Origin of the sequence: Corynebacterium glaucum, assembly GCF_030408855.1 — a bacterium.
Lineage (GTDB): Bacteria > Actinomycetota > Actinomycetes > Mycobacteriales > Mycobacteriaceae > Corynebacterium > Corynebacterium glaucum.
Genome location: NZ_CP047358.1, coordinates 226,422 through 284,092, shown reverse-complemented (window position 1 = coordinate 284,092; position 57,671 = coordinate 226,422). Strand labels below are relative to the sequence as shown.

The window sequence follows — 57,671 nt, the reverse complement described above, 5'->3', positions numbered from 1 at the left end:
CCGCAGCGGGCAACGTGAGCGCCAGCGCGCACGTGAGCGCGGCAACGGTCTTGGACTGCATGGAAATTGAGCTACCTCGAGATGCGTTGAACTGCGTTTTAGATGATTTAGATGTGAGCCGCTGGAGTTGCGTACTCCCAGTCAATAACACGGTCCCCGTCAAACACAAGTGACGTCACACTCGCCAGGTCACACTCGCGCTTCACATGCTGCAGCCGCTTGCCCTGCACATAGCGCTGCACCATCACAATCGGCAGCTGGTGGCTCACCAGTACCGCCTCGTGGCTTTCCGCACGCTCTCGCACATTATCGACGGCCGCGAGCATCCTTTCGAGAATCTCCTCGTAAGGCTCACCCCAGCTCGGTTCCAACGGGTTCGTCATGTGTCGCCAGCGGATGGGGTTGAGCAGCTGGGAGCGCCACCCCTTGGTACGCAGCCCCTCAAACGTGTTGGCAGCTTCGATGATGTCTTCGCGGGTGTCAACTTCGCAGCCGGTGACCTCGGCGATCGGCGCTGCGGTCTCCTGCGCGCGCTCGAGCGGGCTCGCCGCCAGGTAAACCACATCGCGTCCTTCGAAAAACTTCGCGGTTACCGCCGCCATCGAACGCCCGCGCGAGCTTAAGTGGTAGCCCGGCATCCGCCCGTAGAGCAGCTTGTTCGGGTTGTAGACCTCGCCGTGGCGCACGAGGTGCACGGTGGTTCTGGTGTCCTCGCGAGCTGCGCTTGGCTGCGTCATGCTGCGGGCTCCGCCGCCGCGGCCGCCTTTGCAGCGGCGCCAAGTGCCCGCTCGATCGTGCCGAAATCTTCTGCCGTGAGTGCGGTGGAAACAAACCACGTCTCGAATGCGCTCGGCGGCGCGTACACGCCGGCGTCGAGCAGCGCGTGGAAGAACGGCGCGTAGCGAAACGTGTCCGCTGCCTTCATGTCCGTGAAGTTCGTGCCCTCGCCTTCCGCGAAGCGCACCGAAAGCATGGTCGCGGCGCGTTGAATGTGGTGTGCAACGCCTTCGCGGGCCAGTGCGTCGGAGATCAGCGTGGCTAAGGTGTCCGCGTTCTTGTTGAGCGTCGGGTAGATGTCCTCGCTGGCCAGGCGCAAGCTCGCCATACCGGCGGCCATTGCAACCGGGTTTCCGGAAAGCGTGCCCGCTTGGTAGACGGGGCCGTTCGGCGCGAGGTGCTCCATGATGTCGCGGCGCCCACCGAATGCCGCTGCAGGCAGGCCACCGGAGATCACCTTGCCAAAGGTGGTCAGATCCCCGGCAACGTGATCCACTCCGAACCAGCCCTGGTAGGAAGTACGGAAGCCGGTCATCACTTCGTCGATAATGAGCAAAGCTCCGTGGGAGTGCGCGAGCTCTTTGAGCTGGGCGTTGAAGTCATTTTGCGGGGCGACGGTGCCCATGTTTCCGGCGGCGGCCTCGGTGATGATGCAGGCGATCTCTTCCGGGTTCTGCTCAAAGGCGAGCTGCACTGCGGCGAGGTCGTTGTAGGGCACGACGATGGTGTCGGCTGCCTGCGCGCCGGTCACGCCCGGGGATTCCGGGAGCGAGAACGTGGCAACCCCCGATCCGGCGGACGCGAGCAGCGCGTCGACGTGGCCGTGGTAGCAGCCCTCAAACTTGATGATCTTCGAACGGCCCGTGAACCCGCGCGCCAGGCGCACCGCGCTCATCGTGGCCTCGGTGCCGGAGTTGACCATGCGCACCTCTTCCACCGACGTGCGCTGGGTGATCAGCTCCGCGATCTCTACCTCCGCCTCGGTCGGTGCCCCGAAGCTCAGGCCCTTTTCCAGGGCACGGTGCACTGTGTCGAGGATCTCCGGGTGAGCCTGGCCGTGCAGCATCGGGCCCCAGGAGTTCACGAGGTCGACATACGCGTTGCCGTCGGCGTCGATAAGCGTGCTGCCGTGCGCACTTTCAATGAAGCGGGTTTGGCCACCGACAGAACCGAACGCGCGCACCGGCGAGTTCACGCCGCCTGGGGTGAGCTGCTGTGCGCGGTCAAAGAGCGCTTTGGAGCGAGCGGTGTTGGCTGAGGTTGGGTGCTGCTGGTCGATCATAATTGCCCAGTCTAGGACATCCGGATTAGCCCGCCGCCTGGTGTGCGTGGGCGCTCTAGTGCGACGCGTCGACTGCCCCACCCATCGCGGCGGTCGCGGCGCGCTCCTTCTTCGACTGGTTGCGGTAGACACCGATGAACACGACCACTATCAGGCCGATCGCGATCCAGTTCGCCACCTTCGCGTACTGCTCCAGAACGTACACAACCGGCTCGCCGATGATCCAACCCAAGCCGAAGTACAGCAGCGACCACAGCGTCTTCGAGATGAAGTCCAGCAGCATGAACTTCCACGCCGGCATGCCCGTCATGCCCATCAGTACGAACACCACGAGCGCGATCGGCAGCGGAATCGGCACGTAGGCGAGGAAGATGCCCAGCCAGCCCAGCTTCACTGCCCAGCCCTCAACGCGCGCGATGTTCTTCGCGGCGCGCTCAGAGTTTGCCCCCTGCACATCCAAGATGCCGCGCCCCCACAGCTTGCCGGCCCACCAGTAAACCCAGTCGAACTTAATTGCCACGAGCGAGCCAAGGAGCAGGTAGATCCACCAATTGGCAGCCTCCCCCACCGCCGCAAGCGCACCGGTAGAGGCGGCACCCACGCGCGAGCCAGTCAGCGCGAGCATGATCGGCGGGTCGAGGCCGAGCAGCCACGCGCGCAGCGGGATCATGCACAGTCCAAAGAGTCCGGCGAAGCCGAACCACGCCAGGCACCAGTAGTCAGATTTGGTGGGTTTGGAGTTCCAAGGCAGGCCCTCTTCCTCCCACCACTCCTTCTCGGCAGGGGCCTCAACAGCAGCTTCGATCGGAGCCTCGGCAGCAGCCTCGCCCTCGGGAACCCCTTTCGGATCCTGCGCGTCCGCGTTGTTCGTCATAGGTGATCAACCTAGCCCACGCGCGCTAGAAACCCCGCCTTGGAACCAGGCTCCCAGCTCGCCAGTACAGGGCAGTTAGAGCAAATGCTTGGCGACGGCCCTCGCGTCCGCAATCACAGCAGGCACGCCTACCCCGCTCGCCCAGGCTCCGGTAACGCGGATCGAGGGGGCGTCGTGAAGCAAAAGCTCTTTGACCCGCGCGACGGTGCTGAGGTGCTGCTCGTCGAAGCGGGGCAGCCCGCCGAACCAGCGCTGCACGTAGATTTCTTCCAGGCCGGCGGCGCGACCGTCGAAACCGGTGACGGTTCGCAGATCATCAAGGGCCCAATCCACGAGGTCGTCCTCGTCGGCGCGGATGGCCACGTCGTCGCCGAAGCGGCCAAAGCTGGCGCGCACGAGCGCTCCCCCGCGCTCGGCGAGGTGCGGCCATTTACGCGAGGAAAGGGTGAACGCCTTCGCGCGCACGTCCTGCTCGCCGGCGGCGACGAGCACACCGGAGTTCTGCGGCAGGCCCTCGTCGGTGGCAAAGCGCATGCCCACGACCGCGGAGTTGGCCAACTGCACCGACTTCAGCTCCGCGGCCGCGTCGGGCGCTACCTGCTTGAGCAGAAGCGCTGCCGTCGGCGCGGGCACCGCAAGCACGATCTTGTCGTAGACGCGGTCGCGCCCCTCGTCGCGCTCGCCGCCCTTGAGCGTGAAGCCGTCGCCCTGGCGCGCGATGCCGGAGATGAACGCGTCGATGTAGATGGAGGCACCGGACGCCTCGGCAAGCGTTTCGTAGAGCTCCTGGTAGCCGTCGCGGAACGCGTTGAAAACCGCACCCTGGCCGGTGGGCAGTTGCTTACGAGCGTTCTCCAGGTTGCGCACGGCGGTGGACAAGTGGACAGTCCCGTCAAGCGAGCCTTGCTCCGCGCCTTGCTCGCGCACGAGCCGGTCAAACTCGTCCGCCAGCTGCGGAATCGTCGCGCGCACGCCGAGGTCATCCGCCGCGCACGAGTACACGCCGCCAAGCAGCGAGGTGACAATGTTGTCCACCACCTCGTCGCCGTAGCGCTCGCGCACCAGCGCACCAACATTCATGTCCCCGCCGACGGTCCATGCAAATCCCTCGCGCTCGGACTCAGCGTCGATGCGCGCCGCGGTTTCTGCAGAGACCAGGTGCGCCACACCCTCGCTTGTCGACGGAATGCCCATGATCCCACCGCGCGGCAGCGACTCCGTGCGCCCGTCGAGATAGACCAGCGAGCCCAGCCCAGAAGGTTCAACCAGCGACTCCCCCAGACCCAGCTCGCGGAAGAACTCCACCGCGTCCGCCCGGCGCGCCATGAACGCCTCGGCGCCCATGTCCGTCGGGCCGCCCTCAAACGGCACGGTGTAGAGCTTGCCGCCGATGCGGTCAGTGGCCTCGTAGACATCCACATTCAGCGCGTCTACAGCGCCCCCTGCGCCCCGCCGCCCCAACTCGTATGCACAAGTCAGCCCAGCAAGACCGGCGCCGATAATTGCAACTCGCATTTACGCCTCCTCGCCTACCGTTTCGCCTGCCGGCTCGTGGATGATCCGCACAGCCTCCGTAATCGCGTCCGCGTCGGTGGTCGGCAGCACGCCGTGGCCCAGGTTGAAGATGTGGCCCGTTGCGGTGCCTTCTGTCATCGCCTGCGCCGCCTCCGCCTTGATCCGCGCCACCTCGCCGCGCACCACGTCCGTACCGGCAAACAGCATTGCCGGATCCAGGTTGCCCTGCAAGACTCGCGGCGAGGAGAACCTGCGCGCCGCCACATCCAGCGGCACGCGCCAGTCCACGCCCATCACCTCAGGGCCGGCATCGGACATCGCTCCAAGCAGCTCACCGGTTGCGACGCCGAAGTGAATGCGCGGGATCTCACCCGCCACAGACTCCAGAATCTGCGTCGAGTACGGCAGCACGTGCTCGCGGTAGTCGCGCTCGGTGAGAAAACCCGCCCAAGAGTCAAACAGCTGCATCGCGTCAATTCCCGCGTTGACCTGCGTGCGCAGGAACGCGGTAATGGTCGGCACCAGCTTCTCCATCAGCGCGTGCCACGTTGCCGGATCCGCATGCATCATCGCCTTTGTGCGCTCGTGGTTCTTGCTCGGCCCGCCCTCAATCAGGTAGCTGGCCAGCGTAAACGGCGCGCCCACAAACCCGATCAAGGCCTGGGCATCAGAAAGCTCATCGAGGATGATGGCAATGCCGTCAGCAACCTCAGCCACATCAGCCTCAAGCACAGGAAGCTTATCGACGTCCTCTCGACCGCGAACCGGCTCCGCCACCATGGGGCCTTTGCCTGGCACAATCTCCACGTCCACCCCGGCCGCCTTCAGCGGCACCACGATGTCGGAGAACAAGATCGCCGCGTCCACGTCGTGGCGGCGCACCGGCTGCAGCGTGATCTCCGCGAGTAATTCAGGCATGAAGCAGGAGTCGAGCATCGCAATGCCCTCGCGCACCTCGCGGTACTCCGGAAGTGAGCGCCCGGCCTGGCGCATGAACCACACCGGCGTGCGTGCAGGTGTGCGTCCGTTGGCCGCTTCGATCAGCGGGGCATTCGAGAGGTTGCGTCTGGTCATGATGTTCAAGCCTACCGGCCGCACCTACGGCCTAAAGCCTCCAGACTGCGGGAAGCGGCCCGCGCGGCGGGAGCGGTATTCAATCACCAGCGAGCTGCCAAGCATGAGCAGCGTCGCGCCCATCGGAGGGAGGATAGCGAGCGCCGCAAGGACTACCGCCACGCCGTTGTACACCCCGGCCAGCACCATGTTGGAGTCGATGATGCGGCTCACTCGTCTGCCGTGCTCGAGGAGCTGGGGTACTGCACTCACATCGTCGCGCATGATCACCGCATCCACCTCTGCCCCGGGACGCGCGTGCCCAGCCTCGAAGAACTCGTCGTCGGAGTAGATGATGCCCACGTCGGCGACCTTGACCACGTCCATCACAGACGCGCTGCCCACCATCGCCACGTTCGCCCCGCGGGTGTGTACCTGCCGGACCGCGGCAGGCTTGTTTTGGGCCGTGATCCCCGCCAGCACAGAGGTGATGCCGAGGACGTCGGCAAACCTGCGCGCCACCGCGTAGGTGTCGCGCGAGAGCATGACGGTGGTTATACCCATCTTCTCCAGCTGGTACACCGCGTCGGCAGCGTCCGCCTTGAACGGGTCGTGCAGCGTGATCACGCCGCGGTCGCGTCCTTTGTAGCGCACCACGATCGGTGTACCGCCGCTCGTCGCCGCCAGCGCAAGCCGGCCGCTGAGCTGAGAGAGGTTGGTCGGTCGCCACAGCCGCGCGTCGAGGCGGGTGGCCTCCGTTTCACCCGAGTCGGCCGCCTCGTTCTCTACCGCGCCCGCAACGCCTACCTTGCCGGCAACATCCAAGGTGTCCAACGCATCGCCAGTATCCACCCGGCGGGCAACCACGCGACCAGCGCAGCTACCGTCCTGGTTCACCTCGGAGCCCTCCGGCTCCACGCGCCACGGAGTGCCGTGATCCTTGGCCTCGCGCGCGGCGGCGACAATCGCTCGCGCCGACGGGTGGTTCGAGTCCACCAGCAGCGCCGCGGCGATGAGCAGCACCAGGTCGACGTCCTCGCCTTGGGCGGCGGTGATGGTTTCCACCGTCATTTCTGGCTCAACCAGCGTGCCCACCCGGTTGAACACCACGGTGTCTATCTCTTCAGCTCGTCGCAGCACGGCACCGTCTCGCACCAGGATGCCGTTACGCGCGGCGGCCTCGATTCCGTTGCGGGTCGCAAGCGCCGGCGAGATCGCCAACGCGACCGGTGCGACAACCGCAAGGATCGCCAGCGCGGTGGAGAATGCGGCGTTGTAGTCGCCGGTGAGAAGCACCCACATGCCGAAGTCGAGCAGGGCAAGCACATACGCAGCCGGAATCAGCATGCCCGCTGAATGCGTTGATACCGCCGTCGCCTCGTTCTCACGTTTCGAGGCGTCAGCCACCCACCGGCTCACGGACGCCCATCGCGTCGCGTGGCCGATGCGTTTCGCGCGTACCTTCACCCGGCCGCTCTCAATAACTGTGCCGGCAGCGATGCTGTCGCCGACTTTCAATGTCGGGTGCGAGGAGCCGTCGACAAGCAAATAGTGCACTGTGGCGCTGCCGCCGATGACTTCTCCATCGACCGGAACCACCTTGCCCGGGGTGAGGACGAGGTCATCGCCGCGGTTGATTTCGCTGGCGGGCAAGAGTGCGTCCTCGCCACGCCCGCGGCGGGTGACCTCGTATTCCTCCTCCGGGCCGGGTGTTAAGCGGCGCATGGCATCGACGAGGTTCTCGCCGACGCGTTTGGTGAAGTAACGTCCGATCAGCAGCATCGCAGTAATACCGCACGACACGTCAAGGAAGATCTCGAGCTCGTCGCCGCGGCGTGTGGGCAACCATCCGCCGGAGGAAGTCCAGCCGATGTCTCCTGCTGGGGTGAACAGCAGCGCGATAAGCGACCACAGATAGGCTGCGATGATGGCGACGGAGCTTGCGCCGTCGAGTGCGGAGATACCGCGGCGCACGCCGCCCGCCATCGCCCGGTGGAAGGGAAACGCGCACCACAGCACAACCGGGGTGGCCAGGGCGAAGGCGACCCACTGCCAGCCGTCAAACTGCAGCGCGGGCAAGTACGACAAGACGATGACCGGGAGAGACAGCACGATTGCCGCGATCAACCTCGTGGGCGTGACCAGGTCGCGGGCCGTGAACAGCACGTCAAAGTCGGATTCCTGGTCGGCTTTCGGCTCGGTGCGGCGCAAAAATCCTGCTTCGCGCGCGGCTGAAAGGTCTGCGGCGGCGAGCCGGCGGCGCTTCCGCACGCGCTCCGAGACACCGTGGTTGGTTTGGCGCAGCGTATGGCGCTCTGGTGAATTGGCGAGCAGCTGGCGGCGGCGCAGCGTGGAATCCGTCATCGTGGCCTTCACACCGAAGGACGCGATGAGCTCTTCCAGGCTTTGCGGGTCCAGGTCCACTGGCGCGGTGATCCACGCCATTGAAGTGGAGTACACCAGTTGCGCGGTGACGCCTGGTACGGATTCCAACGCGGCCTCGATGGTGCCCAGCTGCGGGCCGTCCTCCACGCCTTCAAGTTCAAAGGCGTAGGAGGCGTTCGTGCGGTTGCGGTCGCCTTCTGCTTCGCTCACCGCCTCGGGGTCGGTTTCTACGCCGGCGAGCTTCGCAGCGTCGCGTGCCAGCGCAATCGAGCGCGAGAGGTCTTTGGAATGGTCTTCGGCCACGTCTGCGACCCCCTGCCTACTTCAGCCCCAGCCAGGGGTCGCCGCTGCGCTCAGCGATGAACGCGTTCGACGCCGGCCGGAACATGAAGAACACCGCGAACGCGAGAACAAACACGATGACAAACCCGGCCCAGCTGGAGACCTTGACAAAGAACCCGGCGAAATTGAGGAACATGGCAAGGCCCACGCACACGCTCAGCACCCTGCGCGCCCGCTTCGAGCCCTGCTGCAGGAACGACGCCGCGGCGGTGATGCAAACGGCCAGCACCATGTTTCCAACGGCCACGAGGTACATGTTCGTGCGGAAGAAATGCAGCGCCTCCGCGCTGAGTCCCCCGGGTACGCCAGCGGCAATCATGAGCATGCCGGTGACCAGCATAAACACCGCCGCAACAAGGTAGAGCCAGTAGGACATCCGCAGCGGCTGCGGCCAGGTGTCGTCAACAGTGCCAATGAAGCGCCGGTTCCGGTCGTTCGGGTCCGACACCAGCGTCGGAAACATGCCCGCCATGAGACTCCTTTACTTGCCGCCGAGCGGACCCGGGCCGCGCTTGTCGCGCTGCTCAGGCGGTACGCCAGCCTCGGCCCACTGGATCGACTCTCTTTGCGAAGAGTAGAACACGCCCAGACCACCTGCCACGGCAACCAAAATCTGCACCACGCCGTCAAAGCCGTAGAACGCCATTGGGATTGCCGTCGACGTTGGGTGCGTCATGAACAGCGCCAGCGCGCGGATGCCGAAGAAGATGCCAAAGATCTGCAGCAGCCGGCGCGCGTTCGGTGCCCACCGCTTCTGCTTGTTCAGCGCCAGCAGCGCGGCGGTGAACATCGCCAGAATAGCCAGCTGAATCAGCGCCATGATCGCCACGGATGACCACATCGCCGCATTCATCACCGAATCAGACAGGGCACCCTCTTGCCCGCGCGCAGCCTCACGAGAGGCCTCACGCAGGGGCGCCGGGTCGATCACGATGCCCACAATTTGCAGGATCTGGTGCAAAAGCTCCCCGAGAATCATCGCAGCCCAGCAGCCCAACATGAATCTCACGGCCTCAGGCTTGGAACCCTTTTTGCTTGTCGACGCCTCGTCGACCGCCTTTGGCTCCACATGCGACGCGGAGTTGGGGTTGATCGGGGGAAGACTCACCATGGTGTGGCTCCTTAATGCCTATCGCCCACCGGCCGCCCGCAGCGCGCGGGAAGCTTCGATGGCGTAGTAGGTGAGGATCTGGTCTGCACCGGCGCGCTTGATGCCAATCAGCGCTTCCATCATCGTGTCGTGGAAGTCGATCCAGCCGTTTTGACCTGCGGCAACCAGCATCGAGTATTCGCCGGAGACTTGGTATGCCGCCACCGGCACCGGGGACATCGCGGCAACCTGAGACAGCACATCGAGGTACGGCATGGCCGGTTTCACCATGACAAAGTCGGCGCCTTCGTCGAGATCTAGCTCAACCTCGAGCAGCGACTCGCGGATGTTCGCCGGATCCTGCTGGTAGGTGCGGCGGTCCCCGGTCAGCGACGAGCCGACCGCGTCGCGGAACGGGCCGAAGAACTTTGAGGCGTACTTCGCCGAGTACGCCATGATGGCCACGTCTGTAAAGCCGGCTTCGTCGAGCGCCTCGCGGATCACGCCGATCTGGCCGTCCATCATCCCGGACGGGCTCACGATGTGCGCCCCGGCCTCGGCCTGAGCGAGCGCCATCTTCGCGTAGAGCTCGAGCGTGGCGTCGTTGTCCACCACCTGGCGCCCGAAGCGGTCTGTGGCGACCACGCCGCAGTGGCCGTGGTCGGTGAACTCATCGAGGCAGGTGTCCGCCATGATGAGCAGGTCATCGCCGAACTCCTCACGCAGCGCGGCGAGACCGCGGTTAAGCACCCCGTCTGGGTCCCACGCGATCGAACCTTCGGCGTCTTTCGCGGCGTCCTCCGGCACTCCGAAAACGTCGACGCAGGTCACTCCGGCCTCGAGTGCCTCGTGGCAAAGCGCTTTGAGCGAATCCGTGGTGTGTTGGAACACCCCGGGCATGGACGAAATCTCGCGCTTTTCCGTGATGCCGTCGGTCACGAACACCGGCAGGATGAAATCCGCCGGGTCCAGGCGCGTTTCCGCCGTCAGCGCACGCATCTGCGGGGACTGCCGCAGGCGGCGTGGACGGCGGGGATTGAAATAGGTCTGCGGGTCAAACACCATGCGCCCCATCTTAGGACGGGCCTAGTCCTGCGCCGATTCGGCGGGCTGCGCAGCATCTTCCGACGCTTTACGACGAGCGCGGCGCTTCTTGCGTGGCGGCGGCAGCTGGCCGGCGGCGCGCAGGTCGGCAACGTGGGCCGCCAAGGCGTCGACAAGCGAGGGCACGTCTGCGACCTCCGGCACAACGTCCACACGCAAGCCCTGCTCGCGCGCCTCCGCCGCAGCCATGGGCCCGATGCAGGCAATGATGGTGCGCTGGTGCGGTTTACCCGCGATCCCCACCAGATTCTTCACGGTGGACGCGGAGGTGAAGCACACTGCGTCGAACCCGCCGGTCTTGATCATGTCGCGCACTTCCGGCGCAGGCGGGGCGGCGCGCACGGTGCGGTACGCAACCACGTCGTCGACCTCCCAGCCCTTTTCCACAAGGCCGTCGACAAGCACGTCGGTGCCCAGGTCAGCGCGCGGCAACAGCACGCGCGAGACCGGATCAATGTCCTCGACGTACTCCGGGAACACGTCCACCAGACCGGCGGCGTTTTGCTTCGTACGGTGCGGCACGACCTCGGGGAACATGCCGCGCGCACGGATCGCGTCCGCGGTCTTTTGCCCCACCGCCGCCAAGTGCACGCCGGCAAACGAGCGCGCGTCCAGGCCCAGTTCCTCGAACTTGTCCCACACCGCGTCAACCGCGTTAGTGGAGGTGAACACCACCCACTGGTAGCGGCCTTCAACAATGCCCTTGATCGCGCGGTCCATCTGCGCGGGGTTGCGCGGCGGCTCCATGGAAATCGTCGGCACCGATTGCGGGATCGCGCCGTACGAGCTCAGACGAGCGTTCATCGGGCCGGCCTGCTCCTTCGCGCGCGGCACCAGCACCCGCCACCCGTACAGCGGACGGTTTTCCCACCAGGAGTATTTCGCGCGCTCGTCGGGCGCGGTGCCCAACGTGACCACCAGGGAACCGGTGAGCTCCGCGTCGAGCTTGCCCACGGTTTGCAGCGTCGCGTCGAAAGTGCGCTGCAGACGCGTCGTGCCGTTGGTGGTCACCGTCAGCGCAGTCGAACCGGCGAAACCGCGGTCCATCAGCTGCGTCGCCATCTCCTCCAGGTGCTCTTGCGTGGCCTGGAACACCAGCGGCTGCGGCGCGTTCGCAAGCTGATCCCAGTCCACCGACTCGTTGGCCAGGTCAGTCTCGGTGAAGGTGGACCCGAGTGCGATACCAGCGAACGACGGCACCGTCGACGGCAAGCTCATGCCCGGCACCACCTGGAATTCCAGGCCGGCAGCCGCGACAGCCGAAACCTCGGCCATGACAGAGTCGCGCGTGAGTGGATTGCCGCACACCAGGCGGATCACATCACCGTCGCCACCCTCACCTCGCTCAATCGCAGCAGCAGAAGAGTCAAGAGCAGCTTGAAGCTTGTCGACGATCCCTTCAACGCCCAACTCCACCTCAGCGATCTCCGCAGCAGTGGGATCATCCGGGCGAGCTGGTTTGCGCCGAGCGCCGGCCTCTTTGGCCTCCGCCACCAGCTTCTCGTAAGCGGCGTTTGCCTCGTCCAGCTTCGCCTTCGGCACCTCGAGTGCCGCGGCGACGACATTTCGGACACCCTGAGACACATCCGGGTCAACCAGCGCGATAGCATTGGATTCCAACACCTCGCGGGCGCGAATGGTCAACAGATCAGGGTTACCCGGACCTGCACCAACGAAGATGATTTTCCCCGTCGGCTGCATGTTTGTCTCCGAAGTCATCAAATGATCTTTTCTATGGCACAAATAGCAGTCCCGGCGATCTTGGGCGCTTAAAGCGACCCGGTGACGCCGAGACAAATAAACGTATGGTAGCTCCACCTTAAGGTGGAAGTGCCTGGAAACAAAAACGCCGGTGCTAGCGCATGATCTCGGCTGCGCCGCGCTCCAAGAGCGCCGCGGCAACCTCGTGCCCGAGTGTCACCGGGTCCTCCCCTTCCGCGGTTTCCACAAGCTGCGCTGAGCCGTCGAGCGCGAACACCCCGGCATGGAGCGCGAGCTGGCCGCTTTGCGTATCAACGGTGGCGTACGAGGCTACGGGCGCGGTGCAGCCCGCCTCCAAGGTGGCCAGCACCTGACGCTCCGCAGCCGCCGCCGCCGTGGCAGTCGGATCGACAAGGCGGTCGATGGCGGCGCGGGTGGCATCGTCGTCCGCGCGACATTCCACCGCGAGCGCGCCCTGGGCGGGCGCCGGCATGAACACTTCGGGGTCGAATAGCTCGGTGGCGCGGTTGCCGTAGCCGCCGCGCACGAGGCCCGCATACGCGAGCACAATGGCATCGAGTTCGCCGGTGGTCACGTAGTTCATCCGGCGCTCGATGTTGCCGCGCAGCGGGCGGATGTCCAGGTCCGGGCGCATTGCGCGCAGCTGCGAGATGCGGCGCGGGGCGGAGGTTCCCACCTTCGCGCCTTCCGGCAGCTCCGCCAGGGTGAGCTGGTCGTGTGCGATCAGCGCTTCGCGGTTGTCCTCGCGCTTCGGCACGATCAGGTGCGCGCGCGGCTCATCTGCGGTCGGCAGATCCTTGAAGGAGTGCACGGCCACGTCGACCCCGCCCTCGAACAGCGCGTCTCGCAGCGCCGAGGTGAATACGCCAACACCGATGCGCTCGACCGGAGCCTGCGACATGTCCCCCGGCGTCACCACAATGTGAAGTTCCGCGTCAAACCCTTCGTCGATAAGCATTGCTTGAATGTGTCCTGACTGGGTTGTAGCGAGGTGGGAACCGCGAGTACCGATGCGCAGCTGCGTCACATGTGCTCCTTCAATTGCAATTCTTCTGGGCGCGGGAGGCGCTGTGCGTCGACGGCGACGGACGAGCGGCCGAGCCCGAACAACTCCTCGATCACCGTTTCCACGCTGACCTGCTCGCTGGTGGCGGCGAGTTCCTTGATTTTCACCGTCGGCGTGTGCAGCAGCTTGTCTACGACGCGCTTCACGGTGCGCGAAACCTGGTCGAAGTCTTCCTCGCTCAAGTCTGGGAGCTTCGAACGCAGGCGCTGCAGCTCAAAGTCCTGAACCTCGCCCGCAGTGCGGCGCAGGCGCGCCACCGCGGGTGCAATGTCGCGCACGCGCTGCTGCGAGCTGAACGTCTCTACTTCTTCGGCGACAATGGCCTGGGCCTGGCGCAACGCGAGCGAATCTTCGGAGTCCACGCCGCCGCGCGTGGTGTGCAGGTACTCGATGTTGATCAGGTGAACGCCGTCGCGTTGCGTCACATCGTCCGCGATGTCGCGCGGCAGCGAGAGATCCACCAGGACCGCGGGGCCGGAGAGGTCGTCGGCGGTGATGGTGAACCCGTCCGAGGCGGTCGCGGAAACCGTGATGTCGGCGCGCGAGAGCGCACCTGCACGGGCGTTGAAGTCCACCACCTCGGCCGCCACCCCGGCCTCGCGGGCGTGCTCGGCAAGGCGTTCCGCGCGCGAGCGGGTGCGGTTGGCAATGATCAGCTTGCGCACCCCGCGCTTGCCTAGCTGCGTGGCAGCCAGCGAGCTCATCGCCCCGGCACCCAGCACGAGTGCGGTCTTGCCGGCAAAATCGCTGCCCATGACTTTTTCCGCCTCGTCGAGCGCGAAGGTGACCATGGAGCCGCCCGCGTCGTCGATGCCGGTTTCAGCGTGGACGCGCTTGCCGGTGTGCAGCGCGGTTTGCGCGAGCGAATGCAGCGCAGGCCCGACGGTGCCGCGCTCGGCGGCGTCCAGGTACGAGGCGCGCACCTGTCCGATGATCTGCTGCTCGCCCACCACCATCGAGTCCAAGCCCGAGGCCACAGAGAACATGTGCTCCGCCGCCGCATCGGCGTAGCGGACATACAGATAAGTGCGAAGCTCCGCCTCGGAGACCCCGGAGATGTCCGCGAGCACCTCAAGCACATCCTCCACACCCGCGTGGAACGCGTTGGTCACCGCGTAAATCTCCAAGCGGTTGCAGGTGGAGATGATCAACGCCTCGCTAATCGCCGCTTGCGCGACCAACGCCGCACCAGCATCCCCCTGCACGGTCTCATCCATGCTTAAGCGCTCAAGGAGCGCAACGGGCGCGGAGCGATGGGACATCCCCACAACAAGTACGCTCACGCAATTCCTCCGTCCACGCCACACATCAAACGAAAGTATAGCCCGCTAGCGGGCGAGCTCCTCAGCCAGCTCTTGGTTATCCACTTCCCAGCACGCGAATTCCTCGCCGTCGATAACCACTACCGGCACCCGGTCACCGTATTCTGCAGCCAGCTCCAGGTCAGCATCTACATCAACCAGGGAAAAGGAGGCAGCATGCTTATCGACGACCGGTTGGATCTGCGCTGCCACCCGAGCGCAAGACCCACAGGAAGCCCGCACCATGAGCTCGACCGTCTTCATCTGCTCGCCTTCCTCGTCGCGGTACCATGGCTTCCGCTAACTTTTCACGCTAACACTTACGCCAATGCTTGCAGAAAGTCGGTGACGCACACCAATGGCCCAGCCGAATGAATTGCTCGCGCAGTGGTCTGTCTCCCACGGCAACCTCCGCCGCTTCTTCGAGGATCTGGCGCTCCCCCCGATCGGTGAAGAACATCAGCGGGCCGCCGGTGAAGCCGCCGCTGCAGCGGCGATCCAAGAAACCTTCGGCTTGGACCTGGAGGAGTTCGCCCTCGGCGTGGATTCTGTGGGCGGCGCGTTTGAGACCGCCGGCCGACCCGAACTCACCCCGCGCGACCCGGACGTGCCGCAAGACGTCGGGGCGGCGGCGTTCTTCGACGTGGACAACACCCTGATCCAGGGCTCCTCGCTTATCTTGCTCGCCGAGGAACTGGCAAAGCGGCGCTACATTTCGCTGCGAGAACTCCTGCCCGCTCTGACGAAGCAGTTCCGTTACCGCGTGTCCGGCAAGGAAAGCGCTGACGATATCGCCTCCGGCCGCGAGCAAGCACTGAGTTTGGTCAAAGGCAAGTCCGTGGCCGAGCTGCAGGAGCTTTGCAAGGACATCGTGGATCGCCAGATGTTGGACAAGGCCTACCAGGCAACCATCGAGCTAGCTTCCATGCACATCGCCGCCGGCCAGCAAGTCTGGCTCGTCTCCGCGACCCCGGTGCAGATTGGGCAAGCCCTCGCCGAGCGCCTCGGTTTCACCGGCGCTCTCGGCACGGTGGCCGAGGAAGAAGACGGCGTATTCACCGGCCGGCTCGTGGGCGACATTCTCCATGGCCCCGGCAAGCAGCACGCGGTCGCAGCACTTGCCGCGATCCAGCAGCTTGATCTTGAAAAGTGCACTGCTTACTCAGACAGCATCAACGACCTGCCGATGCTGGAAATGGTCGGCGCCCCGGTAGCGATTAACCCGGACCGGGCCCTGCGCAAACACGCGAAAGAACGCGGCTGGCCAGTCCGGGACTACCGCTCAATGCGCCGCATGGTGCGCTCATACCTGCTACCCGCTGCGGCGCTCGCCGGCGCCGCCCTCAGCATCCGGCATCGGCGGCGGTAGCTGAATCTGTTGTGGCCGCACCGCCTGTGAAACGCAAAACCGCACCAGGCGGTGTGCCTGATGCGGGAAACCAGCGGTTTTTTACTTGCCCAGCTTGCGACGCTGAACACGGGTGCGACGAAGCATCTTGCGGTGCTTCTTCTTCGACATGCGCTTGCGACGCTTCTTAATCACTGAACCCATAGGGCTGCCTCGTTTCTTGTTTCGTACATGTACTTCACATCGCCGACGCGGTTCCCGGGCTGCGCCGACGTGAATGCGCTAAATATTACAGCCCGCGTGCACCAAGACAAAAAAGTCCGGCGCCAGCTCACGCAAGGTGGGTCTAGCGCCGGAGGGGAAACCGTCGATAAGCAATTGCTTTACGACGCATCCGTTCCCACGTCATAGACCGAGGACTCGAGGTACTCATTGACTGCGGTCTCGTTCACGCGGAACGAGCGGCCCACGCGCACGGCCGGCAGTTCGCCAGAGTGCACGAGACGGTACACAGTCATCTTGGAAACGCGCATGATCTCCGCGACTTCCGCGACGGTAAGGAACTTACCCTTCTCTTCATTTGCCATGTTGAATTCAACCTTTCGCACACCTGGCGCGCTGTAGGCTTCCCCTCCCACAGAACGGACACGCACGTGCTTGAACCAGCCTAGCGTGAAAGGTGTGCGCACCGCGACTCAAGTGGGTGATTTTTCAAAAGTGTTTGATGTTTGCTGATGAATCCTGGTGTGAAAAGTGGGATTAAGGATGTTTACACGATCTCGGCGGAGCGAGCTGCGCTTGCCTCAGCCGCGCGGTACACGGCGCCACGCAGCCCCGATTCCTCGAATTCGCGGATCGCAGCGGCGGTCGTGCCAGCCGGAGACGATACCCCGGCGCGAAGGGCAACCGGATCAGGGTTGGCTTGAAGCATGGAGCCCGCCCCAGCTGCGGTTGCGGTTGCCAACTCGGTGGCGAGTTCCCGCGACAGACCCAGGGACACTCCGGCATCGATGAGCGCCTCAGTGAGCAGGAAGAAATACGCCGGGCCAGACCCGGACACCGCGGTAACAGCGTCCATTTGTTTCTCGTCGACCTCGACAACCTTGCCGGCGGCCCCCAGCATGGTGCGCACACCCTCGCGCTGCTCGTCGGAAACATAGCGCCCGTACGCGACGGCAAGCACGCCCTGGCCGACCAGCATCGGGGTATTCGGCATGACGCGAACAATCGGAGCGCCGGCTGACGCCACAGCGCCTTCCATCGCGGTCAGCGTGATGCCCGCAGCCATCGAGATAATGACCGCTGCGTCATCGGCTTCGTCGAGGCCATCGTTGATCTCTTCGAGCACGGACACGATCTGCGCTGGCTTCACGCACAACACCACCGCGTCCGCGTCGGCCACAGCCAAGCGGTTGTCCGACTCCACCTCGATCCCGTAGGTCTCACGCAGGTATGCGGAACGCTCCTCGCTGCGGTTCGTGGCCACGATCGTGCGCGGATCAACACCCGAGGCGACCATGCCTGAGATCAGTGCTTCGCCGATCTTGCCGGCGCCGATGATTGCAACTTTGTCCATGTGCGCCAAGCCTAGGCCACATGGGAGCAATCGTTAGAGGAGCGCCGGCCCGAACGCAGCGACCGCTGCGGCAATGCCCGCCATAGTCATGGTCAGCCCGTCCTTGCCGGTGCGCAGCGCTCGCACACCGAAGAGGACAAGGATCACGAACGCAATTGCCGAACCGACGGCCACAGCGGTTCCGGTGTTAGCCCAGACCCACTGGAACACGAGGAAGCCGAGAATACCGGCAATCACGCCCAGGAAAATCAACAGCACCAGCACGATCGGGTTGATCGTTTCTTCCTCAACCTCGATCTGTTCGGCCGGCACACCCTCGTCGAAGGGGTCGGACTCGCCTTGCTCCACCGCCGCGGCGCGAGACGGCGCTGCGCTACGCGCCGTCTCCGAATCCGGCACGAGAGGCTGGACCGGTTCCTCCTTGAGGTCACGTTCCTTCACGGGCGCAGCCGGAAACGCTTTCGGCTCACTGGCCGCTGCCGGTGCCGGAGTGGGCTTTGCTGCCGGTTCCTCGGCAACCTCGACCTTTTGAATCACCGCAGTCTCGTCGGCGGGAGCCTTCTCGCTGGAGTCCTTTTCCACGGGCGCCGGCGCAATCGTAATGCGGGAAGACGTCGACTGTGGCTTTGCCTCAGGGGCAGCCTCAGGGGCAGCCTCTGGCGCAACGTCGATGCGGGTCGAAGCCGCTTTCCTCGGCTCAGCCGGTTGAGCTTGTTCGAACTTCGGTTCCGCTGCGTGGGATTGCTCCACTGCCTCCGGCTCTTCAGGGGCGTCGATTGGCACGCTGGAGTGCTTGGATTCCGCAGGTCGAGCATCAACTTTCTTTAAAGAGCCGGTGAGTTCCGCGACGGTGACACCGCCCTCCTCGATGCTGCGGCGGTGGCGACGGCGCTTGCCTGCGTCAGGGTTTTCCTGTTGAGCCCTGGCGAGGATCTCCGCAACTGTGAGCTGCTTCTCCTCAGACATTATGCGTCCTCTCCTTCATCTCCTCCGGCGTTCGTGTGATCCATCCATTTCAAGATCACACCTTCACGCAGCGCCCATGGGCAGATCTCTAACTTATCAATATTCAATGCGCGCATGGCTGCTTCCGCCACCAGCGCGCCGGCAACAATTTGGTGCGAGCGATCTGAGTTAATGCCTTCCAGCTCCGCACGGTCCGCCGCAGTCATGCGGGAAATGAACGCGATGAGCTGGCGCAAACCTGGCGCCGTCAAGGTGCGCTTGACGTATGGGCCAGCCGAAGACGGGGCGGCACCCGTCAACCGCGCAAGCGAACGGAAGGTCTTCGACGTGCCCACCGCAAGACCAGCTTCGCCAAACGCCTTGAACTGCTCCGCAGGCTCCGCCAACTCAGCATCGATGTAGTCACGCAACAGGTTGATCTTTTTGCGTTCCGGCGGGTCGCTATCAAACCACTCGTGGGTCAGACGGCCCGCACCCAGGTCGAGCGACACCGCCAAGTCGGGTGTTTCCTCAGTACCGGTGGACATTTCAAGAGAACCGCCACCGATGTCCAAGTTGGTGATGCGGCCAGCCGACCAGCCGTGCCAGCGGCGAACCGCGAGAAACGTCAGCTTCGCCTCTTCCTCGCCCGAGATCACGCGCAGGCGCACCCCGGTCTTCTTCTCTACGCGCTTCAGCACGTCCTCGGCATTCGTTGCCGAGCGCACCGCGGAAGTGGCGAAGGCAAGAAATTCTTCGCACCTGAGGTTATCGGAGAGGTCGGCGGCCTCCTGCACTGCGTCGATAAGCTTGTCAACACCCTTGTCCTCGATGTTGCCTTTCTTATCCAACTGCTCCACGAGGCGCAGCGGCTGCTTCCAGTCCGACATCGGGCTAGGGCGACCACCACTGTGGGCATCGACCGCGACCAAGTGGACGGTGTTGCTGCCTACATCCAATACACCTAAACGCACAGTCAAAGATTAACGGGTCTACGGTACCAAGGTGTGAATCAACCTGGCCCGAATCCCGTTTTCCTCGGATTCCCTACAGACTCCCCCGCCGGGCGCTCCATCACCGCCGGGTGGGAGGTTCCGCCGGACTTTCCGCGCGAGTGGTTTGAGTTCATCCACCCAGACGACCCGCACCACTACTTCTCCATCGACCTCACGTGGGCCGAGTCGACGTGGTCGTGCCGCTTCGGCACGCCACAGTGCCACGGCATCGACGAGTCGTTCCCCGTCGTGGGCTGCTGCATCCACGGTGCGTACCTCTCCGACGAGTCGGATCAAGACGATCTCTACAACGCCGTCGCCGAGATGCCCGCGAAGTACTGGCAATTGCGCCCCGACGACGTCGATTCCTACATCGCCAACGCTGACCCGACCGAGCTCGAGCCATGGCTGGAATGGGACGAGGAAGAACCCACCGAAGACAGCGACGATGACGGTCCCCACATCAAAACCAAGCTTGTCGACGGCGCGTGCATCTTCGCCAACCGCCAGGGTGCCGAAACCGGCCCCGGCTGCGCACTGCACCAATGGGCCATGGCAGAAGGCCGCAACATCGTGGGCTCTAAACCTGAAGTCTGCTGGCAGGTGCCGTTTTCGCGCGAGGACTCGTGGGAGGAACGCCCCGACGGTCAAGAGATTCTGCGCACCACCATTGGCGAATACGACCGGCGCCAGTGGGGCGGCGGTGGCGAGGACTTCGACTGGTGGTGCACCGGAGATCCAACGTGCCACGCCCCGCAGGCCGACGGCACGTTGGAGCCGGTGTGGGTTTCAATGAAAGACGAGCTTAAGGCACTGATCGGTGAGAAACCCTACGCGCTCCTCGCCGCACACTGCGAAGCCAGGGCGGCTCTGCCGGCTGAGGTGAAGGCTACGCATCCAGCCACGCGCCGTCGTTAAGCTTTGTTCTCTTAAGCCGCTTAAGCCTCGAACTTGTAGCCCAAGCCGCGGACCGTGACCAGCTGCTTCGGGCGCGACGGCTCCTGCTCGATCTTGGTGCGCAGGCGCTTGACATGCACGTCGAGGGTTTTGGTGTCGCCGACGTAGTCCGCGCCCCAGATGCGGTCGATGAGCTGGCCGCGGGTGAGCACGCGTCCGGCGTTGCGCATGAGGTACTCAAGCAGGTCGAATTCTTTGAGTGGCATGGCAACCGGCTGGCCGTCGACAAGCACGGTGTGGCGCTCGACGTCCACGCGGACGCGGCCCGCCTCGAGGATCTGGTCGTCCAGCTCATCGAGCTCTTCCACCTCGGGGCCGCGGCGCAGCACCGCGCGGATGCGGGCGACCAGCTCACGGGTGGAGTACGGCTTGGTCACGTAATCGTCCGCGCCGAGCTCAAGGCCCACGACCTTATCTATTTCGCTGTCGCGCGCGGTGACCATGATGATGGGCACGTCGGATTCGCTGCGCAGCTTGCGGCATACGTCTGTGCCGCTCATGCCCGGCAGCATGAGGTCGAGCAGAACCAGGTCGACGACTTCGTCGCTGAACAGCTCAAGCGCGGCCGTGCCGTCGGTGGCCAGCAAAGTTTCAAAGCCTTCTTTTTGCAGCAGGTAGGCCAGTGGCTCAGCCAAGGATTCTTCATCTTCAACGATGAGGATGGTCGTCATGGATTTCTCCTAGTCCTTCCTGTGTGCTGCGGGGGTGGAAGCAGGCTGATAGATCGGCAGCTCGATGGTGAACGTCGACCCAGTCCCGGGGCGCGACCACAACTTGATATTACCGCCGTGGTTGGCCACGACGTGCTTCACAATGGCCAATCCCAAACCAGTGCCCCCGGTCGAGCGGGAGCGCGCTTTGTCCACGCGGTAGAAGCGCTCGAAGACGCGTTTTTGATCCTCCGGGGCGATACCGATGCCGCGGTCAGTGACCCGCACCAGCACGACATCCTCGCGCACCACCTTCTGCGAGATGCTTACCGGTTGGCCGTTAGGCGAGTAATTGATCGCGTTAGAGACCAAGTTGGACACCGCGGCGGTGAGCAGGGATTGATCGCCCACCACCTCGATGCCGGTGGCGGGGCTGCGGGTCAGCGTGATCTCCCGGTTGTCGGCGGTGACCTGGTTGCGGGTCATTGCCTCATCGATAACGTCGTCGATGCGCACCGGCGACATTTCCGGGAGTGCCTCCGCGCCCTGCAGCTTGGACAGGCTGATGAGATCGGCGATCATGTCGCCCATGCGGTGGGATTCCTTGAGCAGCTTTTCGCCGAAGTGCTCCACCATCACCTCGTCTGACGGATCCTGCAGCAGCGCTTCCGCGAGCAGCGACATGCCACCGACGGGGGTCTTGAGTTCGTGCGAAACGTTTGCCACGAAGTCGCGGCGAGCGGATTCCATGCGCACGTTTTCGCTCTCATCCGTGGCGTACGCAATGACATACGCGTTGTGGGTGAGCGCAAGCGGCTTCACCACCACGGAGACGTTGCGGATGCGGCTGCCGGTGGCTCGGCGTGGCAGATCCAAATCAATGGTGTGGGTCTCGAGGTCATCGAAAGCCAGCTGGGCGGTGTCCCACACCTCGGGGTTGATCGAGCGGTCGTGCACGATCGACATGTCGTGCGCACGCGAGTTGGACATGAGTACGCGGCCACTGCGGTTCATGATCGCGATGCCGGTTGGAGATCCTTGCACCGCAAGGTTGAGCAGCTGGCTGACGGTGTTGACACGGCTTTCATCCTCGGTGAGGTGCTCGCGGTTGCGGTCACGCCACCGCGCGATGCGGTTGTACGCCCAGACCGCAAGCGCGGTGACAACGACACCGAGGAGAAAAGCGAGAAACGGTGACAAACTCGGGCTACTTTTGTCCTTGGTTCGCTACTGCGGCGGCGCCAGCTTCGGCAGCCTCCGGATCCAGGTAGGTGCCGCCCGGGTTGAGCACCTTGCCGCGCTCCCCGATCTCGTAAACCAGCGGCATGCCAGTCGGGATGTTCAGGCCGGCAATGTCGTCGTCGGAGATGTTGTCCAGGTATTTCACCAGCGCGCGCAGCGAATTGCCGTGCGCAGCGAGCATGACATTCTTGCCCTCAAGCACCTGCGGAAGAATCTCGGACTCGTAGTACGGCTGGAAGCGCTCGACAACGTCCTTCAGGCACTCGGTGCGCGGCACCTCGGGCAGGAACTGGTAACGCGGGTCGTCGGTCTGGGCGTACTCGTTGTCCGTCTCAATCTCCGGCGGCGGGGTGTCGTAGGAACGGCGCCATTCCATGAACTGCTCTTCGCCGTACTCCTCGCGGATCTCAGCCTTGTTCAGACCCTGCAGCTTGCCGTAATGACGCTCGTTCAGACGCCAGTTGCGCACCACCGGGATCCAGTGACGGTCGGCCGCATTCAACGAAATGTTCGCAGTGCGAATTGCGCGCCGCAGCAGCGAGGTGAAAACGATGTCCGGCAAGACATCCTTCTCCACCATGAGCTTGCCGGCATTGACCGCTTCGGCCTCGCCCTGCTCGGTCAGGTCAACGTCGACCCACCCAGTGAACTGGTTGGATTTGTTCCACTCACTCTGTCCGTGACGTACGAGAATTAGCTTTCCGTTACCCATGATTTCCAGCATGCCACGGTTTAGACTCGGGCGTCATGCGTCGCAAGATTTTCGCTCTCACCGCCAGCCTTCTCGTTACCGCTGCGATAGTCGCTCCGACCACCGCCGCAGCTGCCGAACCCGCACTCGCGGCCCCCGGAGGTCCGTTCCGAGTGCCGCCGAAGGATCCGCCGCAAACCGTGCCCTCTCCCGTGGGCGACCTGAAGGTACCGCCCGAAACTTTCGCCATGACCTGTTCACAGGGTCCCACCGGCACCCTCACCACACCGGACGGAAAAACGCAGCGCGTGATGCTCACCGCGTCACACTGCGTGAACACGATGCCGGGATTACCGGAGGTCAAGGGCGAGGTCTTCGTGCCGCTCGAATCCGGCTACGCCCGCATCGGCGAGCGCATCGCGTCGAACGTCATGCCGGAATCCACCTACGACTTATCGGATCCCATTCTCTCGGCCCGCACGGCCGACTGGGGCATTGTGCTTATCGACGACTCGGTCAACGCCACCCGGGTCTCCTTCTCGCGCGACTCGGACGGCGGGGTCTACGGCGAACCAGTCGAACTGACCGGCATCCGGGACCTGCCGACGCTTCAGCACGGGGAGATCGTCTTCGACAACTTTGGCCAGCCAATCTGCAAAGACGGCGCCACCTCCGGGCGCAGCTGCGGCACCCAGCTCGCGCGCACCCGCAACGGCATCTACAGCTGGGACCTCTATTACCTCGAGGGCGATTCCGGCGGGGTGAACTTCGACCCGCGCGACGGCGCGATTCTCGGCGTGACATCCATGGCACTTGGCCCACTGGGCAAGCTGCAGCCCGCGGACCGCATCCTGGAAGATGCCTACGGCATCCCCGACGGCGAGGTGAACAACTACTTTGTTCTCACCGATTCGACCGCACCGCACACGGCGTTCGTGCCATCGGGGGAGGAATCCGTGCGCATCGATGCTGAAATCAGTGCGATGAACCCGGACATCCAGCCTCCGGACGGCCGCGCCGAGCTGGAGACGGCCACCGCAAACGCACAGCAAGATGCGCGCCAACTCGGGGAGAAAGCCCTCGGCGGCAACATCGATCCGCGCGAGATCCAAAACACCGCGGAGCACCACGCGGGCGAGATTTCGAAGTGGGCTGACGTGGCATTGGCGCAGGAAATCAATTCCTGGCTCAATTAAGAAGGCGCTAAGAGCGCGCGGGAGCTCACGTGATTACGCTTGGGCGGCATGCATACACGTACTCTCGCGATCGCGGCCTGCGCCGCCGTTTCCGCCCTGCTCAGCCCAACAATTGCCGCCGCCCAAGAACCTGCCCTCGCGGCTCCGGGAGGGCCGTTCCGAGTCTTCCCTGCTGAAGCCCCGTCGACGATCACCGTGAACAAATACGGAGACCAGGTCAACGTTCCGCCAGAGGCTTCGAAGGGAGCGTGTTCGCAGGGCCCGATCGGCACCGTGCGCACTCCCAACGGGGAAACCCACCACGTCATGCTGACCGCCGCGCACTGCTTCTTGGCGATCGGCGACGGAGCCGGCGACCCCAGCGCTGCGCCAACTGGCGAAGTCTCCGTTCCAGTGGGCGAGTCGTACCAGCGAATCGGCCAGTTGACCACCCTCTCCCCGATTCCGCCGGAGATTTTGAACAGCGCAAACCCCCTCGACCCGCTGCGCGCGGTCGACTGGGCCGTAGTGAGCATCGATGAGGGCGTACCCACCAGCGCGGTGAGCGACTCTCGCGCCAAGGACGGCGCGAAGCTCGGGGAGCCGGTAGTACTTACCCACATCCGCGACTACCCGGCTCTTGCGCCCGGCGCGTTCGCGTTCGACAACTTGGGCCAGCCAATCTGCAAGGACGGCGCGACCAACGGCCGGGGCTGTGGCACCCAGGTCGCGCGGACCCATGACACGATCTACAGCGTGAACTTGGGGTACGACTCCGGCGATTCCGGCGGGGTGAACTTCGACCCGCGCGACGGCGCAATCCTCGGCGTGACTTCTGTGCACTTCGGCCCGATCTACAAGGCTCAGACCGCCGACTCAATCGTGGAGTCCGCGTACGGTGTGCCGGACGGGCAGGTCAACGACCACTTCACCGTCGATGCTTCCACCGCGCCGCACGCCGAGTTCACCACGCTTAACGACGAAAACTTCCGCATCGGCCAAGCAGTCCAGGAGCTCAACCCAAACCCGTCAATCACCGACCCGGATACTGAGTTGCGCAAGGCCACAGACGCAGCCCAGCAAGAGGCCACCCGCCTTGCGGATGACGCCGCGCGCGGCCAGATCAACCCGGAAGAGATCCAGCGGGCAGTCGAGCACCATTCCGGCCAGATCGGGTACTGGGGCGGCGAGGTCGCGGAGCTCAGGGTAGATGGCCTGATCGGCAGCACCCTGGACGAGATTCTGTTCTAAACGCGGGTTGAATCCCTCCTGTTAAACCCCGCCGGCCTGCCGGGTGTCGGCGCCCGGCACGAAGTGCTCCAGCGTCTCGGCGTAGACCGAGCGCAGCTCTTTGGCTGAAACGGCCCAGCTGAACTTCGCAGCGTGGCTGGTGGCGTTGAGCGCCATGCTCAGGCGCAAGGAGTCGTCGACAAGCAATTGCTCGATGGCCTGGGCCCAGGCGGGGGTCTCGTGGCCGTCGACAAGCAGCCCTGTCTCTCCCTCCGCAACGGCGAGCGGGAGGCCCCCGACGCGAGCAGCGACCACTGGGGTGCCTGTGGCCTGGGCTTCCACCGCAACAAGGCCGAAGCTTTCGTTGTAGCTGGGGATGGCGACGATGTCGGCGGCTTGGTAGACGCTGACGAGCTCCTGGGGCGGGCGCGGTCCGAGGAACCGGGTGATGGTGTCGATGCCTTCCTCGCGGGCGATGTCGCGGTAGCGCTGCTCACTCGCGCCGCTGCCGGACGCGCCGCCGCACATGAGCACGCGCAGCGGTTTGCTCACGTTGCCGCGGCGTGCGACCTCGCCCATCGCGCGCAGGAGGACCTGCGGGCCCTTGAAATCCTGCAGCCGCCCGACGAACGCGACGATCTTCGCGTGCACCGGGACGCCGAGCTCACGGCGTGCCCGTTCGGTGTTGCGGTTGGTGCCGGGGGTGTAAAGCTGCGTGTCGGCGCCGGGGCTCACCACCGCGATCTTCGCCGGGTCAACGTCGTAGAAGCGGGAGAGCTGGGTCGTCTCGTCCTCGGTGTTGACCACGAGGGTTGTCGCGTTGTCCACCAGCTGCTGCTCACAGATGCGGCGGGCTTCGGATTCGGTGGTGTCGCTGCCGGCGGCGTTCTTTACCGCAGCCCACGTGTGCCCAGTGTGCACCAGCGGCACGCCCACTAGATCCGCGAGCAGCCAACCGACCTGGCCGGAGAGCCAGTAGTGAGAGTGGATGAGGTCGTAGGTGCCGCCGTTGGCACGGGCGAATTGCACGATGCCGCCCGCGAACGCGGCGAGCTGGGTGGGCAGCTCCTCTTTGTCCAGGCCGTCATAAGGCCCGGCGACAATGTTGATCACGCGGTAGCCGGGCTCCACCTCCACGATCTCGCCCTGGCTGGGGCGTGTTGCGCGGGTGAACACGTCGACCTCTACCCCGCTTTTCGCAAGCTGGGCGGCGGTGTTGTGGATGTAGACGTTCATCCCGCCCGCATCACCCGTCCCCGGCTGCTCGAGCGGGGAGGTGTGCATGGAGATCATGGCGACGCGCATAGAGAAAGGGTAGCGCGGTTGGTCGAGGACGCTGCGCGTCTGACGGGGCTTTGGTTATGGGTTATGGGTTATCGCCGTTCCAACCACTGGAGCAGAGCGGACAGACCGATGGTGCCACCGAGCAGCACGGCACCGATCGCCGCAGAACCAATCAGAATGCCTACCCGCCGCGGAGTTACCCCCGATGCTTGCTCCCCAAAACGGATGGCCTGGGTAAGCGAAGCGATTCGCAGCTTTTCCGCCTGCACAGCAAGGCGGGGATCCTTGCGCGCCGCCGGGGTGGGTACCCGACGCGTATTTTCAGATTCGTTGTGGGTTTGCGTGGAAGACTGCGTTTCATTCGGCTCAGACATCGGAGCTTCAGCCCTTTCTTGTACTCGTACTACGTCAAATCTCGGATGAACTCAGCGATTGCCTCTTCAACAGGGCCAGGCTGCGGGGCCGCCGGCGGAGATTCAACGTGTGTCACAGTCACTGTTGGCGCAGTTGTTGGGGCCTGAGGGGCGGGTGCAGGCAAAGGTGTGGCCACCGGCGCGGGAGCGGCCGGGGGTGGCGCTGGCTGCGGTGCGACTTCCGGTGTCGGTTCTTCCTCCGGCGGGAAATAGCTCGTGGGCAGCGGAGGTAACTCACCCAATGGCGGGATCTGCTGGACCACTACATCGTCTTTAGCCGCCCCTGGCTCGCCACACCCAGTCAATATGAAGGCTGATGACGCTACCGCGCACATGCCGACAGCAACCTTACCTATCCAAGTTGCCTCGACGCGCACGCACGGTTGGCCAGGCTCAGTCAACTTCGTCTCTCCAGCTTTGCTCACGGTCTACCTCGAAAGCTCGCTTGCCACGCGGTGAACTTCCATGACTGCCTCCGGACTGTAGAAGAAACGCTTGACTCCTTCATCCCACCCCTCCGGGTTCGAAGGGTCCCCCGCCGCACACAAGATATGCGCGGCAGTCAACGCTGCATCGTCGATGTTATCTGGGTCAGGCGTGCGCCCTGGCTCTGGGCTTGCCGCGAACTGCTCCCAGCGTGACGGCATTATTTGCATCGGCCCGACTGCAACATCCTGGGTATCATCGCCATCCGTCGCACCACTATCAGTGTCCGAAACCACAATCGGCGGCAACTGCATCACTTCAAGGCCGCGAAGCTTTTCAGTCGTTAAACCGTCTTCACCTACCTCCGATCCTTCGACCCGCCCGTGATCCGAGGCGACCTGCCCAATCGCAGCAATGGTGGGCCATCCGACCGTGCATCCGGACTGCGACTCCACCTGCAAAGCTGCGTAGGCGTACGCCATCAACTGGCGTTCAGGAATGCCGTATGGTGCAGCGCGTTGACGGGACCAATCCGCGACCACTTCGATCTGGGGAAACCGTTGTGGCTCAGGCGGCTCCAAGCGCGGCGCGCACCCCAGAAGGGGCACTGTAGCTACGAGCGCGAAGCTGGTAAGTACCCGGCGATCACTTCGCATGCCTATGCCACGACCCAAAGTCCTCCGCCACAGTGGCAGCCAGCTGGCGGTATGCAGTCAAGGTGGGGCGCGCTAGCAGATCGATATCCACCACCGCTCCTTCAGCCAGGTGGCGGTCATACGGAATCACGTGAACTGCGCGGGTGCGCGCGCGGAAATGCTCAATCAGTTGGTCAAGATCCACGGTCGGCTTGCCCGGCGCAGAGGATGAAACCACCACAACTGAGTTTGCTGCAAGCTGGTCATACCCGTGCATTGTGAGCCAATCCAACGTCGCCGAGGCAGATTGTGCACCGTCAAGAGCAGGTGAAGTTACCAGCACTAGCGAGTTTGCAAGATCCAGAACTCCCGACATGGCCGAGTGCATCAACCCCGTGCCGCAATCGGTCAAGATCACGTTGTAGTGGTGCTGGAGAATGTCGATTGCACGCCGGTAGTCCAGTTCGCTAAACGCCTCCGAGACAGCCGGGTCGCGCTCACTTCCAATCACCTCCAGACGAGAGGTGGCTTGGTTGGTGAACGCGCGAACCTGGGGGTAGCGCGAGGTGTCACCTGCGTTCAATAGATCACGGATTGTGGCAGGGCCAGGTGCGGCGGCGCGTTGTGCCAAGGTACCGAGATCCGGGTTGGCATCGATTGCAATGACGCGGTCACCGCGTTCTTTTGCGAATACTCCTCCTAATGCCACGGTGGTGGTGGTTTTTCCCACACCGCCTTTCAGTGACATTACGGCGATCCGGTAATCCCCGCGCAGCGGTGCCCGCACAGCTTCCAGAAGCCGATCCTCTTCGAGCTCGGTACGGGAACCACCCGGGTTAACCTTTCCCGCTGACATGGAGTGCACCATCTTGCGCCACCCTTTCTTTGGCGCGGCCTTGACGGGGTTCACCAGATTGTCCTGACCAAGCGCCGTAGGCGGCTGCAGATCGACCTGTTCACGAGGCTCGGCGGGACCATTACTCGGCCCAGGGTGACCTGAGGCAAAACTGCTGCCCATTTGTTGTCCCATCTCTGATTGCTTCGGCTGCCCCGCTTGAGGCTGAGCGGGACGTGGCGCACCAACCCAAGGGCCACCCGAGGGCTGCGAAGGCTGTTGAGGGTCTTGGAGGGCCGGCTGCTGCGGTTGTTCAGCGCGTCGTTCAGGCTGTGCGTCTCGCTGCGCCGCAGCGTCGTTCTGCGATGGAGTGTCAGGCCGCTTCCCTTCGGGGCGTTGTTGGCTCCCCCAAACAGAGCTGCCCGTTTCCGACGTGTCTAAAGGAGCATCTTGTTCTGGCCGCCACCACACGTTTGAATTCTTCGCCGAGCGAGGAGGTTCATGGGTTTCCTGTTGCGCATGGCGCCCAACATCGCTTCGCCGTTGATCTCGCTGTGGCTGCTCTCGTTGCGGCCAAGCTCCCCCAGTCGCGGATCCAAAACCTGACTGATCGGGTTGGCCGACCTCTCGCGACGCCGGCGACTCTGTACCGCCGTAAGCTGGCGAATCTGGCCGAGAGAACTCGTTCGAATTTGTCCCCTCCCCGGCCTGGCTCGGATTGGAAACCCCAGGTGTGTTTGAAGGCTGCACCTGCAGCCATGAAGGAAGGTGCGGGTTGGAATCATCACGGTTAGTCATCTGGGGCTCCTTCGAAGTCTTTCCGCCTCCTCGTGGGTAACAGAGAGGCGAAGGTATCCTTAAAATAGTCTCAGAAAGATAATGGTAACGCCGGTTGTCCGGATGTCGAGTCTTAGGCGGTGACTGACACTTGGGTTTATCTTCCCTTCTTGCGGTTCCGCGTCGCCTCGTATGGTCGAACGCAGTGGCGCAGTCCCAGCGCAAAAGCCCGCAAGATACGGATCGCCCGGCGATTATTGCTGTCGCCTCGCTGAGCGAGCAGATGCTGACTACTCCCACCACAGCAGTCGTCGCAAACGTGCTCAGCGCCGCAATCCGCCTTCCGGTAGTCGCTATCGACGCCGATGGTCTCAATCAGCCATTGCGCGGTCCACTTGGCGCAGGCGACGGTGGCGACCTCGAGGGGCTGACCACATTGCCCGGATGGGGGCTACGCCGCACCACAATCGAGACTCACGCTGACACCGCAGGTAGCACCGTTCTCCTGAGTACTTCGCGCCGCTTCCCGCAGCCCCTCGAACCGGAGACGCTCCTTTCAGCGGTACGCCGAGCGGCGCACCGGTGGCCCGTGGCGGTGATTGATTTGCCATTCACCTGCGGTAGCGACGTGATTGCTACCGGCACTTCCATGGCCACCCATGTCTTGCTGCTGGCGGATAAATTCCACACCGACCACGCGTGGCTCTACCAACGCGGCCATCATCTCAGCGATGCTGCGCGTCAGGGTCGGGTAAGCGTGGTCAAGGTCGGCGCTACTCCCAGCGACTCCGATGCACCTGACACACTGACGCTACCCTCCCCTAAAGCGTCGACGACCGCGCGCGACCGTGTCACATTGCCAACTGACCCAGTCGCGGTTATTCAGTACAACCGCTTACTCACACGCCTTTATCCTGAGCAGAGACCGGGAGTCAAGTAAGAATCAAACCCGGCTATGTTGTCGCCCAGTAGTACTGATACAGCCCTTGCGCAGCGAGTATTCCCGGGATCACCGCCAGGCACACCAAGACATCAACGGTGTTAATTACCCGTGCAGCGCGGGCTGCTTGTACCTCATCGCGCTCACGCAGTTGCAGAGCCAACATGACTAGTAGCGCCACAGCCAACGTCAAGATCGCCGCGCCCCATATCCACGGCTCCGAGGATTGCGTGGGCGCCCACCAAACGGTCGGCTGCGCCAACGGGTGCCAATCGTTGCGGTACCAACGGACAAACGAGCCAGCTACTAAAGCCAGGGAAACAACGCCGACGAACGAGAGCACCCCCACAGCTCGAGCGTCGGCAAAGCCGTTCTGTCGCAGCAGAACCGCTGCCGTCAGCAGCAGCACAATGAGACCGTGCTGCCACACCGGGCTCGCGGACAAGCAAGCCGCCGCGGCGAGGGCGAGCCCGGCAGCAGCCCATGCGACTCCGCGACTCACTGCCTCAGCGCGACGCGCGTGCACACGAATCGTTTCACGGGCAACCGGGTCACCTGTGTCGTTTTGCCGAATCAGGGCTGGAAGGCCAGTTGCATTTAGCCCCATCGTGGGCGCAGCAAGCAGGAGGAAAACGGGCAACCACGCCGACCACGCGAAGATGGCAAAGATATTCGCGCCCAGCATGGTTCCGCCAGCTACCAGTGCGGCCCCCGCCGCAACGCCAAGAGCGGCGGTGATACCTGCCGTCCCACTTGCTGGTTCATTCCGCCCCGCAGCCCACACCGCTATTGCCGTACTCAACGCCACCGCGGCAACCGTCCAAGGCACTGACTGTTCCAGCGGCAGCTGCGCCAAAAACACGCGGGTGAGGAGCACAGTGGTGGCGGGCACGGCGTAGCCCAGATAGCGCATCCATTCGTGCTTGCGCCACAATGCCATGCCGAGCCCAATCGCTGCGGTTGCAACCACGATGCATATTTGGATCCACTGGGTAGCATCTAGCGGCAGTGTTGCGTTCCAGATTCCGGCTGCAGCAATAGCGCCAGCTGCGGCCAAACCCGCAACAAATGTTGCAAGTGCGCTGCTCGAGCGCATGCTGCCCGACCATCCCCACTGCGCCGCGTCGATCGTCGCCCGCACCTCTGCGATCGCATCGTCCACGAAAGGCGTGTGCGCGGCCTCTTCCCGCCGCGTGAGATGCAACCTGTCGCCGTCCTGGATTCCATATTCCGCCAAGGTGGCATGCGGCTCGATGGTGCCGACCTTGCTGGTTGAGAGCACCCACGTGTGGGTATCCGTCGTCGAAATTGCCTTCTGCGGATCCCCTGAATCATTGCTGGCTGCATCGTGGTTGAACAGATCAACAACGTCACCCACGATGTCCACCGCGGGACGACCCATGGGCAAACTCACGTCAAGTTGCCGGTCTGCGTAGAAAACGCTCACGCGGACGAAGGTGTCGCTCATGCCCCCTATCGTTTCATACCCGCCCTGATGCGACCGCGAAGTGCCTCTTAGTCAATTCTTACCGTGGCTTAGGATTAGTGCCCATGAGCACCCGCATTGTTCACCGCCCGGCGCGGCTACACCGCACCATCCCGGAAGAAAAACCGCTTGCTGTGGCGCAGGTACCCATGATTCGTGCACGCTCCGGCGGTAGTGTGATGACGCTGGTTATGCCGTTGGTCGCGGGCACGGGAATGGTGCTCATGATGATGTCTTCAGGCAACCCGATTCGCATGGTCATCGGGGGCATCATGTTCGTTGCCGTGCTCATTGGGGCGGTGGGCATGTTCATTCGGCAGCGCACAGGGTCACGCCGCCAGGCTGAGGAGGAGCGGACGCGATTTTTGGAGCACCTCACCGAGTTGGAGGAAGAGGTCCGTGAGGTAGCAGGTCAGCAGCAGGTCGAGGCATTGACTCGGCACCCGCATCCACGCTCGCTTATCGACGTCACCCGTGACCCGTATCGGCTCTGGGAGCGTCGAAAAGGTGATGAAGACTTCTTGGTCACTCGCATTGGCACGGGGGTTGGCAAACTGGCGCGTGGCATCGAGGTGCCAGCATCTTCGAACCCGATGCAGGTGCCGGAGCCGATTGCGCAGGCGCATTTGGATCGCATGATGCGCCGCACGAGCACCATTGACGGCCTGCCTATTGCCATTCCAGCGCGCGGGGTAGTTTCACTTGTCGGTGACCCTGAGTTAACGGCTGAGGCGGTGCGCGCAATGTTGGCTCAGGCTGCAGTATTTCACGCCCCGGACGACTTGCGTTTTCACTTGGCGCTGCCGACTGCGGATCACAGCGATGGATGGGCGGTGTGGTTTCCCCACCTGCTTTCCCCCGATCAGTTCGACGGGCCCATAGGCAAGCGCAACGTCTCTTATGACGAATCAAGTGCGGCGGAATTGCTCAGCGAGCTCGATGAACGCGCCGCGGAATTGAAAGAGCGCTCCCGGTATCAACTCACTGAGCTAGACCGACCGCACCTGCTGGTGGTTGTGAACATGGATAGTCCGCACGGCCGATTCATCAGTGACAGTGCCAGCACGATTCGCTCCCTCCACGCGGCGCGAGTCAGCGTGATAGCGACTTCCACCGTGCAGCATTTAGAGCCCACTCACGTCGACGTGCGAGTGCTGTTAGGGAAGGATCGTTCATTTCACGTGCAGCTGCTTGACCGTGGTGAAATCCGTGAACCCGCCGAGGGTGAAAAGGGCTACGCTGAGCGCGTCCTCTATGGTGGGGACCGCGGCACCCTCGATGAGGTCACACCGGCGATCACGGAATCGATCGCCCGCAGCGTTTCCCCCTTGCGTCTGGTGGAAGACGCGGCCCCTAATTCCACCTTGGAGCGCACGATTGCGCTCGACGACATGCTCGGCATCGGCAACTTCGCCACTTATGACATTGCCCAGGCGTGGGCAGCTCGACCGGAGCGGGACTTCCTCAACGTCCCATTTGGTATTGGCGCTGACGGAGAACCAGTTGAGCTGGACATTAAAGAATCGGCCAAGTCCGGCATGGGGCCGCACGGGCTTTGCGTCGGTGCGACCGGTTCGGGCAAATCCGAAGTCTTGCGCACCCTTGTCCTCGCGCAGGTGATTTGCCACCCGCCGGACCAGCTCTCGCTTGTTCTCGTGGACTTCAAAGGTGGTGCCACCTTCGCCGGGCTCGAACCGCTGCCGCACACCGCGGCAATCGTCGACAACCTCGAAGACGCAGCCGGTCTTGTTGATCGCCTCCACGATTCCATTCTCGGCGAGATTCAACGACGTCAACGTGTCCTCCAACAGGCGGGAAATCTCGCAAACGTCTCTGAGTACAATGCGCTGCGCGCCGAGGGCAAGGTGGATGATCCCCTGCCAGTGCTCTTTGTGGTGATCGATGAGTTCGGTGAGTTGCTTGCAGCGAAGCCGGAGTTCATCGATCTCTTTGTCCAAATCGGACGCATCGGACGCTCCATCGGGGTGCACTTGTTGCTCGCCTCCCAACGCCTGGAGGAGGGCCGTTTACGCGGGCTCGAGTCGTATCTGTCCTACCGCATCGGTTTGCGCACCTTCTCAGCGCAGGAGTCGCGCGCCGCGATCGGCACGACCGATGCCCACGAGCTGCCACCGATCCCCGGCTCGGGGTTCCTGAAAGTTGACCCAGACATATTTGATCGCTTCAAATCTGCTTACGTTTCAGGGCCGTACGAAGCTATCGAGCGCGCTCACGAGCTCGAACTGCCTCCAGTGCCAATGCCATTGCATCTGGCGAACACCACCGAAGATTGGCTGCGCGACCGTCAAGCTGCACATTCCAATGTGGTGGAGCAGCGCAATGCGGCCCGCAATGCGACAGATGAGCGGACCCAGACCACGCTTGAGTTGGTTGTCGGCCGTCTCACTCCAGCGGCAGAGAAAACCCGACAGATCTGGCTTCCACCGCTGCCTGCCACGTTGCCGTTGGAAAGCGCGGTAGGGCCGGTGGCGTTGTCATCTAAGCGGGGGCTGAGCGCGGCGCAGCAGGGCCAAATGGTGTTTCCGATCGGATTGAAGGATAAGCCGTTAGACCAGTGGCAAGGCCCGTTGGCCCTGGATCTTTCCGGCTCCGGGGGCAATCTTGCAATCATGGGCGCTCCACAGTCAGGCAAAACCACCGCGCTTCGCAGCTTGGTCACCGCCGCCGCACTCACCCACACGCCGCGGGAAGTGAACTTCTATCTCATCGACATGTCCGGTTCTGGATTGTCGTACCTCGAAGAACTCCCCCATGTTGGTACGGTGGCAACGCGTTTCGACGAAAATAAGGTGCGTCGCACCGTCGCCGAGATGGGCATGTTCCTCGCCGAACGAGAGCAGCTATTCTCTGCCAACCACATCTCCAACGTCCAGGAGCTCCGTAGCCTTCACAAAAGTGGCCTGCTTTCGAATTTGTCCGCCCCGGACATCGTGCTCGCCATTGATGGCTGGTCGACGTTGCGAAAGGACCATGAGGACCTGGCGGAACAGGTGGGCGACATTGCGCAGCGAGGATTAGCGTATGGCATCCACGTCATTTTCCTCACCGGTCGATGGGCCGATTTTCGCCTGCCACTGCAGGCGGTGATCGGTACCCGCTTGGAGTTGAGGTTGAACGATCCGATTGACTCAGCTGTGGGCAAGAAAGTGTCGGAGGGGCTGAAAGACCTCCCAACCGGACGGGTGGCTACCGCCGATGGTCTCTATAGCCAAATCGCGGTACCGCATTTAGAGCGTGTGCCCGGAGTCGTGTCAGAGACCTCTGCGCAAGAAACCGTCGCTGCAATCTCTGGCTCTTGGACCGCACCCGGGGCGCCCCAGGTCAGAATGCTGCCGGAATCGGTGACGCTCACCGAAATTCGACGCCGGTTCAAATCCGTGCCACCTGTGCGATTCGGCCTCACAGAAACAACGCTGGGACCTGCGACGCTTGATTGCGAAAAGGATGATCGCCTTGTCTTGCTCGCAGGAGAGCAGCAATCGGGCAAGACGAGTGCATTAGAGACCTACATTAAAGAAATCACCTTGGGTAGGCAGCAAGGCGACCTCATGATCGGGGTGTGGGATTTGCGGCGCGGTCTCCTCGACGCGGTGCCTCAAGAGTTCCTCGGTGGATTTGCGGCAACCCGCGAGGGATGTGAGACGTTGGCGAAGGGCATTGCAGCGGAGCTCACGCGGCGCTTGCCTGCGAAAGACATCACTGTGGAGCAACTGCGGGATCGCTCTTGGTGGACTGGGCCAGAAATCTATTGCGTTATCGACAACTATGAAACTCTTGAAGGCAGCGCGAACCCTCTGAAGCACCTTGTCCCGTTTCTCGGTCAAGCGGCAGATCTCGGGTTGCACATCATCACTGCGCGCCGCTCTGCCGGATATGCTCGAGCGAGCTACGACTCGTTCCTCCAGGCGATGCGTGAATCAAGCAGCACCACAATCCTGCTCTCGGGCGAGAGGCAGGAGGGTGCAGTCGCCCCAGGCATCTTCTTCAAGCGTCTCCCCCCTGGCCGTGCTCAGCGAGTGACCAATTCCGGAACGGCCGAAATGCTTCAGATTGCTTTACCCCGAGCGACAGAAGACATAGCTAGTTCACGAATATAAATGCCTTGCTTAGGCCATGATTAACATTCCGCGGTTTAGAGGTCGAATTTTCTCTTAGTGTGTTCTAAGGTCTCACTTCGATAACTAGTACCGGTTGCAACCGGGTTTTCCGAAGAACCCGAGTTGTGGCCCCGGCTGACAGGGGGTGTGAATTATGGGGACGCAGGCAACTGCGCTCAAGCCTTCGATGCAGTTACCGCCAGATGCACCGCGGCCCGATTTCCGGTGGACGGTAAGCCTGCCAACGACCTGGCGCATCATCGATCTGAACCCGGCTCGCACAGACGCTGTGATTAGCAATTTGCTTCGCGACGATGACCTGGTTCCGGGTGCACGCTTGAAGCGCAGCCATCAACGCGAAGTCAAGCAACAGATGATGGAGATGGCAACCCAGGCACGCGATGCAGGAAGCGTGCTTGCGCTGATTCTTCCCGGCGTTTTAGACGACACGGTCACCGCGGTAACACTGCTCATGCGCTGGGTCGATTCAGCCCCGACAAGCGCCAGTGTGCTCGGAGCGCAGAAACAGCTCGGTTCTCCCGAAGACTCAACCGTGGAGAAAACGAACCAAGGCGATCCATATTTGCTCTTCCACTCGCAGATGGAAGGTGGCCCGATCACACAGCGACGCACCCTTTACACGCATCAAGCGTTTATTCCGGCCCCCGGCACCACGTGGACGCTTGTGGTTTCCGCGACCGCGCCGAGCGCCGAGTCAAGCGACGGTGTCGAAGCAATCGTGCGACGTGTCGCCGCCAGCTTCGCCGTCGTCCCGGACGACACGCAGCTTACTTTCAATAATGATGACGATGCCGACGGCGCTAGTAGTGCTCAGACACCCTTTTCTCGGGTATGGCTGTCGGAGGAAGGTGAAGTGAACAATGCCCGGTAGTGACCATTGGCAGGTACCGGTTGCGCGGTTGGCGTCACTGGAGAAGACGATGTCGGACATTGAGTCGCGTGTCTCTGCTGTAGAAGATGGTGCTGATGATCTCAGCAACGCCGATGAAATCCACGGTGAGCGGATGGTCGAGGCTGTCGAGGCCTTCCTGCGGGAGTGGCGTCAATCTCGTCGAACATTGCTGAAGAACGTGACGCTGCTAGGTGAGGCCTCAGCCACGATCGCGACAGCCGTTGAAGGACACGACGAGGAAATCGAGGGGTCTTTGAAGGAGATGGCCAACAGCATCCGCCCTGAGGCTCAGGGATAGCTCCATGGCAGACATGTACGCCTTTACGACGAGCGTCGCGGATTCCGCATCCAAAGACATTAACCGGGTCAAGAGCCGGATTCTAGAGATTATTGAATCGATTGACTCGAGCATGCAAACGCTCAGCGAGGAATGGACCGGTTCAGAGTACGAATCCTACGAGGAGATCCTGATGCAGTGGCAAAAAGGTGCTGCCGGCGTCGCAGGCATCCTCACCCATGTCGCCTCCGCGTTAGACGCGATTAACGAGTCAAACAGCGGAGTGCGCGATGAGATCCAGACGGCACTGGACGAGATCAAGTAGAAGCCCGTGAAAGGGAGCTGAAAATGACTATCTACCAGCCAGCCACAATCGCACAGCTGGCGAGAGGAGAACCACTCACTTCTCGTCGCCACAACCTCCCCCGTAGCACCAGTAGCCGAAAGGAACACTAGGAACAATGTCGCAATCCAATGAACTGTCGGTTGAGCACTCAGCCGTTGCTACCCACATCTCTTCCCTGCAAGAAAACCACACTCAGCTCACGGATCAGGCGAAGCAGTTCATCACCGCAATTGAACCGCTCAAGAACTCGTGGAAGGGCGCCTCCGTTGGGGCATGGGAAAACATGACCAACGCTTGGAGCGAGAACATGGAGATGATTAACCAAGCGCTAGGGACCCTCACCGGTCGCGTCGACGATGCCGGTCAGCAGTACCAGTCCGGCGAGCAGGAGCAGACTGACGAGCTCCAGCAAGCATTCGCGGGAATGAACTTCCAGTCCGGCCCGATCCTGTAACTCTCACTCTGTAAAGGAAGCACCCACTATGTCTATTTATGCCTACAACCGCGCAGATGCCGATGCTGCAGCGGAAGATCTTCACCGCGTGATGAACTCGATTGAATCGACCCTGGGTGTCATGGATTCGGACATCCAAAAACTCGCCGCGGGGTGGGAAGGTTCTGAGCAGGAGCAATACCGAGGTGTCCACGGGAAGTGGTCCACCGCTGCGGAAAATATCAAAGTGATCCTGGGCCAGGTGCGCGCTGCGTTGGATCAAAACACGGCGAGCGTGTCTGAGACCCGCAATCGCGTCGCGCGGACCATCGCTGGCGAATAAGCCGCGCACCTATTAAATCCACCACCCTCTCCCACTTCAGTCCGTTACGGCGCAGTAGAAAACCCCGTCGCCGGTAACGGGTTGACTCTTCGCTTTTCGGTTGCTCATCGCCTCATTACAGAAAGAATTGTTGGAGCTATGCCCGCGTCATTCCTCCCCCCTTTTGAAACGTTTTACGACGCTTATTTCAAGCTCGGCGGTTCGCCTTCTGCGCTGACTCGAGCAGCACAAAAGTGGCGCGAGTTCGGCAATGCCGCCCAAACCGCGTCCGATGATCTGCAGGCGATTAACAACGGCGAGTTCCTTGGCTCCGAAGGTGAGCGATACAAGAAACTAGTGAACGATGACTTCCCGGATCACTTGGCGATAACGAGCAGGGCACACCTGGGCGTGGCGGAAGCCATTGAAGAATACGCAACCGACTTAGCGGCTCGCATTCGGAACATGGACCAGCTTGAATTAATCGCGCGCGCCCATCACACCGACGTCAATCTTGCCGCCCAAGCAGTCAATGATGCCGAGCTTGCAGTGCTCGCCGCACCTACGTTAGAAGCAAAAGCCGCTGCAGAAATGAAGTTGGCAGCTGCGTGGTTGGACTACAACGGGAAAGTCACACTTTGGGAACGCGACTTAGAAGGTACAGACGAAATTAAAAGGGTGCTGAGCTCAAACGTTGACACCCACACCGGCACCATCAAGGCGCAGGAGAAAAAGGCTTTCGAGCCGAACCCCAACGCAGCAGTTCAGTTTTGGAACAACGTTAAGGATTTCGCCCACGAACACGCTGACATCCTGAAAAAAGTCGCTGCGGCGCTGTCTGTTATCGGAGGAATTCTGGCAGTGTTCACACCGGTCGGCTGGATCGTCGCCGCTGTCGCAGTCGGGATCATGGCCCTCCTCGCTGCCAGCGGCGCAGGCAGCTGGCTCGATGTTGCAGTAGAAGTCGCGTTTATGACGCCAATAGGCTTGCCCGGCAGAGCCATCAGAGCGGGATTAAAAACCACTTCGGCGGGTGCCCGGATGATGAACGCTGGGTCCAAAGTAGTGAGCGCCGGCTCCAAGGGGCTTTCGACGGTCAAGAACGCATCTATTCAAGCCGCGAAAGCCGCCTCGCGACGCTCCACAAACGCAGTGAAAGCAATCTCCGACCACGACTTGGTGCGATCATTTTACAACAGAGTGAGTATCGGAAAGCCTCAGTGTACCGGCGGTGATCCTATCGATATGGCTACCGGCACCATGGTGGATTTCAGAACCGACGTGTTCATCGACGGTGTCCTGCCGCTAATTGTCGACCGCAATGCTAACTCCAACCATGAACTTGGGCGCGCGCTGGGGCCGAGGTGGGTCTCCACCATGGATGTGCGCATCGAGATCTGCGAGAACGAAGTGCTCATGCTCGCCCCCGATGGTGCCTTGCTTACTTTCCCGCCCGCACCAAACGACGGGTCAGAAGTGCGTGCTGACGGTAGGCCTTGGCTGATGTCATACGCCGACGGGGCCTACCGGGTGCGCAACATCGCCGCGGGAGTAACTCACGTATTTCGCCTCTTTGACATCTCCCCAAGTGCAGCCAACGATGGCCAACTCGGTGTCCCCGATCAATCTCCCTCCCTCGGTGGGTCGTTTGTTGCAGCGACCATTCCAACCGGATCATTGGCCGACACTTTCGGCACGGGGATCGAAGTCGGCTTGTCTGCCACGGTGCACCACACGGGCGCTTCGATCGAATACACATGGAACACCGCCACCGGCCAAATGGTGCGGATGCGCCGTTCTGACGACACTATCTTGGACATCAGATGGGACACCGCCGTCAACAGGGTCGAGGGCATCGAGGTATCCAACCCCACCACGCACCCGGAGGATCAACCACAACGGTTGATTTCCTACGAATACGATCCTTACGGTCAACTCATCCGCGTGATCAATTCCGGTGAGGGCGCACTCCAGTACCACTACGATGACCATGGCCGGATATACGGGTGGACTGACCGCAACGGTGTCTCCTATTACTACCGTTTTGACGAGTTTGGTCGAGTGCAGGCCCAAGTCGGCACCGGCGGAATGTTCCCCAACATCCTCTACTGGGCAGACGACCACGGTGAAGACGCTCCTGTCGGCGGACAAGTCTGTGTGCTCATTGAAACCGCCGGTGAGTTCCAAGGCGACCCCCTAGCGTTAGGCGAGAGCGTGGTGAAGAATTACTTCGACCGGCTCCAACAGCTTCCGCTCTATCAAGCACTTATTGAGGGGGGATTGAAAGGTGCCGGGCTGACTGGTTGCGGACGTACCGCCGCGCGCGACGATGAATGCTGGACCGTACCCGAAGCCTGGCTGCATGATGAGCTGCTGGGCGACATCCGTCCCACGGTGTACCGCTCCACTCCCGCAGGCGATGTTTGGCGCCTCATCACCCCTGAGGGAGGTGTTGAAGACACCACGCACAACCAGTATCACCAAAAGACGTCGATCACGAACGTTGCTGGTGCCACCACCGCGTACACCTACAACGCTGACGGCGTGCTAGTTGCCACGGATCAGGACGGGCTGCGCTCCTACATCGAGGCAGGCACGTGGGGCCAACCTGTACGCATCGTCGACACAGACGGACAAGTCACCGAATGCGAAGTCGACGCATTCGGAATGACCCAATCAATCACAGATCCCACAGGCGCGGTCACCAGCTACGCCTACGATCTGCGCTCAAGCGGCATCGTTGCGGCATCTGCTACTTACCCCGACGGCACCACCGAAGATATTGACAGCGACGATGCTGGTCGGATTTGCGCTGTCACCGACGCTGCCGGGAGGCGCACGAGCTTTACCCGCGACGTGCGCGGCCTGGTGGTTGAATCCATCGATCCCATCGGTGAAAGCAAAACCATCGAGTACTCCCCCGAAGGCTGGCCCACCGCAATCACCCACCCCGATGGCACCACTATCACCGTCTTATACGACGGCGAGGGCAACCGAATTGCCACCACCAACGAAATCGGGGCCACAACCACCACCGACTACACCGTCTTCGACAAACCAATTGCCATAACCGACGCGACCGGTGCTACAACCCATCTGGAATACAACACCCAGATGCAACCAGTGCGTGTGACAAACGCTGATGGCAACACCTGGTCGTATATCTACGACCTCGATGGCATGCCCGCAAGCGAGGTCGACTACAACAACATAGCTACCACCTACACCATCAGCGCCGACGGCTTAGTCACCACATTGACTACCCCAGCCGGCACAACGACCCACACTCGCCACGCCGACGGACGCACTGACACGATTACCGACGCGCTCGGTACCACCCGCTGCTTCTACACAGATACAAAACGCGTCGCCCGCATCGAAGGCCCACAAGCCACGATCGACTACACCCGCGACACCTATGGTCGCGTCACAGCTGAAACCGTCACGCTGCCGAGCGGGGAAGCCACCACGCACGAATTCAGCTATGCCCACGCAGGGCACATCACCGAGCAACACCTCACCCTCCCCCTCGGCGGTACCTTCACAACCGGATACCGCCACGATGAAGCCGGCGCAATCACCGCAACGACCCACACCCACGCCCCAGACGGATCAACAATTGCCGAGCCGCTAGCCGAGTTGACCTACGGTGTCGATGCCCGCGGCCTTCGCAACCAGCTCAGCACCGGATCGCTCATCCGCACACTGACTTCCGACACCCGCGGGCGAACCACCGCCGACACACTCACAGCGCTCGATTCCGCTACCGACGGCGGAATCCGCACCGTCTCCTCGCGCATGTTCACTTGGCGCAGTGATAGTGCCCTCGAATCCGTCACCGACTATCTTCGCGGCGCGACCACATACACACTCGACATCCTCGGGCGCGCCACTGGTTTAAGGCGCAACGCAGGCCCCAACAACACACCCGCCGCGTTGAATGATGCCGCGAGGGGTGAAGAAACCTACGGGTTCTCCCCCGCCGGCGTGCTCAACATCATGGATACCCCTGCCACGCCACGCATCACCGAGACGACCTACAGTGCCACCTATAGAGTAGGTGCCCCGCGTCCGGTGTCGAGGTCGACGGAGCAAGACAATCGCGTCGAATTCGATGGCACAATGCCCACCCGTGTTGGGCGCACCACGTACACCTACGACGCAGCAGGCCGCGTCACCCGAACCGTCACGAAACGCATCGGTAAAAAACCACTGGTTCACCACTTCTACTACGCCACCGGTGCACAACCCATCGGGTTTACAACTTCGGATGAACCTGGTGTCGGCTATCGCTACGTCTACGACCCATACGGACGCCGAGTCGCAAAGGAGTTAGTCGATGCCTCCACCGGTGACGTCCTTACTAGGACCGTCTTCGCTCACGCTGGCGACCGACTCATAGCCGAACAAACCACCTACGACGCATGGGTTCCCGACTCCGCAAACTCGAACGACAGCACCCTCGGCAATTCACGGACCGTCCACCGGGTTGGTGCCGGATACGTGTGGATCCATGATCCCGCAACCGGTGCTCTCATCGGTCAAGTCACCCTCACGCCAACTAGCAACGCCCCGACGGACGGCAGTCCCGCCGGTCAGTCTCATGTATCAATTTATGGGCAGTTCATGCTCATCATGGCTGACCTCGCGGGCGCACCCCAAGAGCTAGTCGATCCCGATACCGGCACCGTCGGTGGCTATGCCACCCAAACCCTTTACGGAATACGCACCTGGCACGGCGAGCACACCTCTCCGCTGCTTCACACCGGGCAATATCTTGACGTCGAATCAGGCTGGGCCTACAACCGATACCGCTACTATCACCCCCACGCTGGCAGCTACAACGCCCAAGATCCCCTCGGTGTCACACCACGCTTGGCATCGGCGCAAGGCTACGTTGACCACGCAGCACACTGGGTGGATTTCCTTGGCCTGTACTCCTACCACCAGGTGGATTCACCACTTGGCCGCCCATCCGGTGTACATGGGCCGGTTTTTGACAATGGCCAATTCTTCGTCCCTAAGTTTGACGTGAGCATGTCTAGGACACCTGAGGTTGCAGAAACCCTGAGGAAAGGAATTGAAGAAGGCCAACCGACCCTTCTACAGCGAACCGAAAACGAGAGACTTAAGAATCGCAATAGGGCGGCCGCCATCAAGAATTTCGTACGCAGAAAAGGGGTAAGCCCGGACGAGTTCCCATATGCATCTACCTATCAAGGCGGGGAGGGGGCTACGGTTCATGGCGTATCCATTTTCGCGCAGCGCCAGCAGGGTGGAATGCTCTCGAGCTTTTATCAGAATAATAACCTCCGTGACCGCGACTATTTTCTGGTCAGGCTTGTTGATTGAAGGGTTAGACTAGTTAAACTATGGAAACTTTCGACGTTAAATGCGAGCTTTTTCACTACGTGTTCATCATCTACGGTGACTCCGACTATCCAAACGACCTCGACTGGACGAAAAGCCAAGTACTTGCAACCGCTCCTGCCGCACTCGCGGTCGGCTGCCCCTCAGACGATCCAATCAGTGCGAAATTCGACGCAACCTTCCACATCTCCGAAGACTATCTTGAGTGGGATGACGCATTTTTCGCCCACGCAATCGAGGTGGACGAGAAAGGATTCGAAGTCGTGGATGCAGTCAGCACGACAACCGAATCCGACAAGGGGGTTGTTGGTCTCGTCTTCATGCTTCCCTGGAAAGGGTCAACCGCGTTTCAATTCCGCGCACCACAAGGATTCGTAGAAGACGGAGACGGCAACTCCGTCCCCGTCACAGTTGAAGTCCTAGTCACGCCCGCGCCCGCGAACTTCAACACCAGAATGGAGCTTCAATGAGTAGGCCAAATCATGGCCATCCGCAGAAGGTAGATGGCGCTAGGTTTAGGACATAACAATGTCGGAAGTTGTTTGCACGTGGCGGCGCGCACAAAAGGATCTCGACGCAACTGCGCAGGAAGCTGCATCAATTTTCGAGGCGATGCAGCGAGTGCATCCGACGTTCAACGAATGGTTCCACAAGGGTTTCTCGCGCGCCGATGCAGATCGGATCTTTGAGACTTCAGTCGACGCACTACGAACCGAAGTCGAAAAAGGACAGATCGGGGACCCCGACCTTGGCTGTTCAATCGCTGCCTGGTCGCCAGCGGAACCGGGGCGAAGCATCAGCTTGAACCTTAACGTCGCTCCAGAGTGGAGGACGTGTAATACGGTCAATCTGCGTTTGCAGTCTGGCCTGCCAGATGGGCCGTTGCCTTTCGATGAAGACGTGTGCTTGGAGCTGTTCGAGAGCTTGATCGACACTATCCGGCCGGATCGTGCGATATGGACCTGTCATGCTTGGAAGTCGTCTCTCTACGGCCCGTTCGAGAAGTCCGCAGGATGGCTTACCTACGTAGCGCACCCATTCGACACCGATCAACTACCGAAATCAGCCACACATCGCCCGCTTGCCGACGGAACGCTCATCACCGCAGCCAAGACACCCGAACTCGTAACGGTCGAAGACCTCGAAGTCATCCGCACCGCAACCGCACCAGCGTAATAACGGACACAGGGAGCCAGCTTCCGCTGGCACTGACAACCGTCGAGCTGTGGCTGCGATTCACCACACCCACGAAAATGTCTTCGCGTCGACAGCGTCGACTGGCTCGGAGACTGTGAAGCGCCTCGGTGGGCATAGCGGCCCACAGCCGGAGATCACTTTCTTTGGGGCGAACTCTCATGCGGCCTATGGCAATAAGATGCACAAGGCCTATAGCGCGGAAAAGAAGGCCGCGGGTTATGTCACGAATAGTGGTTTGCCCGACTCGAGGGGGAGGTTGCGGCCCGATGCATACAAGATGAACGGTAGATACATCGCTGAGGTTCGAGAATACAAGCCTGACTCGCCGTCTGGCCTCGCGCATGGACGCAAGCAGCTCCGGGCTTACGTCGACTATTCGGAAAAATACAATCGCGCCATCGCAGCAGAAGCAGGTCCGACTGTAGAGCCTCCTAAACTCAAATGGTATCTCGACGAATACCCAAGCAACCCCACAAAGAAGAAATAGGAGTAATCGTGGCAACTACCAGGAAAGCCTTCATCCAAACGCTCGAAGCAGCGATCGAGGAACACTTCGAACCAATCAGCCGCAGATACAGCTGGGTGACACGCTCAGGCGAATTGGTGTGGATGATAGCTCTTGATGAAGATCCAGGCCGCCCGTGGTTTGGATTCAAACCTGTGCGTTACGCACACCGTGATTGGGTAGCCCCCGATATGAACAATATGGCGTGTGGTGCGATCGTTGATGATGAACCCGTGATCCGAGGGTGTCCGATTCTTTGTGTGCGGGGGCTTGGTTTACAAGTAGTCCGCGAATCGGTCGGGGTAAGCCACGGCTAGTTGGTTGATGGCTTGTTTCCACCCGGTGGCTTTCGCTCCTTCAATATAGCCGTTGCACTCAACGTCGCGCTTGGCTTTCTTCGCCCGCTGCGCAGCGCGCTTGTCCTCGATGTTGCAGATCATCAACCACAGCGTCTTCAACGCCGCGGTATCGTTCGGGAACTGGCCCCTGTTACGGGTAGCTTTACGCAGTTCAGCATTCAGCGACTCGATCGAATTGGTGGTGTAGAGCACCCGCCTGGCCGCAGGCGGGAACTGCAGAAACGGCACGAACCGCTCCCAAGCGTCGCGCCAGACTTTGACCGACTGGGGGTATTTTAGGCCCAGCTCACTGGCCTCGAAAGCATCCAGGCTGGCGCGTGCCGTCTCCTCATTGGGAGCGGTGTAGACCTCACGCAGCGCGCGAGAGACGCCTTTGCGGTCCTGATACGACACCCACCGGTTCGCCGCCCGAATCAGGTGCACGATGCAGGTCTGCACCATGGAATTCGGCCAGGTTGCCTCCACGGCTTCTGGCAGGCCTTGGAGCCCGTCGCAGCAGACAATGAACACGTCCTGGACCCCGCGGTTGGCCAGATCTGCGCACACCGATGCCCAAAATGCGGCGCCTTCATTGTCAGCGATCCACAATCCCAGGATGTGCTTGATGCCGTCCATGTCGACACCAACCGCCATGTAGCAAGCCTTGTTGACCACGCGGTGGCCGTCACGGATCTTCACGCGTAGCGCGTCGAGGAAGATCACTGGGTAAAACTCGTCGAGCTGGCGGTTTTGCCAGATCATGACCTCTTCTAAGACCGCATCGGTAATGGTGCTGATCGTATCCGGGCTCATATCCACCCCCAGGGTGGTGGCGAGATGGTGCTGGATATCTCGCACGGTCATCCCGCCGGCGTACAGCGAGATAATCATGTCGTCGAGCTCTGTGAGCCGACGGGAGCCTTTGGGCACCATCTGCGGGGTGAACGTGCCCGCGCGATCCCGTGGCATCGTGACCTCAACAGGGCCGTAGCCGGAATCGACGGTCTTGGTGTACGACCCGTTTCGGTGGTTGCCACCACCAGCATCTGTTACCTGGGCTTTCGCTTTGCGGTCGGAGTGTTCGTAGCCCAAATGGGCATCCATCTCCGCCTGCAGGCCGGCGTTGATCGACGCCTGCAAAAGCCCCTTGACCAGCTCGCTGGCGTCGTCGGTGGAGGTGGACAGCTCCCCGATGAGCTTTGCGAGCTCGGGGTTATCCATCAGCTTCTCGCTGATCTCGTTGACCCTGGACGGGTCGTGGCTTTTCTTCGGTGACACAGTAGTCATTATCGGTGAAACTCCTTCAGATCAGAGCCTCACACACAAACTTCCTGGCACCCTCCGTGATCCCAGTATTCGACGACTCTTACGCACTGGACTACTCCGCCATCCCTGGCCCACCGTTTGAAACCTTCTTCGACTCTGGCCTACCTCACCGCGACCGACGCTCCACCCCAACGAGTGACCCACGTTTTCTAGACCTTGCAACCCGCAAACACGACTACGAATTGTTCTTCCGAAACCTGAAAACGAACCTGGGTAAATTTCGCACCCTGGAAGACATGACCAACTACATGATCCAAACACGCCCAGGGGTCACCCGCGAGGCGATAGAAGAGTTCTACCAACAACGGCGCCAAGCGATGCAAACCTGCAACCGTTAACCACGTTGAAAGACACCAAAGAGTTTCCCAGTTTGTAAAGGAAGAAGTGAAGCCCGTCGAGTCTTGGAGGATTCATGGATTTCGGATTGCAGCCGCCTGCAGGCTTCGAGCTCGGCCATACGCAGGAGTATTACAAGGCGAAACTGCCGAGGTTTCATGTCACGGATGAGCCTTGGGGCAAGACGTTCACGGGCGGAATAGTGGAGTCGTTCGGTCAATCGGGGACCGTTTCAGGAGGGTTCGACGGCGATGTGGTGACTGCGTTGGCGATCGGGATCAGTGAAGACTCCACCCTCTGCGGCGTCCCGCTGTTCCAGCCGCTCGACCGGCTTGCCAACCAGCTGGAACACGCTGGCCTCGAGGTAGCGAAAATCGTAGCCGAGGACGAGGAATACACCCAGATGCACATCGCCTCTCCAGGATTCACGTTCTACGTCATCGCGGATCAAGGGCAACCCAGCGCGCTGTACTGGCTCAAACCGACCACCGAGGACGCCTGACCCCTTGCTCAGCGCCAATCCCGCCGTCAACGACCTCGAAGAGTTCCTCGCGCACCATGGCTGGAAACCTGCAGGCGATCACGCACTTGTGCTACCGGGCCCTCATCTGACGACCCGGTTGGAGCTATCCGCTCCTCGTCTGCAAGTGAGCAACGAGGGCGAATCGGTGGTGGCCTATTTCAGCTTGATCAACCCAGCACTGCAAAGCACCACCAACGATGGGTCGATTTACACCGGGGCACCGCATACGCTGATCAACGCAGCAATCATCGGCAAGATCCCCACCGCGTTGGCCACCGCAATCCAGCTCACTATCGACGGCGCGCCGTACACCGAACGCTACGCCCAACTCCATCACGATCTGAAAACCTTCACCGACAACATCACCGCAGCATGGGTCGCACAGTGCATCCCCGTTTCTGAGCGTTGCGAGGGCAACCAGCCCTACACCAGCGCTGCCAACCTGGTCACCACACTGCACGCTGAAGGTAGCTCTCACCTCGCAAATGAAGTCCTCGACGACTTCCTCAGGTACGCGTACGCGGGGCTGCCCGCACCGTCGTCAAGCGAAAAAGCTCACTTCGATGCCGCAGCGCAACTACTCGGCAACACTGCAGACACAACCATGGCGGCAGCACAAACAGAGCCACCTCCGTTGAGTGTGCCGAGGCACACCATGGCCATGTATATCCCCTCGGACGACGTCGAAAACGACACCATCTTCACTGTCGTCGATACCGGCATAAACGCCGGTGGCGGCACCGACCCGCGGTTGATTGAGTACGCAGACATCTGCGACCTCTTGGATGAATTCACCAACGTACGACTGCGCAGCCCAAGATTGCTCACCGCTGAAATCCACTGGCATAAACCGATGCCAAAAGAACTACTCGAATCCGCCGCACGCGACGGTCTCGGGGTATGCAACCTCACCACCGGCGACTACTACCTCGCCGGCGACGAAACCGGCCGGTTTACATCCGAGATCACCCACCGACTGGGATACGCCTCCCCCACCACCGCGATCCGAGCACTCGGACGCATCGAACGCGAAAGCATCATCGCCGCCGGTGAACCCAACACGGCAATCTTCCTTCTCGACGACCTCACCTCCGACGCACTCGGGATCCGATACTCCTTCTCCCGCCGCACCTTCACCATTGACCACCGCAACATCGCCGACAAGAACCAACTCATCACTGGATATGACTGCGGACGCGCCGAAGCCGCCCAACTCATCGACCTATTCCTCACCAGTCCCGAAACCGCCAGGGACTTCATTCACACCCACCGCCGCACGTAAACCAAGGGTTGCGGCGACAAGCAATGGCCCCTAGATCGCAGCACACGCAGAAGATGAGTCTCTGACGTATATAGCCCACCCTCCGCCGATCCGGATCCACTAAGTCATCGAATTGAGGTGGTTGCTGATAGCCACCGAGCTATGGACACGTCATACTATGCGAGAGCTACCAACTTCGAAATTCATCGGCTCAAGAAACACTATCCGGATATCTGATGGGAAAAACGACTCTCAGGTTCGTGTTTGATAACCGCGCAACCTCAAGGCCTCAAGCTGGGCAGCTTTGCCTCATGCACACCACTGCGGGATTCATCCCTGGTGGCATAGTTTCCACAAAGGCTCTATCCACCACCGCGGCGAAGGTGCACCTCTATCGCGCGCTGTTGCAGTCTCCCACTGACTGCTCCTTCTTCGAGCTGGTTGAAAGGAACGAACTCCTTCTTCCACCCATCAACATCTCCCGGACGGATTTTAAGCGCGATGGTTATATGCGAACGTTCAAAGCGCCCACCAACCAGCGCGACTCGGTTCCATCGCCTATCCCGTTCGACCGCTACTACTATCAGAAACTAGCTTATGCGTGTGATGTCTGGGGACTTCTTGGACATGGAGTCCAGGAAGTTTTTGGGCATGATGTCTAGAGGCTTTTTGGACGCGTGCGGCGGTGGAATAGTCCGATGGCTATTCCATTGCACAAGCGCAGAAAGGTCGCTGATTTCGATCCGGTCCGCGACGGCAAAACGATCACACAGTTTTGCAAAGAATTGGGCATCTCGCGTCAGACCTACACCAACATCAAAAAACGGGTTGCCCAGAAGGGTCGATCGGGCATTCTGCCGGATTCGACCGCCCCGAAGAACCCGGCGAGAAAGTTTGATGGCGCCGACAAAATCGCAGTCGTCAACGCTCGGCAACATCTGATGGAACAGGGGTTGGATTACGGCCCGTGGTCGATCTATTACTACTTGTTCGATTCCGTTGGTCCTGATCGCACCCCGTCGCGTTCCACCATCGCGTTGTGGCTTCATGAGTTGGGTTTTGTAGAAGCCAATGCCCGTAAACGCCCGCGCAGCTCCTATAAACGATTCGCCCGCGATTTCGTTGGTGAGCTGTGGCAGATCGACGGTCTGGTCTACCGGCTGTTCGACCACGCCCACACTCACGTGACTGTTTAGACCACGTTTTTAGTAACGGCGTGGTGGGTTTCCGGTAACGCCCGGGTGAGTATCGAGTAACGCCCGGGCGTTTGGGTTGGTGGCGGGGGTTATGGGGTCAGTCGCATGTTGGTGCCTTCGAGTGTGATGATTTCGGCGCCGGCGACGAGTCGGTTGAGGATGGATTCGGCGATGACGGCGTCGGGGATGGATTTGTACCATTCGTCGGGTGTGAACTGGGATGTCACGATGGTGGATCCGCGGGGTTCGCGCTCTGCGAGGATGTTGAGCAGCTGGTGTGCGGTGGCGGCATCGATTGGGGTGGTGAGGAAGTCGTCGAGGACTAACACGTCTGTGTGGTGGAGGTCTTCGAGGAAAGTGATGCGGGCTGGGTCGTCGTGTTTGAGCACGGCGAGGTGGTTGGCGAGTGTGTCGGTGCGGAAGAAGCGTGCGGAGTAGTCGTTTCGGCACGCTGCGGTGAGCAGTGCTTGGGCGAGGTAGGTTTTGCCGACGGAGGATTTGCCCAGGATGACAATGTTTTGTGCGCTTTGGCACCATTGACAGTGAGCGAGTCGGGTGATTTGCTCTTTGTTGATGATGCGGCCGGGCGTGTAGGTGACGTCTTCGATACAAGCATCGGGATTTGGCGATCGGGATGCTTTGAGCAGTTTGTTGACTCGCCTCTCACGCTTGGCCGCTACCTCTTTATCGAGTGCGTAGAGCACTTTGTCGGAGAAGCTCCAATCGTCGAATGCGGGATCGGCGGCGATGTCGATAACACTTTGTCCGAAGGCGGTCATCCGCAGATCTGTAAAGATCGGCAGGACTGATTCGTCGAGGAAGCGGGCGGATGCTGATGCTGGTTGTGGGCGGGGCATGGGTTATGCAGATCCCTTCTTGGTGAGGTTTTCGAGGCTGAACTGGGCGGCACCACCGAGGTAGGCGCCGCGCGTGTCACGCGCTGTCGGGGTAGGCACGTCACGGGTGGGTCTGCTTGTTGGCAGATCGGTTGAAAGGTCAGTGCCTGTGGGTCGTGTGGAGGTGTCTTTGCGCACGGCGGCCATCATGTTTTTCACCGCGGTATACGACACAGCACGCCTGGCGCCGTCGGTGGACACCAAACGCCGGCAGGCCTCCTCGAGGATTGGCTTGTTGGCGTGTTTGCCCATGTTGAGCACGTTGCGGCACGCTTGGTACACCTGGGCAGGGATCGCTTTGGTTTCGATGAGCTCAAAGATCACCTGGCGGGTGGCCGGCCCGATTTTGGCGGCTTCGCGCAGGAAGTACTCGCTTGTCCACAACCCCCGGGTGTCACCCATGTTCGCCGGGATGTGGTCGGTGTCGGTGACGTACACCCCGCGGACACGTGCGAGTTGGTGGGTGGCCACACGCTGCCCGGCGTCGAAGACGGCGAGGCTGTCACCGGTGATACGCACGTCCACGGTGCGGCCCACCAGTTGGTGCGGTACCGAGTAATGCACGTTGTGCACTCTGATGTGGAAATTGGGCGCGACTTTGGCGCGTTTCCATTCGGTGCGCTGCCACGGTGTTGTAGGCAGCGCGGTGAGCACGTCGCGTTCGAACTGATCGAACAATGCGCGCCTGCTCGTCGCATTGCCGCGAAACGGTTCGGCAGCGTTGATCCCATCGACCAGGGCGGTGATTTTTGCGTTGAGCTCGTCTATCCCGACGCACTGGTGGCCATCGAGTGCGTGGATGACGTTCTGGGTGACGATCTTGACTGCGGCTTCGACGCTGGCCTTGTCTTTGGGTCGTTTCGCGCGGGCCGGCAACGCGGCGGTGTTGTAGTGCTCCAAAAACTCCTCGTAGGTGGAGTTGACCCGGCGATTTTTATCCGCGGCACTGATCGCGTTCGAGGCTGTCGAGGCGTTATCTGGCACGATGACCTCGGCGACCCCGCCGAAGTACTCGAACGCGCGGATATGGGCTGCAAGCCACGCGTCCTGGCGCTCATCCGCGCACGCGCAGGCGAATACCATGCCCGAATACGGCAGCGAGGCGACAAAGATGCTGACCTGCAAGCCTTGCCCGCCGGTGGGGTCAAACAGCGGCATCTTCGTGCCTGCCCAGTCCACCTGCATCGTATGGCCTGGGGCATGGGTGATCCTGGCGGTCAGCCCGGCTGCATCAACGTGTTGAGCCACAAGCTGGCGAAACCGCTCGTAGCTGTAATACCGCTGGCCTGTGCCCGCAGACTGTGCGGTGTAGCGGCCCCACAGCACCTGCAAAGTCACCTTGTTGCGCCCGGTGCGCGCCTTGGCGACAGCGTCGAAATCGATCGGGACGAAATCCCCCTGAGCATGGCTGCGCCCGTCGACGAACCAGTCCGCCAGCTCATGATCAGCAACCCCACGAAGTTGCTCACGCGTTGTGATGTTGTGTTCCACCAGCGCACCGCGGGCTTTTTGCACAGTGGTGTGCGAGCACCGCAAACTCGAACAGATTTAGCGGACAGACCAACCTTTCAGCACTTGATCCATTACCGCCCGGTAGTCAGTCACAATCAGACTCCTCTGGTAACGCCGCGTGCCCTGAAGTCACGCGGTCACCAGAATCCTCCCCCGGACCGTTACTGGATGCTCACCAATGCGTTACTCAATACTCACCACGGTGTTACTAGACACGACCGCGCAACATTGCTGCCATCCGTCTGAATAAACCCGGCATGAGTCGCCAGAAATGTCTCCGCGTGCTGGGAACACTTGCACTGTCACGGCCGCGGCCGGAGATCACCGCGCGGGAAATCTTTCGACACCGCCAACAAACCGCACCTGCCGATCCATCACCTGGCGCTTATCCTTGATCTATCTGTGCGCCCACCCATGCAGCGCAGTCGAGTGAATATGAGTGGAGAAGTGTTCGGTGACGCACCCTAAGAAGACGAAGGAACAATGCATCGAACGCAGAAAGGACGGCTGCCAACCAGAAATGCTGCTGGCAGGTACCGCGAGCACGAGTGCCAATCCGGGTACAGTGACGGTGCTAGTCACTTGAAGTTAGTAGATGGGGGAAGATTCAATGAAGACTTTCGACGTTAAATGCGAGCTTTTCTACTACGTGTTCATCATCTACGGTGACTCCGCCTATCCAAACGACCTCGACTGGACTAAAAGCCAAGTACTTGCAACCGCCCCTGCCGCACTCGCGGTCGGCTGCCCCACAGATGATCCAATCAGTGCGAAATTCGACGCAACCTTCCACATCTCCGAAGACCATCATGACTGGGATGACGCATTTTTCGCCCACGCAATCGAGGTGGACGAGAAAGGATTCGAAGTCGTGGATGCAGTCAGCACGACAACCGAATCCGACAAGGGAGTTGTCGGCCTGGTTTTCACCCTCCCCTGGAAAGGGGCAACCGCGTTCCAATTCCGCGCACCAAAAGGATTCACAGAAAACGGAGACGGCAACCCCGTCCCCGTCACAGTTGAAGTCCTAGTCACGCCCGCGCCCGCGAACTTCAACACCAAATTGGGACTTCAATGATTAGGCCAAATCATGGCCATCCGCAGAGGGTAGATGGCGCTCGGTAAAGGAAATATCAATGTCTGAAGTTGTTTGCACGTGGCGTCGCCCGCAAAAAGATCTCGACGCAACGGCCCACGAAGCAGCCTCGATCTTTGAAGCACTGCAGCAAGTTCATCCGACGTTTCACGAATGGTTCCACAAGGGCTACTCACGCGCCGAAGCAAATCGGATCTTTGACACTTCCGTCGACGCACTACGGGCCGAAGTCGAAAAAGGGCAGATCGGCTCTCCAAAACTAGGTTGTTCAATCGTCGCCTGGTCGCCAGCAAAACCAACACGGAGCATGCGGTTGAAACTCAACACCGCTCCAGAGTGGATAACGTGCAATACAGTCGATCTGCGTTTGCAATCTGCTCTCCCTGACGGGCCATTGCCATTCGAAGAAGACGTGTGCCTACAGCTACTGGAAAACTTAATCGACACCATCCGACCGGATCGTGCGATATGGACCTGCCGTGCTTGGAATTCGTCCCTCTCCAGCCCAGTGCTTGAGAAATCCGCAGGATGGCTCACCTATGTATCCCACCCCTTCGACACCGAACAACTACCGCAATCGGCCACACATCGCCCACTCGGCGACGGAACGATCATTGTTGCAGCCGAGGCACCCGAACTCGTAACAGTCGAAGACCTCGAAGTCATCCGCACCGCAACCGCACCAGCATAAAAACGTGCCCGGGGAGCACGCTTCCCTCGGGAGCCCTCTGGCGCACTCGCTGGGGGCAGTCAATGGACTGAAATCAGCCGCACCCTCGGACTTTGAGGGAGTTCATGCTCGGCCCCGCGAAGGTGCGCTAGTTCTCCTCCACCTTGGTCAACACGACTTCGCGCTCACCTTCGGCACCGCCAGCCATGTCCATTTGCGCGTCGTTCGGCACGAGCGTGATGGTGTCGCCGTCGTGAACATACTTCATCTCGTCAATCTCCGGATCGCCGGTGGCAACGTCGCCAGTCGCGCGGATGACCTCCTTATCACGGTCCACTTCGCAGTCCATCCGGGTATCCGCACCGAAGACACCGCTAATAGTCTGCTCGCAAGTCTCACCCTCGATCTTGAGCTTGTAGGTGACAATCATGTCTTCGCGGCTGTAGCCCATCTGCTCCAGCGCCTTCAGGGCCTCTTCTTCCTCCGGCGTGCTGGTCTCGGCGAGGTCGATGTCGGCTTGGTAGGTGCCGTCGAGGCTTTCGGTACCGCAGCCGACCAGAAGCGCGGACGTAGCGAGGAAGGTAGCGGCCAAAGTCGTGGTCTTGCGCATGGCAATCCTTTCAATCGGGCGTTCGGGCCGCAGATAAGTCTAGCTACCCCGGCGCCTACCACGCCGCGTGGCGGTGCCACGTGGAAAAATCCTCGGCCACCGTCGCCGCGAGCTGCTGGTACGCTTTCTTCGTCGTCGGGTGCAGGCGCTCCAAGTCCACCACTGCCCCCTCCGCGAGGTGCCGGTCGTAGGCAATCGCATGCACCGCCCGGGTCCTCGAGGCGAAGTGTTCCGCAAGCTTGGCGGTGTCAATCGTCGGCTTGCCCGGTGCAGACGAGGAGACCACCACAACGCAATTGGCCGCTAACCAGTCGTAGCCGTGCAGGTTCAACCGGTCCAGGGTCGCGGACGCCGACTGCGCACCATCCAGCGCTGGAGATGTCACCAGCACGAGCGCGTTCGCCAGATCCAACACACCCGCCATCGCCGAATGCATGAGTCCCGTGCCACAGTCGGTGAGGATGACGTTGTAGTGATGCTGGAGGATGTCAACGGATCGTCGCCGACGTCGGGCCAACCGCCCGCTGGGCCAAGGTCCCCAGGTCCGGGTTCGCATCGACGGCCACCACCCGGTCACCGCGAGTCTCGGCGAAGATCCCGCCGAGCGCCACCGTGGTCGTTGTCTTGCCCACGCCGCCTTTCAGACTCATCACCGCAATGCGGTAGTCGTCACGCAACGGCGTCCGAGTTCCTTCGCCGACCCACCAGGATTCACCCGGCCACCGCTCGCCGAGTGCACGAATTTCCGCCGCCCCCGCTTCGGCGGTGCCGCTACCGGATCCACCAAGTTCGATTGATCGAGCGCAGCCGGCCCCAAAAATCCCCATTTTTGTGTGCGGGCATCAGCCTAAATCATTCACTCCATGCTCGCAGTACAAGAACTTTTGCTTGTCGACGGCCGTGCCGTCCCGTGCTTCCCTACTTTCCCGTAACTTACCGTTGCGTAGGTTATAGTGATCAAGAAGTTTTTTCAGTGAAACTAAGCGCGTCGTGCGCGGTAAAGGAGACCCATGGGAGCGTTCGAGAGCAAGGCCTGGATCGAAAACTACGCGGAATGGACCGACCCGTACCCGGACCTTGGCAGCGACACCTTGGTCAGCATGTTCAACCAGATCGTCGCTAACTCGCCAAAGAACAAGGCGACCTGGTTCATGGGCAAAGAACTCACCTACGGAGAACTCAACGAGAAGGTGAGTAACGCTGCCGCCGCCCTCGTCGGCATTGGGGTCCGTTCAGGCGACCGAGTTGCCGTCGCGCTGCCGAACTGCCCGCAACATGTCATCGCTGTCACCGCGCTCCTGCGCATCGGCGCGACCGTCGTGGCACACAACCCGCTGTACACGTCCTACGAGCTCAAGAGCCAGTTTCTCGACCACGGCGCGAAGGTGGCCATCGTCTTCGACCGTGAGGCGGACACCTTCCTCAAACTGCGCGAGGACACGCCGCTGGAGACCATCATCACCGTCAACATGATCGATGAGATGCCGCTGCGCCTGCGCACGGTGCTGTCGATTCCGCTCCCGCCAATCGCCAAGAAGCGCGCCGAGCTCTCCAAACCGGCTCCGGGCACCATCGCCTGGAAAGACTTCCTCTCCGGCGCAAAGGGCAAGGTGCATGGGGCGAGCGTCACTCAGGACACCGTCGCGTTCATCCTCTACACCTCGGGCACCACCGGTGAACCCAAGGGCGCACCGCTTACCCACCGCAACATCGTCGCCGTCTTGAAGGGCTGTCTGGAGTGGGTGGAAAAGTGGGGCGGCGATGTGGAAGAAAAGGTGCTTGCCGTCCTCCCGCTGTTCCACGTCTACGGCCTTGCACTGAACTACGGACTTCCGCTGACCATCGGTGCGCAGATCGTCCTTGTGCCCGCCCCACAGCCCGCGCTGTACCAGGAGGCAATCACCAAGACCCGCCCCACGGTTCTCCCGGGCGTGCCCACGCTGTACGAGCGCATCACCGACTGGGCTCTTGAAACCGGCGCTGACCTCTCCTCTATCCACTCCTCTGTCTCCGGTGCGGCGACCCTGCCCGCCGCAACCATCGAACGGTGGGAGCAGGTTACGGGCGGGCGCCTTGTCGAGGGCTATGGCCTCACCGAGACTGCGCCGATTCTGACAGTGAACCCCCTGAACGCCAATCGCCGCCCAGGTTATGTCGGCATGCCGTTTCCCAACACCGAGGTCCGCATCGCAAACCCGGACAACCCCGCCGAGACGATGCCCGACGGCGAAGCTGGTGAGGTGCTCGCGCGCGGGCCGCAGGTCTTCTCCGGCTACCTGAACAAGCCCGAAGCCAACGCCAGATCTTTCT

53 protein-coding genes and 2 pseudogenes (2 of these 55 cut by a window edge) are annotated in these 57,671 nt (G+C 61.6%); 23 read left to right on the top strand and 32 right to left on the bottom strand.

The window, feature by feature from the left end:
- The 14 genes from CGLAUT_RS01365 to CGLAUT_RS01300 form a co-directional block, all read right to left on the bottom strand.
- On the bottom strand, nt 1-61 hold the 5' portion of the coding sequence (locus CGLAUT_RS01365) for a TlpA family protein disulfide reductase (protein WP_290185814.1). 530 nt of this gene lie to the left of the window's left edge; 61 of the gene's 591 nt are visible here — the first part of the coding sequence; its start codon is at nt 59-61; its stop codon lies off the left edge, out of view.
- Nucleotides 62-107: 46 nt separating this feature from the next.
- The gene (locus tag CGLAUT_RS01360; RefSeq protein ID WP_290185812.1) at nt 108-737 is read right to left on the bottom strand and encodes a histidine phosphatase family protein; all 630 of its coding nucleotides are present in this window, start codon (nt 735-737) and stop codon (nt 108-110) included.
- Nucleotides 734-2,059 carry a glutamate-1-semialdehyde 2,1-aminomutase gene (gene hemL / locus CGLAUT_RS01355; RefSeq protein WP_290185810.1) on the bottom strand — a complete coding sequence of 442 codons (1,326 nt, stop codon included), beginning with the start codon at nt 2,057-2,059 and terminating at the stop codon, nt 734-736. Before hemL ends, CGLAUT_RS01360 begins: the two co-directional genes overlap by 4 nt.
- 55 nt (nt 2,060-2,114) lie before the next feature.
- Nucleotides 2,115-2,933, bottom strand: a complete 819-nt coding sequence (locus CGLAUT_RS01350; protein ID WP_290185809.1) for a DedA family protein — start codon at nt 2,931-2,933, stop codon at nt 2,115-2,117.
- A gap of 75 nt (nt 2,934-3,008) precedes the next feature.
- On the bottom strand, nt 3,009-4,448 hold the full coding sequence (locus CGLAUT_RS01345) for a protoporphyrinogen oxidase (protein ID WP_290185808.1): 1,440 nt from the start codon (nt 4,446-4,448) through the stop codon (nt 3,009-3,011).
- Nucleotides 4,449-5,522, bottom strand: coding sequence for a uroporphyrinogen decarboxylase (gene hemE / locus CGLAUT_RS01340; RefSeq protein ID WP_290185807.1), 1,074 nt, complete (start codon nt 5,520-5,522; stop codon nt 4,449-4,451).
- Between the two features lie 24 nt (nt 5,523-5,546).
- Entirely contained in the window at nt 5,547-8,189 is a 2,643-nt protein-coding gene (locus tag CGLAUT_RS01335; RefSeq protein WP_290185805.1) for a heavy metal translocating P-type ATPase, read from the bottom strand.
- A 16-nt stretch (nt 8,190-8,205) separates the two neighbouring features.
- On the bottom strand, nt 8,206-8,700 hold the full coding sequence (locus CGLAUT_RS01330) for a hypothetical protein (protein ID WP_290185803.1): 495 nt from the start codon (nt 8,698-8,700) through the stop codon (nt 8,206-8,208).
- A 9-nt stretch (nt 8,701-8,709) separates the two neighbouring features.
- Complete coding sequence (locus tag CGLAUT_RS01325; protein WP_290185802.1) at nt 8,710-9,339, bottom strand: hypothetical protein; 630 nt, start codon at nt 9,337-9,339, stop codon at nt 8,710-8,712.
- An 18-nt stretch (nt 9,340-9,357) separates the two neighbouring features.
- Nucleotides 9,358-10,383 carry a porphobilinogen synthase gene (gene hemB, locus CGLAUT_RS01320; RefSeq protein WP_290185801.1) on the bottom strand — a complete coding sequence of 342 codons (1,026 nt, stop codon included), beginning with the start codon at nt 10,381-10,383 and terminating at the stop codon, nt 9,358-9,360.
- 21 nt (nt 10,384-10,404) lie between these two features.
- Complete coding sequence (locus CGLAUT_RS01315; RefSeq protein WP_290185800.1) at nt 10,405-12,141, bottom strand: uroporphyrinogen-III synthase; 1,737 nt, start codon at nt 12,139-12,141, stop codon at nt 10,405-10,407.
- A gap of 136 nt (nt 12,142-12,277) precedes the next feature.
- The gene (gene hemC, locus CGLAUT_RS01310) at nt 12,278-13,171 is read right to left on the bottom strand and encodes a hydroxymethylbilane synthase (protein WP_290185799.1); all 894 of its coding nucleotides are present in this window, start codon (nt 13,169-13,171) and stop codon (nt 12,278-12,280) included.
- Nucleotides 13,168-14,493 (bottom strand): glutamyl-tRNA reductase, encoded by a 1,326-nt coding sequence (locus CGLAUT_RS01305; RefSeq protein WP_290185798.1) that lies wholly within the window; start codon nt 14,491-14,493, stop codon nt 13,168-13,170. The genes hemC and CGLAUT_RS01305 overlap by 4 nt, the downstream gene beginning before the upstream one ends.
- 45 nt (nt 14,494-14,538) lie before the next feature.
- Nucleotides 14,539-14,775: a glutaredoxin family protein gene (locus tag CGLAUT_RS01300; RefSeq protein WP_095659129.1), complete on the bottom strand. Its 237-nt coding sequence runs from the start codon at nt 14,773-14,775 to the stop codon at nt 14,539-14,541.
- Nucleotides 14,776-14,869: 94 nt separating this feature from the next.
- Between CGLAUT_RS01300 and CGLAUT_RS01295 the strand changes: the two genes are divergently transcribed.
- Complete coding sequence (locus tag CGLAUT_RS01295; RefSeq protein ID WP_290185796.1) at nt 14,870-15,880, top strand: HAD family hydrolase; 1,011 nt, start codon at nt 14,870-14,872, stop codon at nt 15,878-15,880.
- A gap of 81 nt (nt 15,881-15,961) precedes the next feature.
- Here CGLAUT_RS01295 and CGLAUT_RS01290 read toward each other — a convergent pair whose 3' ends face one another.
- The 5 genes from CGLAUT_RS01290 to CGLAUT_RS01270 all read right to left on the bottom strand — a co-directional run bounded on the left by CGLAUT_RS01290 (nt 15,962) and on the right by CGLAUT_RS01270 (nt 19,354).
- Nucleotides 15,962-16,063, bottom strand: a complete 102-nt coding sequence (locus CGLAUT_RS01290) for a 30S ribosomal protein bS22 (protein WP_003855542.1) — start codon at nt 16,061-16,063, stop codon at nt 15,962-15,964.
- Nucleotides 16,064-16,242: 179 nt separating this feature from the next.
- Nucleotides 16,243-16,446 carry a helix-turn-helix domain-containing protein gene (locus CGLAUT_RS01285; protein WP_095660966.1) on the bottom strand — a complete coding sequence of 68 codons (204 nt, stop codon included), beginning with the start codon at nt 16,444-16,446 and terminating at the stop codon, nt 16,243-16,245.
- A 182-nt stretch (nt 16,447-16,628) separates the two neighbouring features.
- On the bottom strand, nt 16,629-17,435 hold the full coding sequence (gene proC / locus CGLAUT_RS01280) for a pyrroline-5-carboxylate reductase (RefSeq protein WP_095659127.1): 807 nt from the start codon (nt 17,433-17,435) through the stop codon (nt 16,629-16,631).
- A gap of 33 nt (nt 17,436-17,468) precedes the next feature.
- Entirely contained in the window at nt 17,469-18,401 is a 933-nt protein-coding gene (locus CGLAUT_RS01275) for a hypothetical protein (RefSeq protein ID WP_290185794.1), read from the bottom strand.
- Nucleotides 18,401-19,354 carry a Ppx/GppA family phosphatase gene (locus CGLAUT_RS01270; RefSeq protein WP_095660965.1) on the bottom strand — a complete coding sequence of 318 codons (954 nt, stop codon included), beginning with the start codon at nt 19,352-19,354 and terminating at the stop codon, nt 18,401-18,403. Before CGLAUT_RS01270 ends, CGLAUT_RS01275 begins: the two co-directional genes overlap by 1 nt.
- A gap of 33 nt (nt 19,355-19,387) precedes the next feature.
- Between CGLAUT_RS01270 and CGLAUT_RS01265 the strand changes: the two genes are divergently transcribed.
- Nucleotides 19,388-20,293 carry a DUF3109 family protein gene (locus CGLAUT_RS01265; protein WP_095659126.1) on the top strand — a complete coding sequence of 302 codons (906 nt, stop codon included), beginning with the start codon at nt 19,388-19,390 and terminating at the stop codon, nt 20,291-20,293.
- Between the two features lie 20 nt (nt 20,294-20,313).
- On the opposite strand, the gene CGLAUT_RS01260 is transcribed toward CGLAUT_RS01265, so the two are convergent.
- From CGLAUT_RS01260 to CGLAUT_RS01250, 3 genes are read right to left on the bottom strand one after another with little or no spacing between them, the layout of a single operon-like run.
- On the bottom strand, nt 20,314-21,003 hold the full coding sequence (locus CGLAUT_RS01260; RefSeq protein WP_290185791.1) for a response regulator: 690 nt from the start codon (nt 21,001-21,003) through the stop codon (nt 20,314-20,316).
- 9 nt (nt 21,004-21,012) lie between these two features.
- Nucleotides 21,013-22,182: a sensor histidine kinase gene (locus CGLAUT_RS01255; RefSeq protein ID WP_095659124.1), complete on the bottom strand. Its 1,170-nt coding sequence runs from the start codon at nt 22,180-22,182 to the stop codon at nt 21,013-21,015.
- Nucleotides 22,183-22,189: 7 nt separating this feature from the next.
- Nucleotides 22,190-22,936: a phosphoglyceromutase gene (locus CGLAUT_RS01250; protein WP_095660964.1), complete on the bottom strand. Its 747-nt coding sequence runs from the start codon at nt 22,934-22,936 to the stop codon at nt 22,190-22,192.
- A 35-nt stretch (nt 22,937-22,971) separates the two neighbouring features.
- On the opposite strand from CGLAUT_RS01250, the gene CGLAUT_RS01245 reads away from it, so the two are divergent.
- Together CGLAUT_RS01245 and CGLAUT_RS01240 are read left to right on the top strand one after the other, a co-directional pair.
- The gene (locus CGLAUT_RS01245) at nt 22,972-24,111 is read left to right on the top strand and encodes a chymotrypsin family serine protease (protein ID WP_095659123.1); all 1,140 of its coding nucleotides are present in this window, start codon (nt 22,972-22,974) and stop codon (nt 24,109-24,111) included.
- Between the two features lie 48 nt (nt 24,112-24,159).
- Entirely contained in the window at nt 24,160-25,341 is a 1,182-nt protein-coding gene (locus CGLAUT_RS01240; protein WP_095659122.1) for a chymotrypsin family serine protease, read from the top strand.
- A 21-nt stretch (nt 25,342-25,362) separates the two neighbouring features.
- Here CGLAUT_RS01240 and mshA read toward each other — a convergent pair whose 3' ends face one another.
- From mshA to CGLAUT_RS12180, 4 genes are all read right to left on the bottom strand, one after another.
- A complete protein-coding gene (gene mshA / locus CGLAUT_RS01235; protein ID WP_095659121.1) occupies nt 25,363-26,625 on the bottom strand; it encodes a D-inositol-3-phosphate glycosyltransferase in 1,263 nt (420 codons plus the stop codon).
- 68 nt (nt 26,626-26,693) lie between these two features.
- Complete coding sequence (locus tag CGLAUT_RS01230; RefSeq protein ID WP_095659120.1) at nt 26,694-26,978, bottom strand: hypothetical protein; 285 nt, start codon at nt 26,976-26,978, stop codon at nt 26,694-26,696.
- A 467-nt stretch (nt 26,979-27,445) separates the two neighbouring features.
- Nucleotides 27,446-28,024, bottom strand: coding sequence for a lysozyme family protein (locus CGLAUT_RS01225; protein WP_290185786.1), 579 nt, complete (start codon nt 28,022-28,024; stop codon nt 27,446-27,448).
- Between the two features lie 64 nt (nt 28,025-28,088).
- Nucleotides 28,089-29,096, bottom strand: coding sequence for a nucleotide-binding protein (locus CGLAUT_RS12180; RefSeq protein ID WP_095659119.1), 1,008 nt, complete (start codon nt 29,094-29,096; stop codon nt 28,089-28,091).
- Nucleotides 29,097-29,895: 799 nt separating this feature from the next.
- Here CGLAUT_RS12180 and CGLAUT_RS01215 point away from each other — a divergent pair.
- Nucleotides 29,896-30,630 carry a hypothetical protein gene (locus CGLAUT_RS01215; RefSeq protein ID WP_095659117.1) on the top strand — a complete coding sequence of 245 codons (735 nt, stop codon included), beginning with the start codon at nt 29,896-29,898 and terminating at the stop codon, nt 30,628-30,630.
- A gap of 13 nt (nt 30,631-30,643) precedes the next feature.
- Here the strand turns inward: CGLAUT_RS01215 and CGLAUT_RS01210 are convergent, their stop codons facing one another.
- Complete coding sequence (locus CGLAUT_RS01210) at nt 30,644-32,098, bottom strand: EsaB/YukD family protein (RefSeq protein WP_095659116.1); 1,455 nt, start codon at nt 32,096-32,098, stop codon at nt 30,644-30,646.
- A gap of 83 nt (nt 32,099-32,181) precedes the next feature.
- Between CGLAUT_RS01210 and eccCa the strand changes: the two genes are divergently transcribed.
- The 10 genes from eccCa to CGLAUT_RS01160 all read left to right on the top strand — a co-directional run bounded on the left by eccCa (nt 32,182) and on the right by CGLAUT_RS01160 (nt 45,579).
- Entirely contained in the window at nt 32,182-36,234 is a 4,053-nt protein-coding gene (gene eccCa / locus CGLAUT_RS01205; RefSeq protein WP_095659115.1) for a type VII secretion protein EccCa, read from the top strand.
- A gap of 154 nt (nt 36,235-36,388) precedes the next feature.
- Complete coding sequence (locus CGLAUT_RS01200; RefSeq protein ID WP_095659114.1) at nt 36,389-37,126, top strand: hypothetical protein; 738 nt, start codon at nt 36,389-36,391, stop codon at nt 37,124-37,126.
- A 49-nt stretch (nt 37,127-37,175) separates the two neighbouring features.
- The gene (locus tag CGLAUT_RS01195; protein ID WP_157731223.1) at nt 37,176-37,445 is read left to right on the top strand and encodes a hypothetical protein; all 270 of its coding nucleotides are present in this window, start codon (nt 37,176-37,178) and stop codon (nt 37,443-37,445) included.
- A gap of 4 nt (nt 37,446-37,449) precedes the next feature.
- Entirely contained in the window at nt 37,450-37,749 is a 300-nt protein-coding gene (locus CGLAUT_RS01190; protein ID WP_095659112.1) for a WXG100 family type VII secretion target, read from the top strand.
- Between the two features lie 136 nt (nt 37,750-37,885).
- Entirely contained in the window at nt 37,886-38,224 is a 339-nt protein-coding gene (locus tag CGLAUT_RS01185) for a WXG100 family type VII secretion target (RefSeq protein ID WP_095659111.1), read from the top strand.
- Nucleotides 38,225-38,252: 28 nt separating this feature from the next.
- On the top strand, nt 38,253-38,546 hold the full coding sequence (locus CGLAUT_RS01180; protein ID WP_095659110.1) for a WXG100 family type VII secretion target: 294 nt from the start codon (nt 38,253-38,255) through the stop codon (nt 38,544-38,546).
- Nucleotides 38,547-38,684: 138 nt separating this feature from the next.
- Nucleotides 38,685-43,877, top strand: a complete 5,193-nt coding sequence (locus tag CGLAUT_RS01175) for a DUF6531 domain-containing protein (RefSeq protein ID WP_095659109.1) — start codon at nt 38,685-38,687, stop codon at nt 43,875-43,877.
- A 20-nt stretch (nt 43,878-43,897) separates the two neighbouring features.
- Nucleotides 43,898-44,365 carry a hypothetical protein gene (locus CGLAUT_RS01170; protein WP_095659108.1) on the top strand — a complete coding sequence of 156 codons (468 nt, stop codon included), beginning with the start codon at nt 43,898-43,900 and terminating at the stop codon, nt 44,363-44,365.
- A gap of 58 nt (nt 44,366-44,423) precedes the next feature.
- On the top strand, nt 44,424-45,071 hold the full coding sequence (locus CGLAUT_RS01165; RefSeq protein WP_095659107.1) for a hypothetical protein: 648 nt from the start codon (nt 44,424-44,426) through the stop codon (nt 45,069-45,071).
- Between the two features lie 49 nt (nt 45,072-45,120).
- A complete protein-coding gene (locus tag CGLAUT_RS01160; RefSeq protein WP_095659106.1) occupies nt 45,121-45,579 on the top strand; it encodes a hypothetical protein in 459 nt (152 codons plus the stop codon).
- Nucleotides 45,580-45,872: 293 nt separating this feature from the next.
- Here the strand turns inward: CGLAUT_RS01160 and CGLAUT_RS01155 are convergent, their stop codons facing one another.
- Nucleotides 45,873-47,222, bottom strand: coding sequence for an IS256 family transposase (locus CGLAUT_RS01155; RefSeq protein WP_290184376.1), 1,350 nt, complete (start codon nt 47,220-47,222; stop codon nt 45,873-45,875).
- Between the two features lie 56 nt (nt 47,223-47,278).
- On the opposite strand from CGLAUT_RS01155, the gene CGLAUT_RS01150 reads away from it, so the two are divergent.
- From CGLAUT_RS01150 to CGLAUT_RS01130, 5 genes and pseudogenes are all read left to right on the top strand, one after another.
- Nucleotides 47,279-47,599 carry a hypothetical protein gene (locus CGLAUT_RS01150; RefSeq protein WP_290185778.1) on the top strand — a complete coding sequence of 107 codons (321 nt, stop codon included), beginning with the start codon at nt 47,279-47,281 and terminating at the stop codon, nt 47,597-47,599.
- Between the two features lie 74 nt (nt 47,600-47,673).
- Nucleotides 47,674-48,099 carry a hypothetical protein gene (locus CGLAUT_RS01145; protein ID WP_290185776.1) on the top strand — a complete coding sequence of 142 codons (426 nt, stop codon included), beginning with the start codon at nt 47,674-47,676 and terminating at the stop codon, nt 48,097-48,099.
- A 4-nt stretch (nt 48,100-48,103) separates the two neighbouring features.
- Entirely contained in the window at nt 48,104-49,402 is a 1,299-nt protein-coding gene (locus CGLAUT_RS01140; protein WP_290185774.1) for a hypothetical protein, read from the top strand.
- 239 nt (nt 49,403-49,641) lie between these two features.
- Nucleotides 49,642-50,043, top strand: coding sequence for a hypothetical protein (locus tag CGLAUT_RS01135; protein WP_290185772.1), 402 nt, complete (start codon nt 49,642-49,644; stop codon nt 50,041-50,043).
- A 36-nt stretch (nt 50,044-50,079) separates the two neighbouring features.
- Nucleotides 50,080-50,574: pseudogene (locus CGLAUT_RS01130) on the top strand (helix-turn-helix domain-containing protein); the annotation flags it as partial.
- A 92-nt stretch (nt 50,575-50,666) separates the two neighbouring features.
- Here the strand turns inward: CGLAUT_RS01130 and CGLAUT_RS01125 are convergent.
- Together CGLAUT_RS01125 and istA are read right to left on the bottom strand one after the other, a co-directional pair.
- Nucleotides 50,667-51,434, bottom strand: coding sequence for an ATP-binding protein (locus CGLAUT_RS01125; RefSeq protein ID WP_290185769.1), 768 nt, complete (start codon nt 51,432-51,434; stop codon nt 50,667-50,669).
- Between the two features lie 3 nt (nt 51,435-51,437).
- Nucleotides 51,438-52,988, bottom strand: a complete 1,551-nt coding sequence (istA, locus tag CGLAUT_RS01120; protein WP_290185767.1) for an IS21 family transposase — start codon at nt 52,986-52,988, stop codon at nt 51,438-51,440.
- 607 nt (nt 52,989-53,595) lie between these two features.
- Between istA and CGLAUT_RS01115 the strand changes: the two genes are divergently transcribed.
- Both CGLAUT_RS01115 and CGLAUT_RS01110 read left to right on the top strand, forming a co-directional pair.
- Nucleotides 53,596-54,063 carry a hypothetical protein gene (locus tag CGLAUT_RS01115; RefSeq protein WP_290185765.1) on the top strand — a complete coding sequence of 156 codons (468 nt, stop codon included), beginning with the start codon at nt 53,596-53,598 and terminating at the stop codon, nt 54,061-54,063.
- Nucleotides 54,064-54,121: 58 nt separating this feature from the next.
- Entirely contained in the window at nt 54,122-54,772 is a 651-nt protein-coding gene (locus CGLAUT_RS01110) for a hypothetical protein (RefSeq protein ID WP_157731222.1), read from the top strand.
- Nucleotides 54,773-54,899: 127 nt separating this feature from the next.
- On the opposite strand, the gene CGLAUT_RS01105 is transcribed toward CGLAUT_RS01110, so the two are convergent.
- Entirely contained in the window at nt 54,900-55,361 is a 462-nt protein-coding gene (locus CGLAUT_RS01105; RefSeq protein ID WP_095659103.1) for a hypothetical protein, read from the bottom strand.
- 55 nt (nt 55,362-55,416) lie between these two features.
- Nucleotides 55,417-56,178: pseudogene (locus tag CGLAUT_RS01100) on the bottom strand (MinD/ParA family ATP-binding protein).
- Nucleotides 56,179-56,371: 193 nt separating this feature from the next.
- Between CGLAUT_RS01100 and CGLAUT_RS01095 the strand changes: the two are divergent.
- On the top strand, nt 56,372-57,671 hold the 5' portion of the coding sequence (locus CGLAUT_RS01095) for a long-chain-fatty-acid--CoA ligase (RefSeq protein ID WP_095659102.1). 398 nt of this gene lie beyond the right edge of the window; 1,300 of the gene's 1,698 nt are visible here — the first part of the coding sequence; it begins with the start codon at nt 56,372-56,374; its stop codon lies beyond the right edge, outside the window.

Coding starts and splice junctions, on each gene's coding strand:
- CGLAUT_RS01360 (WP_290185812.1), bottom strand. CDS start 737: ATGACGCAGCCAAGCGCAGCTCGCGAGGACACCAGAACCACCGTGCAC.
- hemL (WP_290185810.1), bottom strand. CDS start 2,059: ATGATCGACCAGCAGCACCCAACCTCAGCCAACACCGCTCGCTCCAAA.
- CGLAUT_RS01350 (WP_290185809.1), bottom strand. CDS start 2,933: ATGACGAACAACGCGGACGCGCAGGATCCGAAAGGGGTTCCCGAGGGC.
- CGLAUT_RS01345 (WP_290185808.1), bottom strand. CDS start 4,448: ATGCGAGTTGCAATTATCGGCGCCGGTCTTGCTGGGCTGACTTGTGCA.
- hemE (WP_290185807.1), bottom strand. CDS start 5,522: ATGACCAGACGCAACCTCTCGAATGCCCCGCTGATCGAAGCGGCCAAC.
- CGLAUT_RS01330 (WP_290185803.1), bottom strand. CDS start 8,700: ATGGCGGGCATGTTTCCGACGCTGGTGTCGGACCCGAACGACCGGAAC.
- CGLAUT_RS01325 (WP_290185802.1), bottom strand. CDS start 9,339: ATGGTGAGTCTTCCCCCGATCAACCCCAACTCCGCGTCGCATGTGGAG.
- hemB (WP_290185801.1), bottom strand. CDS start 10,383: ATGGTGTTTGACCCGCAGACCTATTTCAATCCCCGCCGTCCACGCCGC.
- CGLAUT_RS01315 (WP_290185800.1), bottom strand. CDS start 12,141: ATGACTTCGGAGACAAACATGCAGCCGACGGGGAAAATCATCTTCGTT.
- CGLAUT_RS01300 (WP_095659129.1), bottom strand. CDS start 14,775: ATGAAGACGGTCGAGCTCATGGTGCGGGCTTCCTGTGGGTCTTGCGCT.
- CGLAUT_RS01295 (WP_290185796.1), top strand. CDS start 14,870: ATGGCCCAGCCGAATGAATTGCTCGCGCAGTGGTCTGTCTCCCACGGC.
- CGLAUT_RS01290 (WP_003855542.1), bottom strand. CDS start 16,063: ATGGGTTCAGTGATTAAGAAGCGTCGCAAGCGCATGTCGAAGAAGAAG.
- CGLAUT_RS01285 (WP_095660966.1), bottom strand. CDS start 16,446: ATGGCAAATGAAGAGAAGGGTAAGTTCCTTACCGTCGCGGAAGTCGCG.
- proC (WP_095659127.1), bottom strand. CDS start 17,435: ATGGACAAAGTTGCAATCATCGGCGCCGGCAAGATCGGCGAAGCACTG.
- CGLAUT_RS01275 (WP_290185794.1), bottom strand. CDS start 18,401: ATGTCTGAGGAGAAGCAGCTCACAGTTGCGGAGATCCTCGCCAGGGCT.
- CGLAUT_RS01260 (WP_290185791.1), bottom strand. CDS start 21,003: ATGACGACCATCCTCATCGTTGAAGATGAAGAATCCTTGGCTGAGCCA.
- CGLAUT_RS01250 (WP_095660964.1), bottom strand. CDS start 22,936: ATGGGTAACGGAAAGCTAATTCTCGTACGTCACGGACAGAGTGAGTGG.
- CGLAUT_RS01245 (WP_095659123.1), top strand. CDS start 22,972: ATGCGTCGCAAGATTTTCGCTCTCACCGCCAGCCTTCTCGTTACCGCT.
- CGLAUT_RS01240 (WP_095659122.1), top strand. CDS start 24,160: ATGCATACACGTACTCTCGCGATCGCGGCCTGCGCCGCCGTTTCCGCC.
- mshA (WP_095659121.1), bottom strand. CDS start 26,625: ATGCGCGTCGCCATGATCTCCATGCACACCTCCCCGCTCGAGCAGCCG.
- CGLAUT_RS01230 (WP_095659120.1), bottom strand. CDS start 26,978: ATGTCTGAGCCGAATGAAACGCAGTCTTCCACGCAAACCCACAACGAA.
- CGLAUT_RS12180 (WP_095659119.1), bottom strand. CDS start 29,096: ATGGGCAGCAGTTTTGCCTCAGGTCACCCTGGGCCGAGTAATGGTCCC.
- CGLAUT_RS01210 (WP_095659116.1), bottom strand. CDS start 32,098: ATGAGCGACACCTTCGTCCGCGTGAGCGTTTTCTACGCAGACCGGCAA.
- eccCa (WP_095659115.1), top strand. CDS start 32,182: ATGAGCACCCGCATTGTTCACCGCCCGGCGCGGCTACACCGCACCATC.
- CGLAUT_RS01200 (WP_095659114.1), top strand. CDS start 36,389: ATGGGGACGCAGGCAACTGCGCTCAAGCCTTCGATGCAGTTACCGCCA.
- CGLAUT_RS01195 (WP_157731223.1), top strand. CDS start 37,176: ATGTCGGACATTGAGTCGCGTGTCTCTGCTGTAGAAGATGGTGCTGAT.
- CGLAUT_RS01190 (WP_095659112.1), top strand. CDS start 37,450: ATGGCAGACATGTACGCCTTTACGACGAGCGTCGCGGATTCCGCATCC.
- CGLAUT_RS01185 (WP_095659111.1), top strand. CDS start 37,886: ATGTCGCAATCCAATGAACTGTCGGTTGAGCACTCAGCCGTTGCTACC.
- CGLAUT_RS01180 (WP_095659110.1), top strand. CDS start 38,253: ATGTCTATTTATGCCTACAACCGCGCAGATGCCGATGCTGCAGCGGAA.
- CGLAUT_RS01175 (WP_095659109.1), top strand. CDS start 38,685: ATGCCCGCGTCATTCCTCCCCCCTTTTGAAACGTTTTACGACGCTTAT.
- CGLAUT_RS01170 (WP_095659108.1), top strand. CDS start 43,898: ATGGAAACTTTCGACGTTAAATGCGAGCTTTTTCACTACGTGTTCATC.
- CGLAUT_RS01165 (WP_095659107.1), top strand. CDS start 44,424: ATGTCGGAAGTTGTTTGCACGTGGCGGCGCGCACAAAAGGATCTCGAC.
- CGLAUT_RS01155 (WP_290184376.1), bottom strand. CDS start 47,222: ATGACTACTGTGTCACCGAAGAAAAGCCACGACCCGTCCAGGGTCAAC.
- CGLAUT_RS01145 (WP_290185776.1), top strand. CDS start 47,674: ATGGATTTCGGATTGCAGCCGCCTGCAGGCTTCGAGCTCGGCCATACG.
- CGLAUT_RS01125 (WP_290185769.1), bottom strand. CDS start 51,434: ATGCCCCGCCCACAACCAGCATCAGCATCCGCCCGCTTCCTCGACGAA.
- CGLAUT_RS01115 (WP_290185765.1), top strand. CDS start 53,596: ATGAAGACTTTCGACGTTAAATGCGAGCTTTTCTACTACGTGTTCATC.
- CGLAUT_RS01110 (WP_157731222.1), top strand. CDS start 54,122: ATGTCTGAAGTTGTTTGCACGTGGCGTCGCCCGCAAAAAGATCTCGAC.
- CGLAUT_RS01105 (WP_095659103.1), bottom strand. CDS start 55,361: ATGCGCAAGACCACGACTTTGGCCGCTACCTTCCTCGCTACGTCCGCG.